At 67.5% G+C, this 56859-nt stretch carries 55 protein-coding genes and 1 tRNA gene (2 of these 56 cut by a window edge); 25 read left to right on the top strand and 31 right to left on the bottom strand.

Annotated elements, in window-relative coordinates; genetic code table 11:
• The 3 genes in view from IEX71_RS18850 to IEX71_RS18860 are tightly spaced (each overlapping or abutting the next) and all read left to right on the top strand, a layout consistent with a single transcriptional unit that may run on beyond the window.
• On the top strand, window positions 1–373 hold the final stretch of the coding sequence (locus IEX71_RS18850) for an FtsX-like permease family protein (RefSeq protein ID WP_188838625.1). It extends 1853 nt beyond the left edge of the window; only the last 373 of its 2226 coding nucleotides appear in the window; its start codon lies beyond the left edge, outside the window; the stop codon is at window positions 371–373.
• Window positions 370–1227: an ABC transporter ATP-binding protein gene (locus tag IEX71_RS18855; protein ID WP_188838626.1), complete on the top strand. Its 858-nt coding sequence runs from the start codon at window positions 370–372 to the stop codon at window positions 1225–1227. Before IEX71_RS18850 ends, IEX71_RS18855 begins: the two co-directional genes overlap by 4 nt.
• Window positions 1224–1829, top strand: a complete 606-nt coding sequence (locus tag IEX71_RS18860; RefSeq protein WP_188838627.1) for an ABC transporter ATP-binding protein — start codon at window positions 1224–1226, stop codon at window positions 1827–1829. Before IEX71_RS18855 ends, IEX71_RS18860 begins: the two co-directional genes overlap by 4 nt.
• Window positions 1830–1847: 18 nt before the next feature.
• Here IEX71_RS18860 and IEX71_RS18865 read toward each other — a convergent pair whose 3' ends face one another.
• From IEX71_RS18865 to IEX71_RS18875, 3 genes are all read right to left on the bottom strand, one after another.
• Window positions 1848–3116, bottom strand: a complete 1269-nt coding sequence (locus IEX71_RS18865; RefSeq protein WP_188838628.1) for a cytochrome P450 — start codon at window positions 3114–3116, stop codon at window positions 1848–1850.
• 58 nt (window positions 3117–3174) lie between these two features.
• Window positions 3175–4647, bottom strand: a complete 1473-nt coding sequence (locus IEX71_RS18870) for a bifunctional phosphatase PAP2/diacylglycerol kinase family protein (protein WP_229749868.1) — start codon at window positions 4645–4647, stop codon at window positions 3175–3177.
• A 78-nt stretch (window positions 4648–4725) separates the two neighbouring features.
• Complete coding sequence (locus IEX71_RS18875; protein WP_188838629.1) at window positions 4726–6531, bottom strand: GTP-binding protein; 1806 nt, start codon at window positions 6529–6531, stop codon at window positions 4726–4728.
• Window positions 6532–6810: 279 nt separating this feature from the next.
• Between IEX71_RS18875 and IEX71_RS18880 the strand changes: the two genes are divergently transcribed.
• Together IEX71_RS18880 and IEX71_RS18885 are read left to right on the top strand one after the other, a co-directional pair.
• Complete coding sequence (locus IEX71_RS18880) at window positions 6811–7491, top strand: Pr6Pr family membrane protein (RefSeq protein ID WP_229749869.1); 681 nt, start codon at window positions 6811–6813, stop codon at window positions 7489–7491.
• Window positions 7479–8594: a DNA glycosylase AlkZ-like family protein gene (locus IEX71_RS18885; RefSeq protein ID WP_188838630.1), complete on the top strand. Its 1116-nt coding sequence runs from the start codon at window positions 7479–7481 to the stop codon at window positions 8592–8594. Before IEX71_RS18880 ends, IEX71_RS18885 begins: the two co-directional genes overlap by 13 nt.
• Window positions 8595–8604: 10 nt before the next feature.
• Here IEX71_RS18885 and IEX71_RS18890 read toward each other — a convergent pair whose 3' ends face one another.
• Both IEX71_RS18890 and IEX71_RS18895 read right to left on the bottom strand, forming a co-directional pair.
• Window positions 8605–9060 (bottom strand): MarR family winged helix-turn-helix transcriptional regulator, encoded by a 456-nt coding sequence (locus IEX71_RS18890; protein WP_188838631.1) that lies wholly within the window; start codon window positions 9058–9060, stop codon window positions 8605–8607.
• Between the two features lie 91 nt (window positions 9061–9151).
• Window positions 9152–10333: an MFS transporter gene (locus IEX71_RS18895; RefSeq protein ID WP_188838632.1), complete on the bottom strand. Its 1182-nt coding sequence runs from the start codon at window positions 10331–10333 to the stop codon at window positions 9152–9154.
• Between the two features lie 278 nt (window positions 10334–10611).
• Between IEX71_RS18895 and IEX71_RS18900 the strand changes: the two genes are divergently transcribed.
• The gene (locus tag IEX71_RS18900) at window positions 10612–10986 is read left to right on the top strand and encodes a VOC family protein (protein WP_188838633.1); all 375 of its coding nucleotides are present in this window, start codon (window positions 10612–10614) and stop codon (window positions 10984–10986) included.
• A 24-nt stretch (window positions 10987–11010) separates the two neighbouring features.
• Here the strand turns inward: IEX71_RS18900 and IEX71_RS18905 are convergent, their stop codons facing one another.
• Together IEX71_RS18905 and IEX71_RS18910 are read right to left on the bottom strand one after the other, a co-directional pair.
• The gene (locus IEX71_RS18905) at window positions 11011–11946 is read right to left on the bottom strand and encodes an alpha/beta fold hydrolase (RefSeq protein ID WP_188838634.1); all 936 of its coding nucleotides are present in this window, start codon (window positions 11944–11946) and stop codon (window positions 11011–11013) included.
• A 55-nt stretch (window positions 11947–12001) separates the two neighbouring features.
• A tRNA-Lys gene (locus IEX71_RS18910) sits at window positions 12002–12077 on the bottom strand.
• A 157-nt stretch (window positions 12078–12234) separates the two neighbouring features.
• On the opposite strand from IEX71_RS18910, the gene IEX71_RS18915 reads away from it, so the two are divergent.
• Window positions 12235–14787: a DEAD/DEAH box helicase gene (locus tag IEX71_RS18915; RefSeq protein WP_188838635.1), complete on the top strand. Its 2553-nt coding sequence runs from the start codon at window positions 12235–12237 to the stop codon at window positions 14785–14787.
• A 401-nt stretch (window positions 14788–15188) separates the two neighbouring features.
• Complete coding sequence (locus IEX71_RS18920) at window positions 15189–15833, top strand: hypothetical protein (protein ID WP_188838636.1); 645 nt, start codon at window positions 15189–15191, stop codon at window positions 15831–15833.
• 304 nt (window positions 15834–16137) lie between these two features.
• On the opposite strand, the gene IEX71_RS18925 is transcribed toward IEX71_RS18920, so the two are convergent.
• The 17 genes from IEX71_RS18925 to IEX71_RS19005 all read right to left on the bottom strand — a co-directional run bounded on the left by IEX71_RS18925 (window position 16138) and on the right by IEX71_RS19005 (window position 33997).
• Window positions 16138–16422: a hypothetical protein gene (locus IEX71_RS18925; protein WP_229749870.1), complete on the bottom strand. Its 285-nt coding sequence runs from the start codon at window positions 16420–16422 to the stop codon at window positions 16138–16140.
• Window positions 16423–16684: 262 nt separating this feature from the next.
• Window positions 16685–17461, bottom strand: a complete 777-nt coding sequence (gene pstB / locus IEX71_RS18930; protein WP_188838637.1) for a phosphate ABC transporter ATP-binding protein PstB — start codon at window positions 17459–17461, stop codon at window positions 16685–16687.
• Window positions 17462–17506: 45 nt separating this feature from the next.
• Entirely contained in the window at window positions 17507–18439 is a 933-nt protein-coding gene (gene pstA, locus IEX71_RS18935; protein ID WP_188838638.1) for a phosphate ABC transporter permease PstA, read from the bottom strand.
• A complete protein-coding gene (gene pstC / locus IEX71_RS18940; RefSeq protein WP_188838639.1) occupies window positions 18436–19443 on the bottom strand; it encodes a phosphate ABC transporter permease subunit PstC in 1008 nt (335 codons plus the stop codon). The genes pstA and pstC overlap by 4 nt, the downstream gene beginning before the upstream one ends.
• 134 nt (window positions 19444–19577) lie before the next feature.
• Window positions 19578–20705 carry a phosphate ABC transporter substrate-binding protein PstS gene (gene pstS / locus IEX71_RS18945; protein WP_229749871.1) on the bottom strand — a complete coding sequence of 376 codons (1128 nt, stop codon included), beginning with the start codon at window positions 20703–20705 and terminating at the stop codon, window positions 19578–19580.
• Between the two features lie 165 nt (window positions 20706–20870).
• Window positions 20871–21827 (bottom strand): NUDIX hydrolase, encoded by a 957-nt coding sequence (locus IEX71_RS18950; RefSeq protein WP_229749872.1) that lies wholly within the window; start codon window positions 21825–21827, stop codon window positions 20871–20873.
• On the bottom strand, window positions 21824–24091 hold the full coding sequence (locus tag IEX71_RS18955; RefSeq protein ID WP_188838640.1) for an RNA degradosome polyphosphate kinase: 2268 nt from the start codon (window positions 24089–24091) through the stop codon (window positions 21824–21826). The genes IEX71_RS18950 and IEX71_RS18955 overlap by 4 nt, the downstream gene beginning before the upstream one ends.
• Before the next feature lie 386 nt (window positions 24092–24477).
• Window positions 24478–25428 (bottom strand): mycothiol synthase, encoded by a 951-nt coding sequence (gene mshD, locus IEX71_RS22595; RefSeq protein ID WP_229749873.1) that lies wholly within the window; start codon window positions 25426–25428, stop codon window positions 24478–24480.
• 56 nt (window positions 25429–25484) lie between these two features.
• The gene (locus IEX71_RS18965) at window positions 25485–26405 is read right to left on the bottom strand and encodes a type II secretion system F family protein (RefSeq protein ID WP_188838641.1); all 921 of its coding nucleotides are present in this window, start codon (window positions 26403–26405) and stop codon (window positions 25485–25487) included.
• 1 nt (window position 26406) lies between these two features.
• Window positions 26407–28350, bottom strand: a complete 1944-nt coding sequence (locus IEX71_RS18970; protein ID WP_188838642.1) for a type II secretion system F family protein — start codon at window positions 28348–28350, stop codon at window positions 26407–26409.
• The gene (locus IEX71_RS18975; RefSeq protein ID WP_188838643.1) at window positions 28347–29726 is read right to left on the bottom strand and encodes a TadA family conjugal transfer-associated ATPase; all 1380 of its coding nucleotides are present in this window, start codon (window positions 29724–29726) and stop codon (window positions 28347–28349) included. The genes IEX71_RS18970 and IEX71_RS18975 overlap by 4 nt, the downstream gene beginning before the upstream one ends.
• The gene (locus IEX71_RS18980) at window positions 29723–30889 is read right to left on the bottom strand and encodes a CpaE/TadZ family protein (protein ID WP_188838644.1); all 1167 of its coding nucleotides are present in this window, start codon (window positions 30887–30889) and stop codon (window positions 29723–29725) included. Before IEX71_RS18980 ends, IEX71_RS18975 begins: the two co-directional genes overlap by 4 nt.
• The gene (cpaB, locus tag IEX71_RS18985) at window positions 30886–31719 is read right to left on the bottom strand and encodes a Flp pilus assembly protein CpaB (RefSeq protein WP_188838645.1); all 834 of its coding nucleotides are present in this window, start codon (window positions 31717–31719) and stop codon (window positions 30886–30888) included. Before cpaB ends, IEX71_RS18980 begins: the two co-directional genes overlap by 4 nt.
• 18 nt (window positions 31720–31737) lie before the next feature.
• On the bottom strand, window positions 31738–33027 hold the full coding sequence (locus IEX71_RS18990; RefSeq protein WP_268235977.1) for a pilus assembly protein TadG-related protein: 1290 nt from the start codon (window positions 33025–33027) through the stop codon (window positions 31738–31740).
• Window positions 33015–33422 (bottom strand): TadE/TadG family type IV pilus assembly protein, encoded by a 408-nt coding sequence (locus tag IEX71_RS18995; protein WP_188838647.1) that lies wholly within the window; start codon window positions 33420–33422, stop codon window positions 33015–33017. Before IEX71_RS18995 ends, IEX71_RS18990 begins: the two co-directional genes overlap by 13 nt.
• Before the next feature lie 114 nt (window positions 33423–33536).
• Entirely contained in the window at window positions 33537–33725 is a 189-nt protein-coding gene (locus IEX71_RS19000) for a Flp family type IVb pilin (protein WP_188838648.1), read from the bottom strand.
• Window positions 33726–33793: 68 nt separating this feature from the next.
• Window positions 33794–33997 (bottom strand): Flp family type IVb pilin, encoded by a 204-nt coding sequence (locus tag IEX71_RS19005; protein WP_188838649.1) that lies wholly within the window; start codon window positions 33995–33997, stop codon window positions 33794–33796.
• 280 nt (window positions 33998–34277) lie between these two features.
• Here IEX71_RS19005 and IEX71_RS19010 point away from each other — a divergent pair, with 280 nt between their 5' ends.
• On the top strand, window positions 34278–34940 hold the full coding sequence (locus IEX71_RS19010) for a prepilin peptidase (protein WP_188838650.1): 663 nt from the start codon (window positions 34278–34280) through the stop codon (window positions 34938–34940).
• A gap of 167 nt (window positions 34941–35107) precedes the next feature.
• Here IEX71_RS19010 and IEX71_RS19015 read toward each other — a convergent pair whose 3' ends face one another.
• Window positions 35108–35812 (bottom strand): response regulator transcription factor, encoded by a 705-nt coding sequence (locus IEX71_RS19015; protein ID WP_188838651.1) that lies wholly within the window; start codon window positions 35810–35812, stop codon window positions 35108–35110.
• Window positions 35813–35908: 96 nt separating this feature from the next.
• On the opposite strand from IEX71_RS19015, the gene IEX71_RS19020 reads away from it, so the two are divergent.
• Both IEX71_RS19020 and IEX71_RS19025 read left to right on the top strand, forming a co-directional pair.
• On the top strand, window positions 35909–36148 hold the full coding sequence (locus IEX71_RS19020; RefSeq protein WP_188838652.1) for a MoaD/ThiS family protein: 240 nt from the start codon (window positions 35909–35911) through the stop codon (window positions 36146–36148).
• A gap of 16 nt (window positions 36149–36164) precedes the next feature.
• The gene (locus tag IEX71_RS19025; protein WP_188838653.1) at window positions 36165–36947 is read left to right on the top strand and encodes a hypothetical protein; all 783 of its coding nucleotides are present in this window, start codon (window positions 36165–36167) and stop codon (window positions 36945–36947) included.
• Here the strand turns inward: IEX71_RS19025 and IEX71_RS19030 are convergent.
• Complete coding sequence (locus IEX71_RS19030; RefSeq protein WP_188838654.1) at window positions 36937–37443, bottom strand: heme-binding beta-barrel domain-containing protein; 507 nt, start codon at window positions 37441–37443, stop codon at window positions 36937–36939. The two genes, IEX71_RS19025 and IEX71_RS19030, sit on opposite strands and share 11 nt — an antisense overlap.
• A 36-nt stretch (window positions 37444–37479) precedes the next feature.
• Entirely contained in the window at window positions 37480–38649 is a 1170-nt protein-coding gene (locus IEX71_RS19035) for an LCP family protein (RefSeq protein WP_188838655.1), read from the bottom strand.
• A 64-nt stretch (window positions 38650–38713) separates the two neighbouring features.
• Here IEX71_RS19035 and ygfZ point away from each other — a divergent pair, with 64 nt between their 5' ends.
• The 6 genes from ygfZ (at window position 38714) to manA (ending at window position 43857) form a co-directional block, all read left to right on the top strand.
• Window positions 38714–39760, top strand: coding sequence for a CAF17-like 4Fe-4S cluster assembly/insertion protein YgfZ (gene ygfZ / locus IEX71_RS19040; protein WP_188838656.1), 1047 nt, complete (start codon window positions 38714–38716; stop codon window positions 39758–39760).
• 233 nt (window positions 39761–39993) lie between these two features.
• Window positions 39994–40338 (top strand): helix-turn-helix domain-containing protein, encoded by a 345-nt coding sequence (locus tag IEX71_RS19045; RefSeq protein ID WP_188838657.1) that lies wholly within the window; start codon window positions 39994–39996, stop codon window positions 40336–40338.
• Entirely contained in the window at window positions 40331–41167 is an 837-nt protein-coding gene (locus IEX71_RS19050; RefSeq protein ID WP_188838658.1) for a hypothetical protein, read from the top strand. Before IEX71_RS19045 ends, IEX71_RS19050 begins: the two co-directional genes overlap by 8 nt.
• 126 nt (window positions 41168–41293) lie before the next feature.
• The gene (locus IEX71_RS19055; RefSeq protein WP_188838659.1) at window positions 41294–42265 is read left to right on the top strand and encodes an asparaginase; all 972 of its coding nucleotides are present in this window, start codon (window positions 41294–41296) and stop codon (window positions 42263–42265) included.
• Window positions 42266–42341: 76 nt separating this feature from the next.
• Window positions 42342–42668, top strand: coding sequence for a DUF2516 family protein (locus IEX71_RS19060; protein WP_188838660.1), 327 nt, complete (start codon window positions 42342–42344; stop codon window positions 42666–42668).
• Between the two features lie 34 nt (window positions 42669–42702).
• Window positions 42703–43857 (top strand): mannose-6-phosphate isomerase, class I, encoded by a 1155-nt coding sequence (gene manA / locus IEX71_RS19065; protein WP_188838661.1) that lies wholly within the window; start codon window positions 42703–42705, stop codon window positions 43855–43857.
• 7 nt (window positions 43858–43864) lie between these two features.
• On the opposite strand, the gene IEX71_RS19070 is transcribed toward manA, so the two are convergent.
• Complete coding sequence (locus tag IEX71_RS19070; protein ID WP_188838662.1) at window positions 43865–45049, bottom strand: hypothetical protein; 1185 nt, start codon at window positions 45047–45049, stop codon at window positions 43865–43867.
• A gap of 155 nt (window positions 45050–45204) precedes the next feature.
• On the opposite strand from IEX71_RS19070, the gene IEX71_RS19075 reads away from it, so the two are divergent.
• Complete coding sequence (locus IEX71_RS19075) at window positions 45205–46068, top strand: peptidase inhibitor family I36 protein (protein WP_188838663.1); 864 nt, start codon at window positions 45205–45207, stop codon at window positions 46066–46068.
• A 160-nt stretch (window positions 46069–46228) separates the two neighbouring features.
• On the opposite strand, the gene IEX71_RS19080 is transcribed toward IEX71_RS19075, so the two are convergent.
• Window positions 46229–49366, bottom strand: a complete 3138-nt coding sequence (locus IEX71_RS19080; protein ID WP_188838664.1) for an AfsR/SARP family transcriptional regulator — start codon at window positions 49364–49366, stop codon at window positions 46229–46231.
• A gap of 133 nt (window positions 49367–49499) precedes the next feature.
• Between IEX71_RS19080 and mshA the strand changes: the two genes are divergently transcribed.
• From mshA to IEX71_RS19095, 3 genes are read left to right on the top strand one after another with little or no spacing between them, the layout of a single operon-like run.
• Window positions 49500–50777: a D-inositol-3-phosphate glycosyltransferase gene (mshA, locus tag IEX71_RS19085; RefSeq protein ID WP_229749895.1), complete on the top strand. Its 1278-nt coding sequence runs from the start codon at window positions 49500–49502 to the stop codon at window positions 50775–50777.
• Between the two features lie 23 nt (window positions 50778–50800).
• Window positions 50801–51310 (top strand): YbjN domain-containing protein, encoded by a 510-nt coding sequence (locus IEX71_RS19090; protein WP_229749874.1) that lies wholly within the window; start codon window positions 50801–50803, stop codon window positions 51308–51310.
• A 10-nt stretch (window positions 51311–51320) separates the two neighbouring features.
• Window positions 51321–52064 (top strand): phosphoglyceromutase, encoded by a 744-nt coding sequence (locus IEX71_RS19095; protein ID WP_188838667.1) that lies wholly within the window; start codon window positions 51321–51323, stop codon window positions 52062–52064.
• A 252-nt stretch (window positions 52065–52316) separates the two neighbouring features.
• Here the strand turns inward: IEX71_RS19095 and phoU are convergent, their stop codons facing one another.
• Window positions 52317–52982, bottom strand: a complete 666-nt coding sequence (gene phoU / locus IEX71_RS19100) for a phosphate signaling complex protein PhoU (RefSeq protein ID WP_188838668.1) — start codon at window positions 52980–52982, stop codon at window positions 52317–52319.
• Window positions 52983–53251: 269 nt separating this feature from the next.
• On the opposite strand from phoU, the gene IEX71_RS19105 reads away from it, so the two are divergent.
• Window positions 53252–54427: a sensor histidine kinase gene (locus IEX71_RS19105; RefSeq protein WP_188838803.1), complete on the top strand. Its 1176-nt coding sequence runs from the start codon at window positions 53252–53254 to the stop codon at window positions 54425–54427.
• Window positions 54424–55107: a winged helix-turn-helix domain-containing protein gene (locus IEX71_RS19110; RefSeq protein WP_188838669.1), complete on the top strand. Its 684-nt coding sequence runs from the start codon at window positions 54424–54426 to the stop codon at window positions 55105–55107. The genes IEX71_RS19105 and IEX71_RS19110 overlap by 4 nt, the downstream gene beginning before the upstream one ends.
• A gap of 91 nt (window positions 55108–55198) precedes the next feature.
• Here the strand turns inward: IEX71_RS19110 and IEX71_RS19115 are convergent, their stop codons facing one another.
• A complete protein-coding gene (locus IEX71_RS19115; RefSeq protein ID WP_188838670.1) occupies window positions 55199–55705 on the bottom strand; it encodes a hypothetical protein in 507 nt (168 codons plus the stop codon).
• Between the two features lie 267 nt (window positions 55706–55972).
• Between IEX71_RS19115 and IEX71_RS19120 the strand changes: the two genes are divergently transcribed.
• Both IEX71_RS19120 and IEX71_RS19125 read left to right on the top strand, forming a co-directional pair.
• Window positions 55973–56455, top strand: a complete 483-nt coding sequence (locus IEX71_RS19120) for a CarD family transcriptional regulator (protein ID WP_188838671.1) — start codon at window positions 55973–55975, stop codon at window positions 56453–56455.
• 38 nt (window positions 56456–56493) lie between these two features.
• Window positions 56494–56859: the 5' end (the start) of a 2-C-methyl-D-erythritol 4-phosphate cytidylyltransferase gene (locus IEX71_RS19125; RefSeq protein WP_188838672.1), read on the top strand. The gene runs 963 nt beyond the window's last position; only the first 366 of its 1329 coding nucleotides appear in the window; its start codon is at window positions 56494–56496; its stop codon lies beyond the right edge, outside the window.

Below are 56859 nucleotides of genomic sequence, written 5' to 3' on the forward strand. Positions count from 1 at the left end.
GGCCTTGGTGAGCATGGTGCTGGTCGCGGTCGCCTCGCGACGCGAGCGACAGCGGGACTTGCGTGCGTTGCGCACCGGCGGGCTCTCCCGCCGGGTGCTGCGGACGGCGACCGTGGGCGAGTTCGTGCTGCTGGCGTTCGTGGGCAGTGTCATCGGGGCGGCTACTGCACCGTTGGCTGCCTGGCTGACCGGGCGGACAATGTTGTGGTGGTCCACGCCACCGGATCAACCACTGACCCGGACCGGCTTCGAATGGCTGGCCGGCGTGTCGGCCGCCATCGCGCTGATCGTGCTGCTGCTCGTGGTTGCAACCGTGTTCGGAACCCGTGTCGCCCGCTCGGCCAGTTACCACGTAAGGGGGACTGAGGCATGAGCGTCACCGATGACGCGATACCACCGATCGTCAGCGTCGAGGGCCTGGTGCAGATCTACCGGCTGGAGGGCCAGGACGTCGCAGCACTGTCAGGGGTCAACCTGAGCGTGCAACCCGGTGAGATCGTCGCCCTTGTCGGGCCGTCAGGTGCCGGCAAGTCCACGCTGTTGAGCGTGCTGGCCGGTCTCATGACGCCGAGCGCCGGCCGAGTGCGGATCGCCGGGCACGAGCTCAGCGGCAACGACGTCGGGCGACTGGACGACGTCCGAGGAAGCGACCTGGCAGTGCTGCTGCAGGACGTCAGCAAGAACCTGCTGCCCTACTTGACCGTTCGGCAGAACATCGAGCTCGGCTGGCCGAAACGGCTCGCCGGCACCATCGACGCGGACGCTGTCCTGGACATCGTCGGTATCCCGTCCGAGCTGAGGCCCCAACCCGTACATGGGATTTCGGCGGCCACTCGGCAGTTGACCGCGATCGCCGCGACCATCGCAACGAACCCATCCGTGTTGTTGGCCGACGAGCCGACCAGCAGCCTCGCCGGCGTGGAAGTGCAAGCGGTCACCGACGCCATACTGCGCGCGAACAAGGAGCTCGGCACCACGGTCATCGCCGTCACTCACGACCTGGATGTGGCGACCGCACTCGACGCGCGCGTCATCACCATCCGCGACGGCCGCATCCGGATGGACGCTCGCGGCGGCAGCACCCAGGTGCTCATCCGTGATGACGGCAGCATCCCGCTGACGGACGACATCTTCGGCCAGTTCCCGGCCGGAACCCCGGTCACCCTCCGTCCGGGAGATGATGCCGACACCTTCGTGGTGCGACGCGCGACAGGTGGTGACGCATGATCCGGCTGCACGTCGCAACCGCCCAAACCCGTGATGGCAAAACCATTTTCGCCGATCTCGACCTGGAGGTCCCCGACGGTTCTGTCGGGATTGTCACCGGCCATGCAGGTAGCGGCAAGACCGCGTTGATCGATGTGTGCCGAGGGCAACTACGACTCAGTTCCGGAACCGTCGATCTGGGGGAAGAGCAGTGCGGCGTCGTCACCCAGAGCTACGACCTGTGCGAGTCCCTCACCGTCACCGAGAACATCCTGCTGCCGCTGATCGCACGCGGCACGTCATACAGCGACGCACAAGAACGCACGATGGACACGCTTCGTCGACTCGGCATCGACGCGATCGGCAACCACCTGATCGGCGAGATCTCGGGCGGCCAGCGTCAGCGGGTGGCGGTCGCTCGGGCGATCGTCGACGAGCCCGCGATCATCCTGGCCGACGAACCGACCTCCGCGCTGGACGCGGAGAACCGCGTGCTGGTGCTCGCCGAGCTGCGGCGTGCCGCCGACAACGGAGCGTCGGTGTTGATCACGACGAACGACACCCAGCTGGCGCGGGACGCCGACATATCGCTGGTGCTCGGAAGCTCCACGTTGGTCGAGTGATGGTGGGATTCTTCCGGCCTACTCGACCGCCACGGTCACCGGCAGGTGCAACGGACCACGGATCAGCGTGGTGCGCCGCATGGTGACCGGACCTGCACGTCGTATGCCGGGAAGCCGAATCGCCAGCTGTTCCAACGCGATCGTCGCTTCCAGCCGTGCGAGCGGAGCGCCGAGACAGTAGTGGATGCCGCTGGAGAAGGCCAGGTGCTCGGCACCGTGTGACCGGGTGATGTCGAAGCGGTCCGGGTCGGGAAACACCTCCGGGTCGCGGCCGGTGCCACCGAGCAACAACAGGATCCATTGATCCTTGCGGACCGGTGTGCCGGCGACCTCCTGGTCCTCGAACGCAACCCGCTCGGTCCGCTGGACCGGTGGATTCCAGCGCAGTGTCTCCTCGATCGCCTGCCCCGCGAGCTCCGGCTGCTCGGTCAGCAGCCGCCACTGGTCCGGGTGGTCCTGCAGTGCGAGCAGCGCGTTGCCGAGCAGGTTGACCGTCGTCTCGAAACCGGCGACGAGCAGCAGCAGGCTCATCGACATCAGCTCGTCCGGTCGGACCTGGTCGCCACGCTCGGCCGCGAGCACACTGGTCAGGTCCTCGCGCGGGTCGACGGCTCGCAACCGGAGCAGCCGGTCGAACATCTCCCCGAGCGCGGTCGCCGCTTCCATCAGCTCGCGCGCGTGTCGCAGCGAATGTATGCCGTCCAGCGACCCGCCGAGAGCGGCGCCATACCGAGCGAACGCGGTGGTGTCGATGCCCGCGTCCTCGTCGATGCCGAACATCCGGGTGATGACACCGATCGGCAGCGGTGCGGCAAAGGAGGAGACGAAGTCGACCGTCCCGCCGTCGGCCAGCTCGCCGATCAGCCCGTCGACGAGTTCCTCGACGCGAGAACGATATCCGCGCACCATCCGCGGGCTGAACGCAGGCGCCGCGACCCGACGTAGGCGGCTGTGGTCCGGCTCGTTGCGGTCCAGGAAGGACAGGTCGAAATTCTCGCTGGTGGGAGACGGACCTTCGAGCGGTCGAACCCCGAACGTCCGACTGGTCAGCACCGACCGCGCGACGGCGTGGTCGACGGTCGCGAGGTTGCCCAGCCGGGTCGGCACGAGCGGTCCTTGCGCGCGCAGCTCGGCATACACGGCGTAGGGGTTGTTCCGCCCCTCGCCCATCCGCGGCCGCGCGAGCGGATCGTGGTGCACCTTGCCGCGGTATGCCGTTGACAGCTTGGAGCGGTAGAGCTCCTGGCTGAAGGCGATCGCGGCCCGCGCGTCCTGCACGATGCTCATCGAATCCCTCCTCCTCCGATCGTGCCTCAGCCGGAGGGGCAAGTGCAGGAGAACGAGGTCAGTAGACGCCCTCGTGGCGGAAGACGGTCAGTGCACGGCGGTCGACGCGCAGGTCCAGGACCTCGGCCTCCTCGCCGAGCTCACCGTCCCGCGCGATCCGCACCGGACCACCCTCGACCACCTCGATCCGCAGCGACGGTGCGTGGATCTCGTGGTAGCGCTTGTGGCGACCCAGCTGCCCGGTGAGCAGCGAGGCGAGGATCGTCAGCGTCGCCCCCAAGCCGGAGGCATCCAGCATCCGCAGGTCCACCAGCCCGTCGTCCAGACGCTCGCGGAAGCTCGGAGCGAAACCGTGCGGTTGGTATTCGCTGTTGCCGAGGAAGAGCAGGTCGACCTCCGCCGTCCGGTCGTCGACACGAACGGTGATCGGCTGCGACCGCAGCAGCGTGCGGGCACCGGCATACAACGCGGCCAGTGGCTTGCCGATCCGCTTCTCGTTGCGCTCCCGGATGGCGACGAAGTCGGTGTAGGCGCCGACGCTCGCCGTGTTGAGGAAGAGCTGGTCGTTCAGGTACGCGAGATCGACCTTGGCCGCGGTGCCCTGCTTGACGGCGGTGATCGCCGCGCGCAGCGGGAAGGCCCAGGCGTCCTTCGCGAAGTGGTTGAACGTGCCGGCGGGAAACACCGCGAGCGGCACGTCCGCCTCGCGCGCGGCCGCGGCCGCCGTGCGCACCGTCCCGTCACCACCGGCGACGCCGAGAACCTCGGCACGAGAAGCAGATTCGCGCATCACGGCTTCTACATCGGAGTCCTCGGCCAGCTCCACGACCTCCGCGTCGGGCAACTCGCGTCGCACCTCCTGGAGCACCCGCTTCCCCTCACCGCTGTGCGAGGCCGGGTTCACCACCAGCACGACACCGGAGCCCGTCGGTCGAGCCGCCAGCCGTATGACGTCCGTCCCCCGTATGGCGGAAGGCGGCTCCGCCGGAGGCACCAGCCGGGCGCCGACCCCGGCGACCGCCGTCCCGAGCAACCAGCCGGCGGCGACGTCGGACGGGTAGTGGGCACCCGTCGACACCCGGGAGAACCCGACCAGGCCGGCCAGGGTCCGCAGCGGCACCGACAGCACGGGCATCTCCAGACCGACCGCCGTCGCGAAGGCGGCAGCGCTCGCCGCATGACCGCTCGGGAAGCTGGACGACGTCGGCAGTCGACGCGACAGACGAGCGATCGGCACAGAGGAGAGGGACGGACGGATACGCCGATTCGTCCGTTTGGCAACCTGATTCGCGATCAGACTGGTCGCCGCGATTGTCACCACGCCCCGCAACGCGGCCCGTTTCGCCCGCCGGTCACGGCTCAGCCCCAGCGCACCGGCGACCCCCAGCCACAGCACCGAGTGATCGGCCGCATCGGACAGGCGGGGCATCACCCTGTCCAGGATCGGACTGTGGGTGGTCGCGATGCCTTCGAAGACGGCGACGTCGAGGTTGTCGACGTCCTGCATGATGCGGTTGAGCCAATCGATCACGGGAGTGTCCTGTCGCGCTGGTCCGGCTGTGTGCCGCCATACTCGCCCATCACGGCCCGCCACGCGGGAGGTGGGGCGTCACCGCGGGTTCGCCTTCACGTATGCCGCCCAGTCGCCCGGGTCGACGCCCACCCGCCGTGACGTCGGCGGTGCTCCGCGCACCGCACGGTGGTGGTCCAGGCGACTCTCCCAAACGCCTTCGCCGCTGGTCAGATCCGGCAGGCGCTGCTGCACCGCGTCGGTCAACCGGGTCGGTATGACGCCCTCGATGCGCGCGTCGCGTTCGTCGACCTCGGTGCTGGTGATGTCGGCCTCCCACCGGGCCAGGTCGCCCAGGAGCGCCGGGACCTGCTCCGGCAGCAGGTCGAGGGTGAACGACTCGACGGGCTCGCACACCACGGTGCCGGCCTGTCGCAGCGCGCGCATCAGCACCGGCCGGGTCAGCAACCGGAAGTCCCCGGCGGTGCTGGACATCGACTTGTCGAAGGTTCCGTGCGCGTGCGACTGACGTGCCCAGTAGCCCGAATGCGTCATGGTGACAACGCAATCGGTGACCCGCCAGCCGCTCAGGCCCTGCTGCAGCGTCTCCTCCACCGAGGACCGGACAGCGGTGAAGAACGCCGGCGGCATGGAGCCTGCCTCCACCTCCAGCTCGAAGCGCACGCCGGTGTCGACCGGTGAGGGATCCACCCGCAGGCCGACGGTCGCGAGGTACGGGTTCGGGGCAGTCGCGATGGTCTCCTGTGCCGAGTCGGTGCCGACGACACGCTCGATGCAGATGACCGACAACGGCCGGAACGTGGCGCGGACACCGAACTCGTCCGCCAGCCGCGCCGCGATGACCTGGCGCTGCACCTCTCCGTGCAGTGACAGCCGCACCTCGGCTGACCCCGCGAAGTTCTCCGCTCCTCCGTCGCTCCGATACTTCGCGGCGGCCCCGATCGTGCCCAGCCCGTCCCCGAGGGTCACGATGCGCAGATTGATCAAGGGGTCCTGATCGGCCAGCGTGGCCAAGGCCGCCAGCAGCTGGCCGCGTTGGGCCGGATCGGCCGCGTCGACAACGGTTTCCAGTGTCGACGGCCGCAGTGTGCTCACCTCGCGAGAGCCGTCGACGCCGATCCGGTCGCCGACCCGTGGGTGATCGATACCGGTCACGACACCGATGCCGCCGGGGGAGAGGGCCTTGGTGCGCGTGCCGGTCGGGTCGCTGATCGCGGTGATCCGTGACCGCTTGTCGACTCGGTCGCGCACCCGCACGGTGCCGTCGTGCACCCGGAGCCAGGCGCGCCCGTCGGGCTCGACGGAGAAGACCGTCGCGGAGGTGGGAGCGTCCGGGCGGCCTGGCGAAGTAGGGATGCGTCGGATCCGGTCGAGGAGCGCGGCGATGCCCTCGCCGGTGCGTGCCGATCCGCGCAGCACGGACGTGCCGGGCGCCGGCTTCAAGCGGTGCGCGATCTGCTCGTCGACCCGATCCGGATCTGCTCCACTGCGGTCGACCTTGTTGACGAAGAGCGTCGTCGGCACGGCCAAGCGCTGCAACGCGCGCATCAGGATGCGGGTCTGCGATTGCACGCCCTCCACGGCCGAGATGACCAGGATGACGCCGTCGAGGATCCCGAGCGCACGCTCGACCTCCGCGATGAAGTCCGGGTGTCCGGGAGTGTCAACGAGGTTCACGCACAGGTCGTCGAGCGTGAAGCTGGCGACGGCCGTCCGGATGGTGATGCCACGCTCTCGCTCGAGCGTCATGGTGTCGGTGGCCGACGTGCCACGATCGACGCTACCGACAGCGTCGATGGCGCCCGCTTCGAAGAGCAGGCGCTCGGTCAGAGTGGTCTTACCGGCGTCGACGTGAGCGAGTATTCCGAGATTGAGAGTCAGCAATGAGGCTTCCTTCGAGTTTGGCGTTGCGGTCGCAAGCTCCCTGCAACGCCAACTCGGTCCAAGCCTCCTGTGCTTGTTCTGAATCAACTTCGAAGGTCCTGTCCTTGGCCGCAGTGAAGTGGATCGGTGCGGTGCAGGAAGGACGGCGCATCTGCTGACTCCTCGGACCTCGGGCTTGACGCTGTCAGTGCAGCAGACCCGGCTCACCGGCCGCAACGCAATTTCCGCTGACGGCCGGAACTGGTCGCCGCCGCACGCCCGGACCTCTACGGTGAGCGTGTGACCGCCGAAGAGGTAGTGCGTGCCCCCGGAGACAGCTCGGGCCCCGCCGTGATGTTGCGTGTCCATGCGACGCTGCGGCTGCTGGTCGCCGCGCTCATCACCTTCACCGTGATCGTGCAGCTCGTCGAAGCGCTGACCCGGGACGAGAACCCGGCGTCGGTCACCAACTTCTTCAGTTACTTCACGATCCAGTCCAACGTCATCGTGGCAGTGGTGCTGGCGGTGGCGGGCGCCATACAGCTGCGTGGACCGGACCCGCACTGGCTCGACCGGATCCGCGGTGCGGCCACGGTCTACATCTCGATCACCGGCGTCGTCTACGCGCTGCTGCTCAGCAACACGGACGTCAACACGCCGCTGCCGTGGGCGAATGTCGTCCTGCACTATTTCGTGCCGATCGCGATGGTGGTCGACTGGCTCGTCGATCTGCCCGAGCGGCGCATCGAATTCCGTTCTGCGCTCGTGTGGTTGGCCTATCCGATCGTCTACTTGGGCTACAGCCTGATCCGCGGTCCGATCGCCGACTGGTACCCCTATCCCTTCCTCGACCCGGGTCCGCACGGCTACGGCTACGTCGCGGTGATGAGCGTGTGTGTCGCGATCGTGGCCGCCGTTTTCGTCGCGGTCGTCGCCGGAGCCACCCGGCTGCCCGGCCGAATGATCCAGTGGCGCGACTGACCGTCGAACTCGACGACTCGCAAGCGCTCGCGTGGCGCTTGCAACGGCACTGCCTGTCCCGGCCCGGCGCGCGCTCGGTGAAAGCTGCGGTATGTCGGGTCGTCGCACTGCGCGGTTGGCCGATGGACCTGGCCGAGCTCGCGGTCGCCGTACGCCGGTCTGCGCCCACGCCCGGTGAGCTGACGGCTGCGTTGAGCGCGGGCGACGTCATACGCAGCTACGCATTCCGTGGCGGCTCATACGTTTTCACGCCCGAGGTCGGTGCCGTGCTGCTGTCGGTGCACACGGCGCCACGCTCCTGGGAGAAGGAGCGCTTCCAGCGGCAGGCCGGCTTCGAGCTGGCGGACTGGGAGCCGTTCCGGGCCGCGATGCAGGAGATCCTCGAGCCCGAACCACTGACCCGCCGGGAGATCGCCGACCGTCTTGCCGACATCCCGGCACTGCGAGGATTGGCCGACGCCGCAACGGGATCGGGCGCCGACGCGCTCTACAAGCCGCTGCACTGGTGGGGCGACATCTGTTTCGGCCCGGAACGCGACGGGCAGGCGACCTTCCGGCGGCTGCGCGACGACCCGGCGTGGCCGGGCCTGCCGGACCTCGACGACGCCGGTCGGGCCGCGATCGAGCTCTACCTGGGCGCCTACGGGCCGGCGACGGTAGCCAACCTGCACTACTGGCTCGCTGAAGGCCTGGCGGCGCCTCGTCGGCGGGTCATGCAGTGGCTGAACGAGCTGGGCGACGACGTCAGCGAGGTGACGGTCGGTGACATCACCGGCTACGTGTGCACGAAGGACCTGGACGACATCGCCGCAGCGGAACCGTCCGAGCAGGTGCGGCTGCTGCCCGGCTTCGACCCCTGGTTGCTCGGGCCGGGCACTGCCGACACGAGATTGCTTGCTGCACAACGGCGTTCGGTCGGCACCCGAGGCGCCAACCTCGTCCTACGAGGTGGCGTCGTCTCAGGTGTATGGCGCCGGCGGCGTGACGAGGTCACAGTGTCGTGGTTCGACGAGGCAGGGCTGGTGCCGCGCGACGAGTTGGAGACCGAGGCGCGTCGCGTGGTCGGTGTGGACGTCACGGTCAACAGCCGGCCCAGCGAATAGGACGGTCGGATCAGGGTTGGTTCAGCGTGCGCACCGCGGCGACGAGCGGAGCCAGCTGGGGATCCTCAGCCGCGGTGTCGAGCGCTTTGCGCAGTGCTCGGTCGTTCGTCGGCCGTGCCTTCTTCAGCAGCTTGAACCCCGCGTCGCTGACGTCGGTGTAGATGCCGCGCCGATCGGTCGGGCACAGGTATCGGGCGAGGAGCCCGCGATCCTCCAACCGGGTCACCAGTCGGGTGGTCGCGCTCTGACTGAGTACGACGGCGTCGGCGACCTGTCGCATCTGCAGGTGGCCGCCTTCGTCCTCGGTCTGCCGGCTGAGCACGTCGAGGAGTGAGTATTCGCGGACGCTCAGGTCGTGCGCGCTCTGCAGGGCGCGCTCGACCTGCGTCTCGATCTTGGCGTGCAGCAGCGAGAGCGCGGCCCATCCGCTGGCGAGCGCAGTGAGTTTCGGATCGGTGGCGGTCATCGGTGACTCCCTGCTGGTGCTGCGTGTTCGGCGGCTGCGCGAATAGCCGTCGTATGACGGCTACTGGCGCCTGCAAGTTTACCTCTCGTCGTCAGGCGCACGATGTCTGCGCGAGGGATGGTGCTCGGCTCGGCCGACGCTCCAGAGCGGCCGACCAGATCGCGAGGCCGAGCGCCGTGGCCACCAGAAGGGCGCCGACCCAGTTCGGCGCGGTGTAGCCGAGCCCGGCTCCGATGACGATGCCGCCCAGCCAGGCGGAGAGGGCGTTGCCCAGGTTGAAGGCACCGATGTTGACCGCCGATGCCAGGGTCGGCGCGCCGTGCGCCTGGTCCAGGACTCGCTTCTGCAATGGCGGCACCGTGGCGAAGCCGAGGCCACCGACCAGCATGATCGTCAGCGCTGCCAGCACCTTGTTGTGCGCGGTCACGGTGAAGGCCAGCAGGACCAAGGACAGCCCGCCCAGGGTCACGAAGAGCATGGGCATGAGATTGCGGTCGGCGAACTTCCCACCGACCAGGTTGCCGACGAACATGCCGACGCCGAACAGCACGAGCAACCAGGTGACGGCACCCTCGGAGTAGCCCGCGACCTCGGTCATCATCGGCGCGATGTAGGTGATCGCGGCAAAGACGCCACCGAAGCCGAGGACCGTCATGGCCATCGCGAGCACCACCTGGATGTTGCGGAACGCCGCGATCTCGCCGCGGAGGTTCGCACTCTGCGACCGCGGCATCGGCGGAACGAGTTTCGCAATTCCGAGCAGGCCGATCACGCCGAGGCCGGCAACGGCGGCAAACGTGACCCGCCAGCTGATCGTCTGGCCGATGAGGGTGCCTGCGGGTACACCGACGATGTTGGCGACGGTGAGTCCGGTGAACATGATGGCGATCGCGGCAGCCTTTCGGGCCGGCGCGACGAGGTCCGCGGCGGCGACCGCGCCGATGCCGAAGAACGCGCCGTGTGCGAGGGAAGCGATGATCCGCCCGGCCAGCATGATCCCGAAGGTCGGTGCGAGAGCCGACAGCGCATTGCCGACGATGAAGAGGCCCATCAGGAACATGAGCATGGTCTTGCGGCTGATCTTGTTGCCGAGCGCGGTCATGACCGGCGCGCCGAGCATGACTCCGATGGCGTAGCCGCTGACGAGCAAGCCGGCCATCGGGATGGAGACGCCATACGAACCGGCGATCTGCGGCATCAACCCCATCACCACGAACTCAGTCGTGCCGATGCCAAAGGCGCCGATCGCCAGGGCGAGGAGTGCGAGAGGCATTGCGTGGACCTTTCCAAGATTGCGCGTATCGTTTACCGGCGAAGACAATAGTTGCACACGCGGTATAAACGCAAGCGCGCATAATTGGACGCGGCTCGCGCACGCGCCAGGAGCGCTGGCTTGCTCGTGTTCGCTGACGGGAGGTGAGGACGATCCCGTCGCTGTTGCCGGGGCAGGCCGGTGGGACGCCGCAACGGACAGAACCTGACCGGAGGCAGCTCTAGCGTCAGGACTCCGCTCGCGCTCGGCGAGCGGCCCCACCGACGAGAGAGAACACCATGCAACTTGCGGCAACCCGCATCATCACCGACGACGTCGACACGCTGGTCGGCTTCTACGAGAAGGTCACCGGGATCGAAGCGGCGCGCCTGCACCCGTTGTTCGCCGAGTTGCGCACCGAATCCGGTGTGCTGGCGATCTCCAGCTCGCAGACGGTCCCGCTGCTCGGTGAGAACGTGGCCGAGGCGGCGGCGAATCGCACTCTCGTGCTGGACTTCCACGTCGACGATGTCGACGCGACCTACGCCGCGCTGCAGGGGACGATCGACACCTTCGTCAACGAACCGACCCTGATGCCGTGGGGCAACAAGTCGCTGCTGTTCCGTGATCCCGACGGCAACCTGGTCAACTTCTTCACCCCCGTCGGCGACTGAGCGCGGCGTGCCGCCGGCCCGGTCTCAGCCGAGATTCCGCTCGACGAATCCGATGATCTCGCCGGCAACCTCGTCCCGGATCGGCGGCTCGTTGTGCACCTCGTGCCGGTAGCCGGTGTAGACGCGAGTGCGCACGTCGCGGTTGCCGCTGGACCACAGCTGATTCGCGACGTGGTAGGCGCCCTCGCCATACCCCGCGACCGGGTCCTGGTCGCCGGCGAGGATCAGCACCGGTAGGTCGCTGGGCACTTTGGCGGCCCAGTCGTCGGCGTTCGCTTCGGCATACAACGCCAGGAAGTCGCGCAGGAAGCGCAACGTCATCGACACCCCGAAGCGGTTGAGCGGGTCGACCGCGTGGTCGGCCACCACACCACGGTCGGCGGCGACCCAGTCTGTCGGCCCGCGGACGTCGTCATACCGCTCGGTCACGCCGGCGAAGAGCGCCGGCACGAACTCGTCCGCGACACCGGTGCCGTCGCTGTCACCGATGGCCTTCTCGACCTCGGCGATCGAAAGCTCTTCCGGACCACGCATTTTCGCGGCGATGCCACCGAGCACCAAGCCGTCGACGTGGTCCGGGTGGCGGGCGACATACGCGCGGGCGATCATCGAGCCCCAACTGTGGCCGTAGAGGAAATACGGCAGGTCGGGGTATGCCGCCCGGGCGCGCTCACGCAAGGTCGCTTCGTCCTCGACGAACGCGTCCCCGTTGGGGGCGCCACTGTCGGCCCACACACCGGACGCCACCGCGGTCGCCCCGTGACCGACGTGGTCGTCCGCGCAGACCACGAAGCCGGCGTCCAGCAGCTTGCTGACCAGTCGCAGATAGCGGCGGGAGTGCTCACCCAGCCCGTGGACGATGTGCACGATCCCACGGGGCGTGGTTGCCGGCGCATAGATCCAGGCGTGGATCCGGTCACGACCGTTGTGGGAGGGAAAGTCGAACTCGGTGAGCGCCATGGGCGGGACCTCTCTCGGTGCGGGTGTCTGCAGACTATGCCGAGGAGGTGTGATCTGGTGGGCCCCGCGGGGCTCGAACCCGCAACCTACGGATTAAAAGTCCGCAGCTCTACCAATTGAGCTAGAGGCCCTGGCGTTTGCGCGTGGCAAGCGTAGTCGGAGCCGGTCCACGACCGCACATCGGCCGCTACTATCCGGCGTTTGCGTCCGACACTTCGCGCGCTCCACCGCGCGATGTGTCGCACCGAAACCGGCCAGGACGCTGCCGCCTGGGAGGATGGCCGCATCATGAATCTCTACGACCGCCTGCCCGACGCCGACGACCCGGACGAGACCTATGCGCGGTTCGTGGAGTGGGCGGCCGAGCGCGACCTGACGCTCTACCCCCACCAGGAGGAGGCGATCATCGAGCTGCTCGCAGGCGCCAACGTCATCCTCGCGACGCCGACCGGCTCCGGGAAGTCGATGGTCGCGACGGCGGCGGAGTTCGCGGCGCTCGCGGGGGACCGGGTCAGCTTCTACACCGCGCCGATCAAGGCGCTCGTCTCGGAGAAGTTCTTCGACCTCTGTGCGACCTTCGGGGCGGACAACGTCGGCATGCTGACCGGCGACGCCTCCGTCAACGCCGACGCACCAATCATCTGCTGCACCGCGGAGATCCTGGCCAACATCGCGTTGCGTGAGGGCAAGAACGCCGACGTCGGCATGGTGATCATGGACGAGTTCCACTTCTACTCCGAGCCCGAGCGCGGGTGGGCCTGGCAGGTGCCGCTGCTGGAGCTACCGCAGGCTCAATTCCTGCTGATGTCAGCGACATTGGGCGACGTGGCGATCTTCGAGGAGGAGCTGACCAAGCGCACCGGGCGGCCTACCGCGACCGTCGCCGACGCCGAGCGGCCGGTCCCGCTGGCCTTCAAGTGGGCGATGACGCCGCTGCACGAGACCATCGAGGAGCTGCTCTACGCCAAGGAGGCGCCGGCGTATGTCGTGCACTTCACCCAGGCCGCGGCGCTCGAGCAGGCCCAGGCGCTGACGAGCATCAACATGCTCAGCAAGGTCGAGAAGGAGCAGATCGCAGAGATCATCGCGGGCTTCCGGTTCTCCGCCGGTTTCGGCAAGACGCTGAATCGCCTGGTACGCCACGGGATCGGCGTTCACCATGCCGGCATGTTGCCGAAATATCGCCGGCTCGTCGAGACGCTCGCGCAGGATGGCCTGCTCAAGGTCATCTGCGGCACGGACACGCTGGGAGTCGGCATCAACGTGCCGATCCGGACGGTCATCTTCACCGGCCTGGCCAAGTTCGACGGCACCCGGCAGCGGCTGCTCAAGGCACGCGAATTCCACCAGATCGCGGGACGCGCCGGGCGCGCCGGATACGACACCAGCGGCACGGTCGCCGTACAAGCTCCGGAGCACCTGATCGAGAACGCCCGGGCGATCGCCAAGGCCGGCGACGATCCCAAGAAGCTTCGCAAGGTGCAGCGCAAGAAGCCGCCCGAGGGCTTCGTCAACTACACCGAGGAGACCTTCGACAAGCTGGTCCATGCCGACCCGGAGCCGCTGCAGTCGCGCATGCGCATCACCCATTCGATGCTGCTCAATCTCATTGCGCGCGAGGGCGATCCGTATGCCGCGGTGCGCGACCTCGTCCGCGACAACCATGAGGATCCACGCCGTCGCAGGCGACTCGCGCGCCGGGCGATCACCCTCACCCGCGAGCTGCTGACCGCCGGTGTCGTCGAGCGGTTGCCGGAGCCGCTGCCCGACGGGCGAGGGCTGCAGCTCATCACCGACCTGCAGGACGGGTTCGCGCTCAACCAGCCGCTGGCCCCCTTCGCGCTCGCCGCCCTCGACGTCCTTCCCGACCCCGAGGACCCGGCGACCGACCAGCTCGCGCACGCGCTCGACGTCGTGTCGGTCATCGAGTCGATCCTGGAGGACCCACGCCCGATCCTGATGGGCCAGCGGCGCAAGGCGCGCGGCGAGGCGATCGCCCAGATGAAGGCCGACGGCATCGAGTACGACGAGCGGATGGAGCTGTTGGAGGACGTCACCTGGCCGCAGCCGCTCAGCGAGCTGCTGGAAGCGGCGTTCGAGACCTACCGCAGCGCCCAGCCATGGGTCGCCGAGCAGGCGTTGTCTCCGAAGTCCGTCGTGCGTGAGATGTACGAAAACGCTTGGAGCTTCGGCGATCTGGTGCGTTACTACGAGATCGCTCGGTCCGAGGGCATCGTGCTGCGCTATCTCACCGACGTCTACCGGACCCTGCGGCAGACGGTGCCCGACAGCGCCAAGACCGACGAGCTGTCCGACCTGATCGAGTGGCTCGGCGAGGTCATCCGGCAGACCGACTCCAGCCTGCTCGACGAGTGGGAGGAGCTGGTCAATCCGGCATTGCACGAGGAGCGTGAAGCCGCCCTGGTGCACACGCCGCGGTCGATCACGACCGGCAAGGCGTTCGGCATCCAGATCCGCCGCGGGATGTTCCACCGCCTGGAGCTGGCGGCACGCAAGGACTTCGTCGCGCTCGCGGCCCTCGAGCGGTCCGTCGCAGCGTCCACCGAGCCGCCCACGGACATCGTGATGGACGAATCCGCCTGGCACGGAGACATTTCGGCATACTTCGACGATCACGACGAGATGCTCACGGACGCGGACGCACGCGGTCCGTCATACCTGCGCATCGAGCGGGGCAAGGAGAAGTGGGAGATCCGCCAGGTCGTCCATGACCCGTCCGGTGACGGCGACTGGGGCATCGACGCCGAGGTCGATCTCGCGGCGAGCGACGCTGCCGGGCAGGCGGTCATCGTGGTCCTTGGCCTCAACCGGCTGGACTGAGTCCTCTGCTGCGGTTCCTCGCGACACGGTCAGCGGCGTCGCTCGCACGCTCCCTCACGCCGCCAAACCGTGGCGGTCGTCGCCTCCGCGCGGGTCGGCTTGTCGTTCGGTTGAGTTCTCGTGCGCTGTCGCCGTCGCCGATCTGGTGTGTCCCGAAGTGCCGACGGTCGGTCGGTGGGGACGGGTTGGAGGCTGGAGGGTGTCCCGAAGTGCCGACGGTCGGTCGGTGGGGACGGGTTGGAGGCTGGAGGGTGTCCCGAAGTGCCGACGGTCGGTCGGTGGGGACGGGTTGGGGGCTGGAGGGTGTCCCGAAGTGCCGACGGTCGGTCTGTCGTCTCGTCGAGTTCTCCTGCGCCGTCGCCCTCGCCTACGGTGGAAGGCGATGACAGAGGGATTCGGGAATGACTGATGAAGAAGAGCCGCGCAGGCCGCGACGGCCGGCGATGTTCAGCCCCGGCGCGCTCGACGCGCAGGCTTCCAGTGGTGTCGATCCCGCGGAAGTGTCGGCGATCGCGCATGAGACCGCTGCGGTCCTGGTCGGCAGGGGCCGCGCGACGGACGATCCCGAGCTGACCAGACGCCTCGTCAGCCTGGTCGACGAACTCGGTATGGCGACCGTGGCCGAGCTGTGGGCCGGCCGGCCCGCAGTCAGCCTGCCCGGTGCGCTGTGGCGGCTGTACGCCATACACGAGTCGGTGCGCCGGGACGCGGTCGGCGCTGCAGCCGACTACGACCTGGGCCGGCAGTTGGCCGATGTCCAGCACGTGATCGCCGGCGCAGCGGAGCCGCCGTCGCCGGAGGCGTTGCGCGATCTGGTCGACGCGATCCTGACCGGCGTCTTCGACGGCGACCTGGCGGTGGCGCTGGAACGCGCGGCCGCCTTCTGCCGGATCATCTCGGTGGGGCGGGCGCATCGCGCCGACGAGCGCGATGGCCACGACGAGCGCGGCGCGGGAGAGGCGACACGCAGTGCGGCGGCCTTGCTGGACACCGCGGGGGACCTGGAGCGGGCCGCGTCGGCGTGGCGCGCGGGAAATCTCGACTGACCGCGGTGCGGTGTCGGTGATTTTGGGACGACGGTCGTTTGTAAAGAGCGGGTGTGGCTGCGGGTCTGGTGATTTTGGGACGACGGTCGTTTGTAAAGAGCGGGTGTGGCTGCGGGTCTGGTGATTTTGGGACGACAGTCGTCCCTGAAGTCGGTGCGTCGGGCCGGGAGCGCCTCACGGCGCACGGCCGCTCGTAGCGGCTATTTTTGGGACCCGGGGCTGCCGCGGCCCGACGCACCATGAAGCCTAACGGCGTCGTTGCGCGGGATGTTCCTGCCCCGGGCGATCGATTTTCCGGCGTCGGTCAGCGGTGGTCGGTGACGCCCAGCATGACCTTGCCCTTGCCCGTGCAGTCCGCGCGGTGCTCACGGGCATCACCGCGGGCCTTGTCGCGGGATCGCCGGGCCCGGCCGGTCCAGTCGCAGCTCTTGCAGTAGCCGAACGCGAAACTGCCGTCTTCGCGGGTGAGTTCGTCCTCGAGCGGCACCAGCGGGGTCGTGGTCTTGTGACCGTGCGAGTCGGCGACCTTCAAGGTGTTGCCCTTGCGGGCGCGGAACCGCGGGCGACGGCTCTCCTTGTTGTTGACCACCCGTAAATGATGCAGGAACGCGGAGCGAACCGCACGCGTGGGGCAGGTGAACAGCCGCGTTTGTGGCGGGTCTCACGGAGATGGACGTGCGTTCATCTCATGCGGTATGGCGGACGACGGCTGCAGCGTGGTGAGCGGCCAGAACAAGCAAGCGGACGACAAGCGGACGGCGCGGAGACGACGACCGATAGTGAAGGGGCGGGGCAACGAGCGAGCTCGTTGCCCCGCCCCTTCACTATCGCGAGGAGTAGAAGCAGAAAACTCAGCCGAACCGACCGGAGATGTAGTCCTCGGTGGCCTTCTTGCTGGGGTTGTTGAAGATCTGCTGCGTGTCGTCCATCTCGATCAGGTTGCCGGGCTTGCCGGTGGCCTCGAGGTTGAAGAACGCGGTGCGATCCGAGACGCGCGCGGCCTGCTGCATGTTGTGCGTGACGATGACGATGGTGAACTGCTCCTTGAGCTGCGTCACCAGGTCCTCGATGGCCAGCGTCGAGATCGGGTCGAGCGCGGAGCACGGCTCGTCCATCAGCAGCACCTGCGGCTCGACGGCGATGGCCCGTGCGATGCACAGCCGCTGCTGCTGGCCACCGGACAGGCCGGCGCCGGGCTTGCTCAGCCGGTCCTTGACTTCGTTCCAGAGGTTGGCGCCGACGAGCGACTCCTCGACCTTCTGGTCCAGGACCTTCTTGTTCTTCACACCGTTGAGCCGCAGTCCCGCGATCACGTTGTCCCGGATGGACATGGTGGGGAACGGGTTCGGGCGCTGGAAGACCATGCCGACGGTGCGTCGCACGGCGACCGGGTCGACCGATGCCGCGTAGAGGTCCTCGTCGTCGAGCATGACCTTGCCCTCGACACGGCCGCCCGGGGTGACCTCGTGCATCCGGTTCAGCGTGCGCAGGAAGGTCGACTTGCCGCAACCGGACGGGCCGATGAAGGCCGTGACCGAGCGTGGTTCGACGGTCATCGTGACGCCTTCGACGGCCTTGAAGTCGCTGTAGAAGACGTTCAGGTCCTTGACGTCGATTCGCTTACCCATGAAGTGTCTTTCCTCGTTCCGCGTGGGAGTCGCCGCGGTGGCGGCTCAGCCCTTGACCTTGGTGAAGTGGCCGATGAGGCGGCCGATCAGGTTGATGACCAGCACGAGCAGGATCAGGGTGCAGGCCGCACCCCACACTCGGTCGGCGCTGACCGGGTCGCCGGCCATGTTGGGCAGGTTGGTGTTGATCAGAGTCGGCAACGCTGCGATGTTGCCGGAGAAGAGATTCTGGTTCAGGAACTGCGAGTACTGCGCCAGGATCAGCAGCGGCGCCGTCTCACCGGCGACGCGTGCGAAACCGAGCAGCGAGCCGGTCACGATGCCCGAGAACGACGTCGGCAGGACGACCTTGACGATCGTCTTCCACTTCGGCACACCCAGTGCGTATGACGCCTCGCGCAACTCGTTGGGGACGAGTTTGAGCATCTCCTCGGTGGACCGGCAGACGACCGGCACCATCAGCAGCACAAGCGCCAGCGACGAGCCGAAACCGTTGAGCTGCCAACCGAAGAACGTCACCCAGATGGCGTAGATGAACAGGCCGGCGACGATCGAGGGCACGCCGGACAGGATGTCGACCATGAAGCTGATGGCTCGGGCGGCGCCACCGCGGCCGTACTCGACCAGGTAGATCGCGGTCATGACCGCGATCGGGATGGCGATCACGGAGGTGCCGAGCGCGATCATCAGCGTGCCCACGATCGCGTGCCGCGCGCCGCGCACGTTGTGGTCGAAGCCGGGAGCGCCGACGCCGGACTGGTCCTTCTGCCACCACGTGGCGTCGAGCATCGGGCTCAGACCCCGGGACAGCACGGTCCACAGGATCCAGCCCAGCGGGATGAGAGCGATGAGGAAGGCGCCCCAGATGACGACTCCGGCGATGCTGTTCTTCAGCGTGCGCAGGCCCGATCTGCCCTGGGCGAGACCGCCGAGATCGCCGGTCGGCGCCGGTGCAATTTCCTTCGTGTCAATGCTCATTCGGTGAAGGCCTTCTTACGCTCGATGACGACCCGCGCCAGCGCGTTGACCAAGAAGGTCAGCACGAAGAGCACGAGGCCGGCTGCGACATACGCGCCGGTGCCGAGACCCGGGGTGAACTCCGAGGCGCTGTTGGCGATCTTCGACGCGAAGGTGTCACCGCCGTTGAAGAGCGACCAGGTCCACTTCGAACCCTCCGGCAGCGACGACAGGATGTAGAGGACCGCGACGGTCTCACCGAGTGCGCGGCCCAGGCCCAGCATGGTCGCGCTGATGATGCCGGTCTTGCCGAAGGGCAGCACCGCGGTGCGGATCATCTCCCACTTGGTCGCACCGAGTGCCAGTGCGGCCTCCCGGTGCGCCATCGGCGCCTGGTTGAAGACTTCGCGGGTGAGTGCGGTGACGATCGGCAGGACCATGATCGACAGGACGATGCCGGCCAGGAAAATCGTCGTGCCGCCCCCGACGCCGCCGACCCGGTCGAAGAGCGGGATCCAGCCGAAGACGTCGGAGATCCAGGACTGCACGTGCTCGAACTTCGGGGCGACGATGAAGTAGCCCCACAGGCCGTAGACGATCGAGGGCACCGCGGCCAGCAGGTCGATGAGCGAGGCGGCGGCCCCGGACAACCACTTGGGCGCGTACTGCGTGAGGAAGAGCGCGATCGCGACGGCGAACGGCACGGCGATGACCAATGCCACGACCGAGGTGGCGACCGTCGTCCAGAGCATCTGCACGATGCCGAACTTGCGCGCGGACACCTGCCATTGGCGGCTGGTGAGGAAGTTGACCTTGTCCTCGCCGATGGCGGGGATGGCCTGGAAGAGCAGGAACAGCCCGACCAGCACCACCATCGCGATGACGATCAGGCCGCTGCCGGTCGCGGCGCCGGCGAAGAGCCGGTCCCCGCGGCGACCGGTGCCGGCGCCGTCACCGCGTAGCGGTGGGCGGCCGTCGGGGTCGGGCAACTCGTCGGCGAGTGATGCGCCGGTCGATGAACTCATCTGGTCTCCGTGAACTGCGCGGCGTGTTCAAACATGACGGTGGAACATTTCGTGGTGTCGGGCCTGGGCCTGACGCGCGCCAGCGGGGGTGTCGCTCTCGTGCGAACACCCCCGCAAGCTTTGCACGTCTTTGATCAGCTGATCGAGTTGATCGACTCGACGACCTTGGACTGGATCGGTGCCGGCAGGGGCGCCGCGCCCACACCGGTCAGCTGCTTCTGGAACTCCGAGGAAGCCATGTAGGACAGGAACGCCTTGACATTCTTGGCCTTCGTGGCGTCGCTGTACTTCGAGCAGACGACCTCGTAGGTGACCAGGACGATCGGGTAGGCACCCTCGGCCTTGGTCTTGTAGTCGATCTTCAGCGACAGGTCCTTGCCCTTGCCGACGACCTTCGCGGCCTCGACGGCCTTGCCGGCCGAGTCGGCGGTCAGCTTGACGCCGTCGACCGAGGCCATGTCCAGCTTGTTCTGGATGGCGTAGCCCCACTCGACATACCCGATGCCACCGTCGGTGGCCTTGACGGCACTGGCGACACCGGCGGTCTTGGCCTTGCCCTGGCCGACGGAACCCTTCCAGGTCTTGTCGTGCTTGTCCGGCCAGTTCGCCGGGTCGACGGTGTTCATGTAGTTGGTGAAGTTGTCGGTGGTGCCCGAGGAGTCGGAGCGGAAGAACACCGAGATCTTGGTGCCGGGCAGGTCCACGCCCTTGTTGGCGGCCTTGATGGCCGGGTCGTTCCAGGTCTTGATCTTGCCGGAGAAGATCTTGGCGATCAGCTGCGGCGTCAGGTTGAGCTTGCCGACACCCTTGACGTTGTAGGACACGGCGATCGGGCCGGTGACCATCGGGATGTCGAGTGCGTCGGACTTGCACGCGGTCTTGGCCTTGGCCGGCTCACCCTTGTCGGGGTTGAGCGCGGAGTCGGAGCCGGCGAAGTCGACCTGCTTGGCGATGAACTTGGTGATGCCTGCGCCGGAGCCGGTGCCGTTGTAGGTGATCTTCGCGCCGTTGCACTTGGCCTGGTAGCTCGAGATGGCCTGGGTGATCGCGTTCTGCTGGGCGGTGGATCCCTCGGCGGAGAGGCTGCCGGAGAAGCAGCTCGTGTCCGCGGAGCTGCCGGAGCCGCCGGACGACGACGCGGCGGCGCCGCTGTTGTTCGCCGTGTTGCTGGAGTCGTCGTTGGAGGCGCTGCCACAGGCCGAGAGCGCGAGCGCTGCTGCGACGGCCAAGCCGGAAGCGCGACCAATGCGCGTGATCTTCAAGAGAACTGCCTTCCACACAATGAAGTCGGTCGGGCCGGCCACGTCGGCCGGTCAAGCGTGACCGTAGGGAAGCAGGGTGACCGGTTACCACCTCGGTGGTGAACGGCGGGTGAACGAGTCGCGACACATTGAGGAGTGTCCGGCGGACGTCTTACCAGGAAATGGTCAGGCCGGTGTATGGCGCTCGACGCTGAGCACCCGCGCGGCCCGGCCACGGCCGGAGATCTGGCACACCAGCGCTTCACCCTTGGTCATGCCGTCCTCGGCGGCGACCGCGAGGATCTCGTGGACTTCGCTGTCCGGTTCGGCGGTGTCGCGCAGTCGCTCCAGCACCGCGGGCAGCACCGGCCGGTGGGTGCACAGCGCGGCCGGCTCGCCGCGTTTGAGCAACCGCTTGAGGTTGCGGACGGCGCGGTCCGGCTCCTTGTCGAAGATCTCCTCGGACAGTCCGGCCTTCGTGCGCAGGCGGATGCCGGCGGCGGCGGCATACGGCTGCACGGTGGCGAAGCAACGCGCGGACGGCGAGGTGATCAGGCGCTCGATGCCGTATGCCGCGAGGACCGGCACCAAGGCCAGCGCCTGGCGCCGGCCGGTGTCGTCCAAGGGCCGCAACGGGTCGTCGCCGTCCCACTGCTTGCGGGGCACCGAGTCGGCATGCCGGACCACGGCCAGCGGCCAGGTCTGCAGCTTGCCGGCCCGGTCGGCATCGATCACGGCCTGCAGCTGCATCGCGTCGCGCACGTAGCTCAACCGGGTCTGCGCCTGTGCCGGGGTGAGCCAGGCGACCTCGTCGATCTCGTTCTCGAGGTCGCCGCTGCCGCTCATCACCTCGGCCGCCCAGTAGCGGATCTCCTTGAGTTTGCCCTGCTGCATCGAGTAGACCGAACGCGGCAGAGGTATGCCGATCCGTGGCCGAAAGCCGGTCTCCTCCAACACTTCTCGTGCTGCTGCTTCGATCCACGTCTCGCCCGGATCCAGCTTGCCCTTGGCCCAGGACCAGTCGTCGTACTTCGGCCGGTGCACGAGCGCAACCTGCAGCTGGTCGCCCTCGCGGCGCCACAGCACGGCTCCCGCAGCCGCCACGGTGCCGGATCGCAGCGCGGACGCTGACGTCGTGGTCACCGCCGGCGGGCCTTGCGCTTGCGCTTGGCGTAGCTGGCCATCAGGTCGGACTGCAGGTCACGCAGCGGGGTGCCCTCGGCGTCGAGGTGGTGGCGTTCCCAGCGGGCGTCGCCGTGCAGGTGCCAGGAGGAGGTGTCGTCCGACATACCTTCGTCCAGCAGCGCGCCGAGCGTCTCGATGTGCTTGGGCTCGGTGATGCGGACCAGTGCCTCGACCCGGCGGTCGAGGTTGCGGTGCATCATGTCGGCGCTGCCGATGTAGACGATGTCCTCCTCGCCCTCGATGACGAAGCGGAAGACCCGGGAGTGCTCCAGGAAGCGGCCCAGGATCGAGCGGACCCGGATGTTGTCGGACATGCCCTCGACACCCGGTCGCAGCGAGCAGATGCCGCGCACCCAGATGTCGACGTCGGCGCCGGCCATCGACGCGCGGTAGCAGGCGTCGATGATCTCCTCGTCGACCAGCGAGTTGACCTTGATCTGCACCCGCGCCGCCTTGCCCTCGCGGGCGGCGTCGGTGACCCGGTGGATCTTCTCCAGCAGGCCGGTGCGGACCGAGCGCGGTGCGACCAGCAACCGTTTGAACTTGCTGCGCGGCGCCATACCCGACAGTTGGTTGAAGAGGCGGGAGAGGTCTTCGCCGACTTCGCGGTCGCAGGTCAGCAGGCCCAGATCCTCATAGAGGCGAGCGGTTTTGGGGTTGTAGTTGCCGGTGCCGACGTGGGCGTAGCGGCGCATCTCGCCGTTCTCCTCGCGCACCACCAGGCACAGCTTGGCGTGGGTCTTGAGCCCGACCATGCCGTAGACGACGTGCACGCCGGCGCGCTCGAGCTTGCGCGCCCAGGTGATGTTGTTCTCCTCGTCGAAGCGGGCCTTGATCTCGACGACGGCGAGCACCTGCTTGCCCGACTCGGCGGCGTCGATCAGGGAGTCGATGATCGGCGAGTCACCACTGGTGCGATAGAGCGTCTGCTTGATCGCGAGCACGTGTGGGTCGTTGGCGGCCTGCTCGATGAAGGCGACCACCGAGGTGGAGAACGAGTCGTAGGGATGGTGCAGGAGTATGTCGCCCGCCCGCACCGCCGCCATCACGTCGGACTGCGCGGAGCGCTCGACGGGCGCCAGGTCGGGGTGCGGCTTGGCCAGGAACGGCGGGTAGCGCAACTCCGAACGGTCAAGATCCGCAATGATGTTCAGCCCGCGCAGGTCGAGCGGCTCGGGCAGCCGGTAGACCTCGTCGTCGCGGACGTTGAGCTCGCGGACCAGCAGGTCCATGACGTGGTCGTCCATCTCGTCGGCGACCTCGAGGCGGACCGGCGGACCGAACCGGCGTCGGGTGAGCTCCTTCTCCAGTGCGGTCAGGAGGTTCTCGGCGTCGTCCTCCTCGACCTCGAGGTCCTCGTTGCGGGTGACGCGGAAGGTGAAGTGCTCGCGCACCTCCATGCCGGGGAAGAGGTATTGCAGGTGCTCGGCCATGACGTCCTCGATCGCCACGAACCTTGCGTCATACAGCTCGTCCTCGTCCTCGCCGGCCGGCAGTGCCATCAGCCGCGGCAGCAGCGGCGGCACCTTGACGCGGGCGAAGTGCTCGCGGCCGGTCTTGGGGTTGATGAGCACGACGGCGAGGTTGAGCGACAGGCCGGAGATGTAGGGGAAGGGGTGCGCGGGGTCGACCGCCAGCGGCGTCAGCACCGGGTAGATGCGGTTGCGGAAGACCTTGTTGAGGTGGTCGCGGTCCTCGTCGGTCCAGTCGCTGGGGCGCACGATGCGGATGCCGACGTCCGCCAATGCCGGTCGGATGTGCCGCTGGAACATCTTGGCGTGCACCGCCATCAGCTCGTGTGCGGCCTTGCTGATCTCGTCGAGCACCTCGCGCGGCTCGAGCCCGGAGGCGGAGCGCACTGCCAGGCCGGTCGCCATGCGGCGCTTGAGGCCGGCGACCCGGACCATGAAGAACTCGTCGAGGTTGCTGGAGAAGATCGCCATGAAGCGGGCCCGCTCCAGCAACGGCACCAGCGGGTCGGCGGCCAGCTGGAGCACGCGCTCGTTGAACTGCAGCCAGGAGATCTCGCGGTCCAGGAATCGGTCCGAGGGCAGCTCTTCGTCGACCGTCGCGTCGAGCTCCGGCGCGACCCGGATGAAGCGACCGTTGTCGCCGCGCACCCGCTGGGCAGCCCGGGTCTGCAGGCGCACCAGGGACGCATCGCTGGCGGCGGTCTGCGTCGCCGGGTCCTCGGCAGCGCTGGGGGTCGGCTCAGAATCCATGCGCACATCTTCCCAAACACCGCCCCGCCCCGCAGCATCCGCGCCGCGAAACTCGCGGTGGCCACTTGTGGTGGCCGGGGAGACCGGGAAGCAAAGGTGGTCGAGTGCCGGAGGAAGACAAGGTGGTCGAGTGCCGGAGGAAGACAAGGTGGTCGAGTGCCGGAGGAAGACAAGGTGATCGAGTGCCGGAGGAGCGGAGCGGGGGAGGTGTATCGAGACCCCGCGCCATTAGGTGGCCGAGGAGATGGGGGAGCGAAGCGGCACACAAGGTGGTCGAGTGCCGGAGGAGCGGGCGGGGTCCCTGCGAAGTATTCGGAGGAGCGAAGCGGGGGAGAAACTTCGTGGGGTGCCGGAGCGGGGGAGGTGTATCGAGACCCCGCCCCCGGTCAGCCCGCCACGGCATACATGACATCAACCCCGGTGCGCTCGAACCCCAATCTCCTGTATGTCGCAACCGCCGCAGCGTTGTCACCTTCGACATACAGCTCGATGTGCCCGACCCCCTGCTGCTTCAGGTGCGCGAGACCGAGCGCGGTGACGACCTTGCCGAGCCCCTGCCCCTGGTGCCCGGGATCGACGGCGACGACATACACCTCACCGCTGGCCGCTGACCCGACTCGCGGGCTCGCCGTGTCGTCGGCCGAGCTGTGTTTGTTTGCCTCGGCTCCTCCTCCGTCCGACGCTCGCGAGCTCGCGCCGGCCGGCATCGTCACCTCACCTTCGTCGTCCTCGATCTTCGTCCAGTGCGACGCCGCGAGCTCGCCGGTGGCGTCGTCGAAGATCAGGATCAGCCCGGCCGGGTTCCACCACGGCTCGGCCATCCGCTCGTCGAGGTCCTGGCGCGTCATCTTGCCCTGCTCGGGGTGGTAGTCGAAGGCGCGCCGGTTGAGGTCGAGCCAGTTCTCCTCATCGCCGTGACGGAAGGATCGCACGGTGAATCCCTTTGGCACCTCGGGTGATTCGATCGCCGGCGTTGCGTTCGTGTCGCGGCCCATCTGCCACAGGTTGCGCACCACGGTCAGCTTCGCCGTCGACGCCACCGCCTGCGCTCCGGGCAGGTCGCCGTGCGCCCAGAAGCGTGCATCCGGCCGTTGCTCGAGGACGCCCTGCACGATGCGCGTGCCGTAGCCGTGTCGGCGGCTGTCGGGATCGACGACCAACTCAACGGCGCCGTCGTCGGCGACATACGCACCGGCTGTGACCACGCCGTCAGTGCGTATGACGTGCTGCGGATCGCTGTGCCGCAGCGCCAGCCGGGTCTGCTCGGAGAACGGCTCCACCCCGTCGTATGACGAAGCGCGATCCGCGATGGCCAGAAGATCCTCTGCAACAGTCACTACGCCATCGTGCCGTATGGCGGTGAGGTGCTCAGCGATGCCGGTTGTCCAACGTCTCAGAGGCTGGAGTGCGAGAACATCTGGAAGATGCGAATGGCACCGGGCCCGATGACGACCACCATGAGTGCCGGGAAGATGCACAGAATCAGCGGGAAGAGGATCTTCACCGTGACCTTCTGGGCCTGGGCTTCGGCCCGCTGTCGTCGCGACAGCCGCATGGCCGAAGTCTGCTCCCGGAGCACAGCGGCGATCGGGATGCCCAGTTTGTCGGCCTGCGCGATAGCCGTCACGAAGCTCTTCACCTCGGGCAGGTTCACCCGGGCGCCGAGGCCACGGAATGCCTCGCTGCGAGAGGTCCCGATTTGGATCTCGGCTGTCATGCGAGCAAGTTCACCAGCGATAGGTCCCTTCACGCTCCGGGATACCTCCACCAGTGCCGCGTCAAAGCCTTGGCCGGCCTCGACACAGATCGTGAGCATGTCGAGAGTCTCGGCGAAGCCGCGCATCACCTGCTCCTTGCGGTGCAGCGCGGCGTTGTAGAGCAACGCATCGGGCACGAAGAAGAACAGACCACCGAGAAGCACCGCGAAGAACGCACCTTGAAGGGTGAGGCCACCGCCGAGTAGCGAGCCGAGAACCATCCCGATGACGACGCCGACGCCCTTGGCGCCCAATAGACGCTCGACCGTCCACGGCACTGGGTGGCCGGCCCGGTCCAAACTGCGTGCCAATCGGTCGCTGACCGACGTCGGAGCGAATCGTCGGGTGGCCTGGGCAGCCCAACAGAAGAGCAGGTCGACAAGGCCCTCGTCCCGATTGGCGGCGCCCATTCCTGTTGACCCGCCGACCGGCGCGCCCTGGATCAGGGCAAGTGATTTCGACACGGTTTGCGTGTCATCGCTCGGTCGCAAGAGCAGAACAACCGCGAGCAGGATCGCCACACCGATCAGGCCGGCGCCAGCGTAGACGACAGTCATGTCATACCTCGATCTGCACGGTTTTGCGCATCCAGAGCGTGCCGATGACCATCAGCACACACGTGCCGATCAGCATTACCAGGCCGGCGACGGTGGTCCACAACAACTCGATATAGGCGTGGTTGACCAACATCATGTAGAAGAAGAGGAGGATTGGCAGAGCGATCAGTATCGCCGCAGAGAGTCGTCCTTCCGCTGACAACGCGGCTACCTGACCGCGTAGGGCTTCGCGTTCGCGCAGCGTGTGCGCGGTGGTGTCCAGCGTCTCGGCGAGGTTGCCGCCGACCTGCCGCTGGATCCGGATCGCCATCACCGCCATGTGCAAGCTCTCGGTGCCCATGCGGGTCGCGAGCTCGTCGAGTGCATCGGCGAGATCCGACCCGATCCGCACCTGGGCCAGGGCCCGGGACAGTTCCTTCGCGGCCGGCTCCGCGGCATCCCGGGAGACCGCCTCGAGTGCCTGCGGCAGACCGAAGCCGCTGCGCAGACTGGTCGCAACCAGGGTGAGCACTTGCGGCAGCTGCGCCTCAAACGCGCGTGTGCGTCGAGACGCCTTGAAGCGCAGGTACGCGACTGGGAGAGCGAAGCCGGCGATCGCGCCGATGGCGCCCCCGAAGACAGCTGCATCACCGAAGAGGAGAGTGCCCGCGACCGCCCCGAAGATGACCGCCAACACCCGCAGGACGAACCATTCACCGGCGCGCAACGGGAGGTCTGCCCGCTGTATCAACTGCATGGTACGGGCGGTGGCTTCGCGCTTGCCCATGATGCGGTCGCCGAGTCCCACGAGCGCTTCGCGAGTGCCGGACGGACCACGCTGTTGCGTCTTCTGCACCTGATGTGCGGCCGCATCAAGGTAGGACAGGACCGGAGCGATGCGGCGCTCGCGGCGGGTGCGGATAGTCGGTGCCAGCAGCACATAGGTCAGCAGGAAGATCGCGACGGCGAGCAGCGCTCCGCCGAGCCAGACAACCCATGGCGGCGATCCGATGCTTAGCGTCGGGGCAGCCCCGGCCGGTGCCGCGCTCGGCGATGTGGCTGGCGCGGTGATTGCTCCGAAACTGACGCGTTGGCTCACGGTGAACGGCTGTCCAGATGCCGTGCCGCGGAGAGTCAGCTGGTGATCCCCGGCCAGCGACGCGGCCGGGGACAAGGTGAACTGCGACTGGGAGTTGAGCGCCTGAGCCGAGGACCGGAATGCTGCAGCCACGCCGGCAGTGTCGGTGGCGAGCACGTCGGAACCACCACCTGCTTTTGCGAACTGGGCGAGGGCCTTCTCGGCGCCCGGGTCGGTGTTGTTGAACCTCACGACGTCGACCCGGATCCCCCTGGCCTGTAACAACGCACTGCCGGCGCTGAGGTCCTTGGCAGGTTGATTGCTCTCGGTGTCCGCGCCGTCGCTGAGCAGCACGATGCTGCGATCGCCAGACGTTCCAACGGTTTTCGCAGCTTGCTGAGTTGCGTCATACAGTGCGGTGTTGCCGTTCGCCCGCAACCCGTCGACGGCTTGCTGGACGGCGACACGGTTGGTGGTCGGCTTGAGGACCAGCTTCGAGGAAGAGGCGAAGCTCAGCACGCCGACCTTGACGTCGGACGGCACCTCCTGGAGATAGACCGCAGCGGCCTGCCGCACGGTCTGCATGCCGGCGGTGCCCATCGAGCCGCTCGTGTCGATCAGCAGCAGCGCGGTGCGCTGCAGATGACTTGTTCCCTGCACGGTGATCGGCACCGACTTCCCGTCAACCGTCGCGGTGACGGACTTCGGGTCGACCTGCACAACCTGCTTGGCGCGGAAGGTCAGCACGCCCTGATAGCTGCCGCCGGTGGACCGGAGATCGCCGATGGTGCCTTTCGGGGTGCTGTCGGCACCGGCAGGTGCCGCCCAACCGAGGCTGGCCGCGGCAGCGATCAGCGAGGCGAGCAGGACCCGGTGGCGTCTCGTCATGGCGCGGAGGGGGAGAAGAAGTGGATCGGCACCTCGAGTCCGTGATCGGACAGCTCCTGCACCAGCTTGGGTCGTATGCCGGTGGGGACGAGTTGGCCGCGGAAACGGCCGTGCTCGTCCCGGCCGGCGGAGTAGTCGAAGGTGAAGAGGTCCTGCAAGGTGATCACGCCGGACTCCATGCCGACGACCTCGGTGATCGCGACAATCCGGCGACTCCCGTCCTTGAGGCGGGTCTGCTGGACGATCAGGTCGACCGCGCTGGAGACCTGCTCGCGGATGGCCCGCACCGGCAGGTCGACGCCGGCCATCAGCACCATGGTCTCGAGCCGGGACAGCGAATCGCGGGGACTGTTGGCGTGGACGGTCGTCAGCGATCCGTCGTGGCCGGTGTTCATCGCCTGCAGCATGTCGAGTGCAGCTCCGTCGCGGACCTCACCGACGATGATCCGATCGGGTCGCATACGCAGCGAGTTGCGCACCAGGTCGCGGATCTCGATCGCCCCGCGGCCCTCGATGTTCGGCGGGCGGGCCTCCATGCGGAGCACGTGCTCCTGACGCAACTGCAACTCCGCGGCGTCCTCGATGGTGACGATGCGCTCCTCCTCGGGGAGGAAACCACTGAGCACGTTGAGGGTGGTGGTCTTGCCCGAGCCGGTGCCTCCGGAGATGACGATGTTGCGCCGACCCAGCACACACATCCGCAAGAAGTCCCGGACGGTCTCGCTCATCGTGCCGAAGGCGATCAGGTCGTTGTCGGTGAACGGGTCGGCGGCGAACTTGCGGATGGTCAGCAGCGCGCCGTCCAGGGCCACCGGCGCGACCACCGCATTGACGCGGGAGCCGTCGGGCAGCCGGGCGTCGACCATCGGGCTGGATTCGTCGACCCGCCTACCGACCCGCGCGACGATCTTGTCGATGGTGCGGCGCAGGTGCGCGTCATCGCTGAAGGTCGCATTCGTGGCATGGAGCCGGCCGTCGCGCTCGACGAAGATGTCCAAGGGGCCGTTGACCATGATCTCGGTGATGTCCGGGTCGCGCAGGTACGGCTCCAACGGACCGTGCCCGAGGATGTCGTCGGAGATCTCTTGCGCGATGCGAGTCCGGTCGGCATGTGCCATTGGCGTCTGTTCGGCGTCGATGACGCTCTGCAAAGTGGCGCGCACTTTGGTCGCGAGCTCAGCTTCCGGCAAGTTGGGGTCGTAGAGCCTGGGGCCGAGCGACTCCAACAGCGCTTGGTGCACTCGGTCCTTGACCGGTGCGAAGGCGTCACGGGTCCGGTGGTGCCGTCCGACCCGCGACAACTGCGCCGGAGCCGTGGAGGTGACGTCGCGCTGTGCCTGTCGGGCCAGATCGATGCGTGCTGCGAGATTGGTCATTTCGCCCTCCTGCGACGACCGATTCGCCTGCTGCCGTTGCGAGTCGGCTCTTCGCCGAAGCGCGGCCGAACCTTGTGGTCGGCGAATTCGCGCAGCGCCGTCGCGAACGGATTCTTGGGCTCGTCGACGGCGAGCACCACGCCACGGTTGGAAGCCGCCGGCACACTCATCGTGTTGGGCAGGCCGACGCTGACCGGGTAACCGATGGCGCTCTCCACGTCTTTGGCGGACAGGCCGACCTTCAGGTCGGCACGGTTGAGCACCAGCAATCTGTTCTGCTGCGGCGCGCCGAGCGTGTCGAGGGTGTTGATCGCCAGGCGCAGGTTCTTTACGGCCGGTATATCGAGGGTCGATACCAGGACCAGCAGGTCGCTGAGATCGAAGGCACCCAGCACGTGCTCGGGCATCGACGGCGGCATATCCAGGACGACATAGTCGTACGTGCTGCGAGCCAGCCGGATCAGCTCGCTGACTAGATCGGCCGGCACCCGATCGGCATCCGCCGGGTCGTGCGGGGCCACGAGCACGTCCAGCCCGGTGGCCTCGTGTGTCTGCACGACGGACGCCAGGCCCTGACCGTCGAGATGGCCGGTCATCGAGACCAGGTCCATGATCGAGGTGGTCGGCGGCAACTGCAGGCTGATGCCGACATCGCCGAACATCAGGTCGAGGTCGACCAGCAGCGTGCGTGCACCGGTGGTCGCGAAGTGCGCCGCGAGGTTGACAGCGACGGTGGTCTTGCCGACTCCGCCCTTGGCGGAGAATACCGTCACCACATGGCCGCCCGAGCCGGGTTCGCCGGCGGCCACACCGAGCCGGGCGCTCAGCGCTTCACTGCGTCGCACCGCGTCGACCAACGCCGCGTGATCGTCGGCTTGGACGACCTCCCGGATGCCGCTGCGCAGCGCCTGGGTCAGCACGCTCACTTCGAGGCGGTGCCGGAGCAGCACCACGCCGACCGCAGGGCGGTCGATGCGCAGTTGCTCGGCCAGCTCGTAGGCGCTCTCCGCCGGGACCTCAGGACCGATGACCACCAAGTGGTGGTCGCCGCTGCCGACCTCACGGTCGATGCTGGCCGCGTGGGCGACGACGGTGACGTCATCACCAAGGGCGATCCCGAAGGTGTCGATCGCCCCGCGGACGGGTTCCCAGAGGACGGTCATTTCGCACCGGCCAACGTGCCATCGCCCACGGCGGACTTCCCACCGAAGACGTTCCCGTCGTCGATTTCACCCTGGGGATCGACCTTGGTGCCCGTGCCGAGCAGTCCGGCATACAGCGTGTATTGGTTGACAGAGTGCACCAGCTTCACCGACTCCTTCGGGGTGACCGAAACGGTCACCAGGTAGGCCGAGTCGTTCTGGCTGGAGCTGTTGCTCGAGCTCTTCTTCTCGTTGTTGTCCGATGAGTTGCTCGGGTTCTGCAGCGGAGTGCTGCCAAAAGCGATCACCTCGACGTCGGCGAGCAGCACGTTGGTGCCCTTCACGTCGAGGTCGTTGAATGCCTTGGACTTCTCGTCGGCGCCGGTGGACTTGATACCCGCCGTCGCATAGATCACGATGTGCGATCCGGGCGTGATGAAGTTGGCCACCCGCCCGGGTGCGGTGAGCTGCACCGAGATCGCGACCTTGTTGTCTGGCACCGCAATAGCACTGTCACTAGCGGCTTTCGCACCGAACCGAGCGGTCATCACGAATTCACCGGGCTGGATATCGGTCGTAGCAACCAACGTCTGGTTGCTCGCGTCGACGGTTGTCAGGACTCCAGCCGGCCGGCCGCTCCGCGCCACCTTTGTCGCCTTGATCAGCCCGTGGCTCTGCGCATCGGCGAGTGTGGTCCCGGCCGGGACCTCCTTCTTGACGACGTATGCCGTCACTGGGTTCTGTGCATCAACGGCCCGGGCATCCGCGCCATTGACGTAGCTGACCACCAGGAGCGCGCCAACGAGGGCGAGCACCAGTGCGGCCGCGATGGCGACGATCCTTCGTTTCATGAGTCAGTGCTTTCTGTGTCAGCCGGCCGGTAAGACTGCATATATGCCGAAGTCATTCCCGCCCCCAGGCGGCACAATCGTTATCGAGTCATCAATTGTCCCCTGCAGAAACCACCCCATCAGGCATCTTCCGCTCTTTCCGCTTCCGCCGCATGACGCGTGACCATTCGGCATCACGCTTCCGGGGTCACCGCCAGTCAAGTACACGCCACTTACATAAAATTTTCCATACCCGGCGATGTGATAGTAAGAATTAAATCCGCTCGAATCTTTTTTCGTCGGGGCACACACATCATCGGGCGTCGATGGCGGAGGGCCGGTCGGCGGCGTCTTCGAGGAAATGATGCAGTCGAATATCGGAATCTCGAAAACGTGCCCGATGAAGTCGCAAGGTGGCTTGTCGGCGCCAGTATTTATGTGCGCCCAACCATCCACGACATTTGCAGAGCATGGGTTATCTTTGTCGCCAATGTACCCGAATCCACCAGCAGTCTGCTTACCATTCCAGTCACAGTTAGACTGTGTGTCCGTCGGGTCGTGAAGCGTGAGAACGATTTCGCGGTCAGGAGTTGGCCACGGTGTCTCTCCATCGCCATAGCCGTAGTCACCGCCGCCGGGGCCACCACGGTTGTACGCAGGACCAGTGGATACGTAGTTGGCGCCGTCGTTGGTCTCCTCTTTCCATTGGCAGGCGGAGATCGTTATTGGAGCCTTGACGGGTGCTTTGGAGACCGTGCCCCACGCTGCTCGCGCGCAAGTCTCCGACGTAGATCCGTTGCCCTGACCGCTGAGAATCTGGGCGAAGTGGAACGGCAAGACGGTGCTGCCGTCCTTCATCTTGGTCTGCGTGGTGACCTCGACGTAGGGCAATGACGAGGGGCTCAGGTTGAGCGGCCACGACTGGCACTTGGTCAATGACGTGGTGTCCTCGTCGGCCGGGGCAGGGCAGGTGGGCAGGCTCGTTGTGCCGTTGTAGGCCGAGCCGACGCAGGTTTTGCCGTTGGTGAGAATACTCATCGACTGATCCGTGGCGTTGGCGTTTTTGACCGCGAGTGCCCGCAGAGTGTCCGTCACCTCGCACTGCGGGTCTGCGGTCGAACTCTGGGCACAGGCCGCGGCAAGCGCCAAGGATGAGGCATCCGCACCGTTCTGCAATTGGGACCGGTTATACGTAATGTTGCCCAGATCGACGGTGAGGGCGAGCATGCCGACGGCGACGAACATCACCAGGAACGCCGTGAGGACGGCGATGGCTCCCCGCTCACCGTCGGCTCGCCGACCGGTGAGCAGTCGAATTAGCCGCCGCATTGCATCGTCGCTTTGCCAGTGAGGGTCGTCGGTAGAGCACTGCCACTGCCGAGCGTGATGAGGTTCATAGCCGGGCCGAGGATGACCCACTGAAATGGAGCCTGCACAGTGACCGAGACGTCACCGGTGTTCACACCCTTGGCGCAGGTGTCTGTGCTGACCGTTGCGCCAGGAACGGTTTCGGCGGCCTGGCTCGCTCGGTCTCCGGGAGCGTTGCCGTACATCGCCGATCGCGCGCCCTCTCGTGCGGCGTTCGTCAGCGTTACTTCGGTGTAGAACGCCCGGCCGAAATCGACCATGCCGCCGATGAGCAGCACGAGGAGCGGCAGCACGAGGGCGAATTCGACTGCCGATGCGCCGTGTTCACGACGGGTAGGGCGTTTGGCGGCGTGCATCCTGCCTCCCCTCAGACATTGGATCAGTGGTGTGACCTGTGCGCGGTGCCAACTCCCACGAGTTCGACTTGACAACTTCGTACCGGAGTTGAGCGTGTGGTCCAGACGGTGCCGTCAGAACTTGTCGATGGCTAGTGCGAGGAGCGCTTCCACCGCATTGCCGAAAGCTCGAACTGCCGCAAACGCGACGAGCGCGATGAGGCTCAAGAGGAAGGCGTACTCGGCCACTGTCGCACCGGTCTCCTTGCGGGAAACATCAACGCGTGCGTTGCGTGCATGAAGGGCAACGAAGGTATGAAACATGATGAACCCCTCAAAAGGCCGTCTCCGGTGGGCCGGCCGTAATCGGGCCGGCTCCACCGGAAACTGAGTCACGGGACCGTGACGCCGAGGGAATCGCCAACGTCGGTGAAAAGCTGGGCGATTTGCTTACCCAATACTGTTGCGGCGACGGCCACCACAACGGCGATAAGCGCGACCAGCAGGCCGTACTCGACCATGGTCGCACCGCGGTCCTTCTTGCCTTGGACGGCGTCAAGAACGTGCAACTGAAGACGGGTGAGTGCTTGAGACATGAGGAAACTCCTTCCGGGAAGGCATTTCACGATGCCCCCGGCTAACGGGATGTGTATTTCTAATTACGCACCTGCGAGTGCCCGGGGTCCCAGGAACTCGTAGGAACACTCGACAGCTTTACGGTTTAGTAAGGTCAGAGCTGGTTACGTGAAGGTCAGTTTCAGTGCGGTCGCCATGCGTCTTCGTCGAGGTGCTCTGAGAGTAGGGCTCGGGTAAAGTTGCGTCCAGCGAAAGGCAAAGAAAAGGTAAAAACTTGCACCGAAGGGAAATTGCTGCAATATGTCGTCAGGTGTCGCCCTATTGGGTGTAGCTCTCGTCGGCTTCGCGGCGGGTGTGCTGTTGCGTGCGCGCTTGGGGAGCTTCGCCCACCGGCTGCCGGCGGAGCGCGAGCTGCCGGTGCGGCGCACTGGTTGGGTCATTCCTGCGACCGGGGTGCTGGGTGCTCTGCTGTGGGCGGCGGTGCGGCATACCGAGCCAGTCGCGGTCGGGGTCGTCTTCGTGCTGGCCGGTTGGACCATGGTGGCCTTGGCGTTCATCGACCTCGACGTGCACCGGCTGCCCGATGCGATCCATCTGCCGAGCTATCCAATCCTGTTGGTATTGCTTGCAATCTGTGCTGCGAGCGGTGGTGCGTGGTCCGCGCTCGCGCGTGCCGTCGGCGCGGGTGTTGTCCTCTTCGTGTTCTACTTCGTGCTGCTCTTGCTGCCGTCCGGATTCGGCTTCGGCGACGTGAAGCTCGCGGGCCTGCTGGGGTTGTTGTTGGGCTGGCTCGGCTGGGACGCAGTGGTTCGTGGCACTTTCGCGACATTCATCGTCGGGGGAGTAGTTGCCGGCGTCCTCATGCTGAGCAGGCGCAAGGACCGACGTGACGAATTCGCCTACGGGCCAAGCATGTTGGCCGGTGCGGTGGTTGCGGTTGTGCTGTCGGCGTTGTCGGGCTGAGCGGACCTCGAGACGCATTTGGTCTCGATACACCTCCCCCGCTCCGGCACCCCACGAAGTTTCTCCCCCGCTTCGCTCCTCCGAATACTTCGCGGGGACCCCGCCCGCTCCTCCGGCACTCGACCAGCTTGATCTCACGACCTCCTCGGGTGCCTTGGGGTGCGGATTCAGTCGACCAGGGCGCTCTCGGTCTGCGGGGCGCTTGCGGAGCCGACGAAGCGATAACCGACGTTGCGGATGGTGCCGATGAGCGACTCGTGCTCCGGGCCGAGCTTCGCGCGCAGCCGTCGGATGTGCACGTCGACGGTGCGGGTGCCGCCGAAATAGTCGTAACCCCAGACCTCTTGGAGCAGTTGCGCGCGTGTGAAGACCCGGCCCGGGTGCGAGGCCAGGTGCTTCAGCAGCTCGAACTCCTTGTAGGTCAGGTCCAGCGCCTCGCCGTGGATCTTGGCGGCATACGACTCCTCGTCGATGACCAGGCCGCCGGCGGTGATGCGGGTGGGCTCGTCGTCCTGCTCCTCGACGACCCTGCTCATCGCGAAGCGCAGCCGCGCGTCGGTCTCCGCCGGTCCCGCGCTGTCCAGCAGCACGTCGTCGATCTGCCACTCACCGGTCAGCGCCGCCATACCGCCCTCGGTGAAGACCGCGACGAGCGGCACGGACAGGCCGCTGGTCCGCAGCACCCGGCTCAGGCCACGCGCTCCGGCCAAGTCGCGACGGGCGTCCAGCAGCACCAGGTCACACTCGGGAGGATCGACCAGAGCCTGCGGTTGAGGTGCGAGAATACGGACCCGATGGCTCAACAGACCGAGCGCCGGCAGCACCTCCACACTGGCGCCGGGCGCATCAGTCAGCAGCAGCAGGCGGGCCATACCTTGCAAGAATACTGGTTAGCAGGCCGCGGAACCTCCCATCGGGTGCCGCGGTGACCAGCGACACACGGCTCGGGCCGTGGTCTGGAGGACCTAATGCACGAGGTGACGGTGCGCTACTGGGCGGCTGCACAGGCGGCCGCGGGCACCCACGAGGAGCGGCTGACCGCCGCCGATCTGGGGCAGTTGCGCGACGCGGCGCTGCACGCACACCCCGGCCTCGAGTCGGTGTTGCGAATGTCATCGTTCCTGCTCGACGGCCGCCGCGTCGACGGGTCCGCGGCGCTGCCCGCCGACTCGATCGTCGAGGTGCTGCCGCCATTCGCCGGTGGGTGATGGGAGGATGCCGGTCGTGCCAGGAGCCAGTCTGACCGAGTCACCCGCGTCCCGCCTCGCCACGAGTTCGCTCGCGCTGGGCGGAGGGGTGCTGACCGCTGCCCTCGTCGTCATCGGTGCGTACGCCGGCAGCGACGTGGCGGCATACGCCGTGCTCGCGACCGGGCTCGCGCTCGCGTGGGGCTGGCCGCTGCTGCTCGGCCTGCCGCGACCGACCGGCACCAGCCTGGTGCTGGCCGCTGCCTGCCTCGGTATGGCGGGAGTCGTCGTCTTCTCCGGCGACGACGACGGGATGCAGGCGCTCAGCGTCGTGCTGGCCGGGGGACTGGTGCTGGCGTTCCTGCACCAGCTGGTCCGCACCGACGGCCGGGAGGACCTCACCGTCTCACTGGCCGGGTGCTCCTTCGGGCTGGTGCTGCTGGCCAGCGGCATGTTCAGCGCAGGCGCGGCGCCATACGACCAGGGTGACGCGGCGGTGGCCGTCGCGATCGGCGCCGCCGCACTCGGACTGCTCGCCGACGCCGTCCTGCCGGAACAGCATGCGGTGGAGTGGTCCTGGCCGGTCAGCGTGCTGCTCGGCGTGCTGGTCGGGCTCGTCGTCGGTCTGGTCACCGGCGACCTGTCCCTGAACATCCTCTTGCTGACCGGGCTGGTCGCCGGTTTCGCCGGCGCCGCGATCCGGCGCGTGCTGCGGTTGCTCGACACCGACGACCCCGCAGGGCGGCTCAGCTACGGCATCGCCGCAGTGCTCAGCACCGGTGTGCTGGCGTATGCCGCCCAGTATCTGATCAATCGGTAGCAGTTGCGCGCTGCAGTTGCGCGGACGCGTAGGACTGCAACGGCTGGCCGAGCGCCGCCATGTCGACCGCCCACATCAGACCGCCCTGGACGTAGCCGTAGAGCCGGTGCGCCGCAGAGTAGTCGCGAGCGTCCGGGCTGCGTAGCACGCCGTCGGTGCGCAGCTCCGCCTTGGCCGGCTCTGTCTTGCCGTAGTAGAGCTCGGTGACGCCCGTCGGGTGTGAGAGCAGCAACTCCACCTCGCCCTCGGGCAGCGGCCGCCAGAAGCCGAGCTCGGTCTCGAACGGCTCACCGCGGTTGCCGTCCTCGTCGACCACCCAACTGCGGGTCTCCCAGCGCAGGAACGGGCGCCCGTCGTGGGTGCAGCTGATCTCCTGCGCGAAGTTGACCGTCGGCAGCTCGGGGTAGCCGGCGACGCCGGTGCCCTCCCACTGTCCGAGGAGCCACGCGAGCGGCGCGAGGTCGGGGTGCATGGACGTGTCGAGTTCGATGGGCACGGCACGATCGTAACGAGGCGGCCGATGCCCGGCACGTCACTGAATGGAGTTCTTCCCGTAGGAGTAGTCGGACATCTTGTCGTGGTAGAGCGCCCGGCCGAGCTTCTTCATCTGCGGCTTGTTGACCACGTCGATCGAACCGGCGACCGGGTCGTTGGCGAAGCCGCTGAACGGCGCCGTGTAGTAGGTGATGTCACCCGAGCGCAGGTTGCGCATGTCCAGCGCCAGGTTGCGGATGTCGCCGCTGGAGGTGTCGGCGTCGACCTGGGTGTATTTGGTCAGGTCCTTGACCGTGTTGGTCAGCTTCACCGGGTTGAGCAGCGTGCCGGCCGACAACGTCTTGTGCACGACGGCGCTGATCCACGCCTGCTGGTTGCGGCCGCGGTCGATGTCGCCCTCGGCGAGCTGGTGGCGCTCGCGGACGAAACCGAGCGCCTGGTCGCCGTTCATCTTGTTGTAGCCCTTGCTGAACTTGCCGTAGCCCTTCTCGTCGAAGGCCTGCGCCACGAAGACGTTGACACCGCCCAGGTCGTCGGTCAGGTCGGCGAAGCCCTTGAAGTCGATGATCGCGTAGCGGTCGATGACGATGCCGCCGAGCATCTGCGAGATCGTCTGGGCCAGCAGGCCAGGGCCGCCATACGCGAACGCGGCGTTGATCTTGTTCTTGCCGTGTCCCGGGATCGACACGTAGAGGTCCCGCGGGAAGTGGATCACCTGGACGGACTTGTGGCCCTTGCTGATGTGCACCAGTTGTATGACGTCCGCGCGCGCGTTCTCGCTGACGTTCTTGACGGTGCCCGAGCGGGTGTCGCTGCCGAGGAGCAGGATGTTCTGCGAATTGCCAGCATCCGCAGCGGGTTTCACCGTCGAGCTGGGCAGCGAGGCGCCGTGGGTGATGTTGGAGCTGAGTACGTGGTTGAGGTAGAGCGCGAAGCCGACCAGCGCCAGCACGATGACCAGGAACATCGACAGCAGCGACAGCAGTGTGACCTTCAGCCAGCCGGCCTTCTTCCTCCTACGGTGGCGACGGCCGCGGCGGGTGGCCGTGGCGGCATACCCGGCTCCTTCTGCCGGGGCACCGTCGGCGGGCTGCTGCGCGGTCGCGTCGGCACCGTCCGAGTAGGCATCGCGATCCGCGTCTTCGTAGTCATCCGAGGACGCATCGTCGGTGCCGGGCAGCTCGTCGTCCCTGTCGTCCCCACTCATGCGCGAAGTCTAAGGTCCGACCGGGCGGCGGCGATGACTATTGCGTCCGACGTACCCTGGAAGAGTGACGACGGCATCCGTGGAGAGTCCTCTGCTCGAACACCCCGGTGCGGTCCAGGCCGACGGTTATGACGCCGGTGTGGCCGCACACTATGGAGACCCCCTGCGCGAGCAACGCCTGCTCGAGCAGGGACTGGCCGTGGTCGACCTGTCGCATCGCGGGGTCGTCACGGTCACCGGACCGGACCGGTTGAGTTGGTTGCACTCGATGACCACCCAGCAGTTGACCGACCTGGCGCCATACACCTCGGCCGAGTCGCTGGTGCTCAGCCCGCACGGCCACATCGAGCACGACCTGCACATCGTCGACGACGGCGAAACCACTTGGATCACCCTCGAACCCGGCACCTCGACCGCACTGGTGGAGTGGCTCAACTCGATGCGTTTCATGCTGCGCGTCGAGGTCACCGATCTTTCGGATGCGTATGCCGTGCTCGGCGAACCCATCGGCAACGAGTCGCTGCCCGCCGAGCGGGAAGCGCGCGGCGTCATCGCCTGGCGCGACCCGTGGCCCGCGATCGGCGCGGACACCGCGACCTACAGCGAGGTGGAGGAGCACCCCGCCGCCGGACGCGCCTGGCGGGAGCTGATCGTGCCGCGCGAGCAACTCGTCGAAGAGGTCGGCGACCGGCACCTGGCCGGCACCTGGGCGGCTGACGCCGAGCGGATCAGCGCGTGGCGGCCGCGGCTCGGCAAGGAGACCGACCACCGCACGATCCCGCACGAGCTGGACTGGCTGCGCACCGCCGTGCACCTGCACAAGGGCTGCTACCGCGGGCAGGAGACGATCGCGCGCGTGCACAACCTCGGCCGACCGCCGCGCCGCCTGGTGTTCCTGCACCTGGACGGTTCCGGGCACGTGCTGCCCGACGAGGGCGCCGAGCTGGTCAAGACCCCCGGCGAGCGACCGATCGGCCGCATCACCACCGTCGCCCGGCATGCCGTCGACGGCCCGATCGCGCTTGCCGTGATCAAGCGCAACACCCCCGTCGACATACAGCTGTATGCCGGGGACATCGCCGCTGCGCAGACGCCCATCGTCGCGCCGTAGGTGTTTCCGGCCCGGATTGTTGGGCGAGGTGCGTCCCGAAGTGCCGACGGTCGGTGGGGACGGATTGTTGGGCGAGGTGCGTCCCGAAGTGCCGACGGTCGGTCGGTGGGGACGGATTGTTGGGCGAGGTGCGTCCCGAAGTGCCGACGGTCGGTCGGTAGGGACGCACTGTGACCCGACTCACGCTTGCTCCGGCTTGCATTTTGCTAACTGTAGTTAGCATACTTGTGGACATGAGCCCGAACCCGGTGACCGACCTCGGCACGTACCTCAAGGAGCAGCGCCAGCAGGCGCAGCTGTCCTTGCGGCAGGTGGCGGATCGCGCCGGAATCTCCAACCCCTACCTGTCGCAGATCGAGCGAGGCCTCAAGCGGCCGAGCGCCGAGATCCTGCAGGCGATCGCGAAGGGTCTGGCCATCTCGGCCGAGCAGATCTACGTGCACGCCGGCATCCTCGAGGCCGCGCCCGACGGCGAGGTCGTCATCGACACGCGACAGGTCATCAAGAACGACCCGCGGTTGACCGACAAACAGCGCAAGGCATTGATCGACGTCTACGACTCGTATGTCGGTGACTGACCGCAAACCGATCCTGCGGCGCGATCGCGCCGTGACCATGACCCGCAAGAATCCCGAAAGAAAGGCAACGACGATGCCCAGCAAGAGCACCTTCGAGTCCCCGTTCTACGCCCTGGTCGGCGCCGCCGACGCCGCGGTCGAGAACGTCCGCAACACGTTCGACAGCGCCACCGAGACCGCTCAGTCGCTGCGCGGTGAGCTCTCCCCGGAGAACGTCCAGGAGCGAATCCTGAACACTGTCAACGATGTTCGCGACCAGATCTTCGCACTGCCTTCGCTGGCCACCGAGCGCTACGAGCTCGTCGCCGGCAACGTCGAGCGCGCCTACGACGAGTTTGCCCAGAACTACCTCGAGTTCGCCCAGCGCGGCGTCGAGGTCACCCGCGGCGCCACCGAGCAGGGTCGCGCCGCCGTGAGCACCGCTCGTGAGACCGTGTCGGAGACCGGCGACAACGCCTTCGTGCGTGTCCTCGGTGCCCGCAAGGAAGCCGCCAAGGGCGTCGAGCGCCTGGCCGGCCTGGTCGGCCGCAACGCCGACGCCGTCGAGGCCGAGGCCGAGACCGTCGTGCGCAGCACCGCCGCGAAGCAGGGCGCCGCGAAGCGCCCGACCCGCAGCTCGGTCGCCAAGAAGGCCGGCAGCACCAAGACCGCCGCCAAGAAGCCGGTCGCCAAGAAGGCTCCGGCCAAGAAGGTCACCGCGAAGAAGGCTCCGGCCAAGAAGACCACCGCCGCCAAGAAGACCACCCCGGCGAAGACCACCGCCGCGACCCCGACCCTGCCGGTCGAGGCCAAGGTCGAGGCGAAGGTCGAGACCGCTGACAAGGCCTGAAACGGTCAACTGCCACTGATCTGGCACTGACTGCGAAGGACCCCGTGCACCGTGAGGTGCGCGGGGTCCTTTCTCGTTCCGCGACCCGGCGGGCGCGGTGCCGCCATACGGCTCTATCGTCGCTGCGTGGCTTCCTCTCTCACTGCTCTGTCCGACGCCCCGGTCCTGGCTCAGGTCGACCGCGGCGGGTTCATCGAGTCGGTGCACCGCGGCGTCGCGGTGATCACCACACCGGACGGTGCGGTCGAGTTCGCGCTCGGCGACGCCACGGCGCCGTGCTTCCCGCGCTCGTCCAACAAGCCGATGCAGACCCTGGCGATGCTGCGCAGCGGACTGCAGCTCGCCGAGCCGAAGCTCGTCGCGCTCGCCAGCGCCAGCCACTCCGGTGAGGACTTCCACCTCGAGGGCGTGCGGGCGATCCTCGCCGGTGCCGGCCTCAGCGAGGCGGACCTGCAGAACACCCCCGATCTCCCGTATGACGAGCAGGCGCGCAACGCATGGTTGGCCGACGGGCACGGCCCGACGTCGATCACCCAGAACTGCTCGGGCAAGCACGCCGCCATGTTGGCGACCTGCGCAGCGAACGGGTGGGACACCACGACCTACCGCGACCCGCAGCACCCGCTGCAGCAGGCGATGGCCGAGACCATCAGCGACATCGCGCACGAGCAGATCGCGGCCGTCGCGACCGACGGCTGCGGCGCACCGGTGATGGCGATCTCGCCGATCGGCCTGGCACGTGCGTTCGGCGCGATCGCGGCCGCACAGCCCGGCACGCACGAGGCGACCGTGCGCGACGGGATCCGCCGACACCCCGAATACCTCGGCGGCACCCGCCGGGACGTGACCGCGCTGATCAACGGTGTCGACGGGCTCATCGCCAAGGACGGCGCCGAGGCCGTGTATGCCGTGGGCCTGCCCGACGGCCGCGGCCTGGCGGTGAAGATCGCCGACGGCGGGCAGCGGGCCCGTCCGGTCGTGATGGCTGCGCTGCTGCGGCGCGCGGGTGTGACCGGCGACGCGGTCGACGCACTGGGTCGGGCTGACGTGCTCGGACACGGCGAGCCGGTCGGCGCCATCACCGCCGTCGGTTTCTGACACACGGACCGCTCACCGCTGCTGCAGTACCGCTGACCACAGGAAATGCACACGATCGGCGGGTTAGGGTGGCCGTATGGGAAGTCTGGTCCACCTGCAGGAGACGGTCGCGCTCGTGCTCGGCGTCGCGCTCTTCGCGATGATGCTGTTCGCGCTGGTCGACTGCATCCGGCAACGCTCGGACGCGTTCACTGCTGCCGGTAAGTGGAGCAAGCCCGCCTGGCTGGCCATCACCGCCGTCGCGTGCATGATCGGCTTCTTGTTCATCCTGTCGCCGATCAGCATCTTCGAGATCGCCGCGGTCGTCGCGGCCGGTGTCTACCTGGCCGACGTGCGACCCGCGCTGCAGCAGGTCACCGGCCGGGCGAAGCGCAACAACAGCGGCCCCTACGGCCGCTGGTGAGCGGACGTCACCGACCGTGATCGAGGATTCCACGGTGGCCGCGCAGACCCGGGTGATCGGGAAACTGCGGCCACAGATCAAGATGTCCGCCTGGGGTTCGCGGACCGTGCTGGCCGAGCTCACCGGCCGACCGTCACCGGCCGAGCAGCCCGAGGCCGAGCTGTGGATGGGCGCGCACGAAGCGGCGCCGGCCGGCATCCGTGGGACCACCTTGGACGCACTCGTCGCCCGTGATCCGGTCGCAGCTCTCGGCCCGCGCGTGGCCGAGCACTTCGGCGGCCGGTTCCCGTTCCTGCTGAAGATCCTCGCCCCGCAGACCGTGCTGTCGATCCAGGTGCATCCGGACGCCGAGCAGGCGCTCGACGCCGCGCCCGGCACCTACGTCGACCGGTGGCCCAAGCCGGAGTCGCTCGTGGCGGTCACCGACTTCGAGATCTTCGCCGGTGTGCGGGCGTATGCCGACGTCCGCCGCGTGGTCGAGTCGCTGGCCGTGCCCGAGTTGTCCCGGATGGTCGACGACGTTGCCGGGTCACGGGCGCCGGTGACGGACCTGCTGGTCAACCTGCTGCGTGCGCCCGCGTCGGAGCAGGACGTCCTGGTGCGTGGGGTCGTCTCGGCGTGCGGCAGCGGACTGAGCGGGCCGGATGCCGCGGCGTTCGACGCCGTGCTGCGCGCGGCCGAGCAGTTCCCGGGGGACATCGGTGCGGTGGTGCTGCTGCTGATGGTGCACCGCGTCCTCGAACCGGGCGACTACATCTTCGTGCCCGCCGGTGTGCTGCACGCCTACGTGCGCGGCACCTGTGTGGAGCTGCTGGCCAACTCAGACAACATCGTGCGAGCCGGTCTCACCCCGAAGCCGCTCAACATCGACGAGTTGTTGCGGATCGTCAACACCGACCGCGAGATGGTCCCGGAGCGGCCGACCCCGGGCCGGGTCCATTCGTTCCCGGTGGACGTGCCGCACTTCCAGTTGCACGTCGTGGAGCCGGGCGAGGGCGCCATACAACTGCCCGGCACCGACCGGCCGCGCATCGCGCTCGCGTTGCACCACCCGGTGACCATCACCTGCGGGGACACCCGCCTCGAGCTGGCTGCGGGGGAGTCCTGCTTCCTGGGTGCCGGTGAGTGCGCCGCAACCGTGTCCGGGGACGGCACGGTCTATCTGGCGACGTCGGGTATGGCGAACTAGCGACCCCTCAGCCGTCGTAGGACCCTTGGTTCACGGCGAAGACGTTGCGGTGGCCGAGTCCTTCGCGCAGGGACCACAGCTCGTCCGGGCCGGTCGCGTCCTCCCAGTAGCTGATGCTCTCGCCCGAGCTGACCCAGTCGTAGGTGCTGACCGCGCCGGACCCGCCCCAATAGAAGAGCTTCTTGTCGTGCGAGTCGTTGAACCACCAGCGGCCGTTGTGGGAAGCGACGCCGTTCAGGTAGTGGAAGGGCGTGTTGAGCGCCTGGTTGGCGTAGGTCTTGGCCGCGAATTTCGCCCCACCAGAAGCAAATGGGAACCGTATGGCGCGGGTGGTGCCCTTCGGGTAGTTGCACGTCACCGTCGTCGGGCATTTGTATTCGGTCATCACGATCGACTTCTTCGGCCGGTCCAGCGAGATCGTCGACCAGGTCAGCTTCGTCGTGCCGGTCGCCACGTTCGACGTGATCTTGCCGACCTGCGGCAACGCGTAGGCGTAGTTGTGCGCGTAGAAATGAGTGTCGTGCTTGCCGATCAGCGACTTGTCGCCGCCGGTGTAGGTCTTGATGATCTTGCTCATGTCGAAGACCCGCATGCCGTTGCCCGTGTCGGCGACATACAGGTAGTTGCCGTACCACGCGATGCCGCCGACGTGGATCTGCACGTCCTTGAAGCTCGGCGCCGCCTTCGTGCCGGTCGGCTCCACGAGCAGGACGTAGCGGTACTTGTCGGGATAGTTGCTGTCCCAGTCGGTCAGGTTGATCCGGCTGCCCTTCGGATCGTTGTTGTAGAAGCTGGCAGCGATCAGCTGGCGGCCGTCATACCGACCGTTGTTCGCGGTGCCGATCGCGTCCCTGCTGGTCGTGATGCCCTGCGGTGCGACGTTCGTGTCGTTGTTGTCGCCGGAGTCCCAGATGAAGCCGTGAACCTGCGTCGAGATCGCAGTGGCCGGACTGCGGTCGTGGTTCGCGTGGTCCATGACGGTGCTGACCGAGGCGTGCCCGGCCTGCTGGAGCAGGCCGGCGACCGGCTCGCTGTAGGTCGTGCCGTAGTCGGCGGTCAGCCAGAAGTTGCTGGCGGTGATGGGGGTCGGTGAGCTCGCGGCGTATGCCGGTGACGGGTGCGCGCTGAGCGTGGCTCCGGCGGCGAGGGCGGCGATCGCGGCGGTGACGGACAGTTTCTGCTTCGCTCTCATTCACCCCATTGTGCGAAGGTGCGCTGCGATTCGGGTGCTTCCGCTGCGGTGGATCCGGGGTGCCGCTGCGAACCGGCCGCAGCGGAATCGCAGTGCGCCTCGCCATGGTGGTGCTCGTTCCACACGGAGTCCACCAGTCAGAGGGAGTGTTCGAAATGGTCAGCACACGTTCACGGCTCAGCAGGACCGCGGCCGTCGTCGGGGTATCCGCAATGGTCGCCGGCGCCGGCTTCACGCTGGCGGCACCGGCCGCGCATGCAGCGACGGCTCGCAACGGTGTGTGCGAGTCGGGTGAGTTCTGCCTGTATTACAACTCGAACGAGGCGGGGTCCGTCTCGGACTTCAGCACCTCGATCTCGAATTACGGTGCGACACAGCCGGATTGCTACGACTTCAAGGGTCCCGGCGCAGGTAAGGGCCTGTGCGTCAAGAACCAGGCCGCGTCGGTCTGGAACCGCACCGGCAAGACCGTTTACGTCTACTACAACAGCGGGTATGCCGGGTCGAAGCAATCCTTCGCGTCCGGTGTGAAGGGGAACCTGAACTCGACGCTGAAGAACAACAACGCCAGCCACCACATCGGCGCGATCAGCACAGGTACCTGCAAGAACACCTTCGGCAACCCGCGCACTTGCGCAGAGGCCGTGACGTGGGCGAAGAACCACCTCGGCAGCACGTCGTTCGGCACCGGATGGTGCGACCACGTCGTGGGTCTGGCGTACGGCTGGTCCAACAGCGGATCGGCGACCGCATACATCCACTGGACGCAGGTGCCGGGGGCTGACAAGCACGCGGGCGTCCGCAGCGTGCCGGCAGGCGGCCTGGCATTCTTCAAGGGCGGTTCGACCGGTGCCGGCCACGTCATGCTGTCCCTCGGTGGCGGCGTGTTCGCCTCGACCGACGTGGGCACCGACGGCCGTTACCAGGCGGGCCACTACAACAAGACCACCATCGCCACCATCGAGTCGAGCTTCGGCGAGACCTACCTCGGCTGGACGCAGCCCTGGTTCAACCACTGATAGCAGGCCCTCGAACCAGGTTCCACCACAGCTAGTTGGTCTCCTGATCCGGGACGCTGACGGTTGAGCCCGGCTGGGCGCGGTCCTCGCAGTGGACCGCGCCCCAGCCGCCGTCAGCCGTGGTTTGGAGGCGGTGAATACACCTGGAAAATCACGTGATTCAGCTGGATGCGGGATCGGCGACATCTTCCAGTTGCCGCCCGAAAGCCTGGTCGAACTCCTCGCGCGCAGCTAGGTCCGCCGAGGCGCGTGCGGCGCGCTCCTGCCGGCGCAGCTCTCCGGCCGCTGCGTGCTGGCCCTGCTTGGACAGCACCACCGACAGGTCGTGCATCGCGGCGGCCACGCTGAGCGGCCGGTCCAGTGCGGTGCACTCCTCGATGCTCTCCCGCAGCTCCTCCTCGGCCTCGTCGAGCCGGCCCAGCGCCGCCAGCGCGCGGGCCTTGGTGCGACGGGCGCGGGCCGCCAGGAAGAGATCCTGGGAGTCGACCGCGCGGCGCCATACGATCTCGGCTTCCTGTAGCGCTTCGTCGTCGCGCCCCAGCTGATAGCTCATCTCCGACCTCGCGTCGAGCGCGTAGGACAGCAGGTGCTCCTCGCCGAGGTTCTGCAGCAGGGTCGTCACCTCGGTCAGCAGGACGTTGACCGAGCCGAGGTGCCGTTGCCGCCAGGTGACCCGGGCCAGCTCGATCGTCGCGGTCGCGTAGGCGATCCGGTCCCCGTCGTCGGCGAGCAGGTCCCGGGCTCGCATCAACTCGTGGTCGGCGGCCTCCAGCTCGTCGTAGTCGTTGTGCAACACCCCGCGCACGGTGCTCGCCCAACCGGCGTATGTCGGGTCGGTCGCGTCCGCCAGCAGCCCCTCGGCACGACCGAGCGCGGCCTCCACCAGCGGCCGGCGGCCCAGGGACAAGGCGGCCTGCGCGGTGACGATGTCCGCGGCGGCCGCCGCGTGGTTGGCGCCGAGCAAGGTCAACGCCTTCCGGGCGCCGTCGGCCGCGGCAAGCGCTGCGCGCGACTCCGAGCGCAGGTCCTGACGGTGCCAGGCCTCGGCCAGCAGCAGGAGGGCACGGCCGTGTTGCTGGTCGGACGAGGCCGAGTCGAGGCGCTCCCGCACGGTGGCGGCGACGCCCAGCCAGCTGCCGTGCCCGACGAAGGTGTGCTGGGCATTCGCAGCGGCGACCAGCAAGCGCCAGGACAGCTCCGGAACGGAGTCGGCCAGCGTCTCGGCGATGGTAAGCATCGCCCGCCCGTCCGCCCGGAAGAAGGCACGGGCGACGGCGACGTCCGCCGTGGGGAGCGGGGGAGTGCCGTCGTCGGGCATCGGTGGTGCGGCCGGCACGAACCGGCGATGGAAGGCGCCGTGGAAACTGCTGGCCCGGCGCAGCAACTCGCGGCCGAGGTCGGTAAGCGCCGTATGCCGAGTCGCGTCGTCGATCGGGTGCTCCGCCCGGGCGAATTGCGCCACCAGGCTGTGCAACCGATAGATCGTGGCCTCGTTGTCGCGCTCGACCGGCTCGATCAGATTGGTCGCCAGCAGTGTCTCGATGAGGTCGTCGCCAGCATCCTCGTCGTGCAGCATCGTGCCGGGCATCCATCCGCTGACGCCGCTCAGCGGCAGGTGCGCGACGAGCGCGACCGCCCGGTGCTCGTCCTGGGTGCGACGCTCCCAGACCATCTGCACGCTCTTGCGCAGGCCCTCCAGGGCGTCCCGGCCGCCGGCAGCGCTCGACAGCAGCCGCCGGGCCATCGGCCCGAACTGACGGTCCGGCCGGTGCGCCAGCCGGCCGGCGACCAGGCGGATGGCGAGCGGGAGGCGGCCCGTCGCGTCGAGGAGTTCGGTCGCGCCGGCGACGTCCGCGGCGACTCGCTCGTCACCGATGAGCGATGCCAGCAGGCTCCGGGCGTCCTCGATCTGCAATGACCGCAGGCGAATCGGCGTCCAGTCGTCGATGGCCGCGTCGATGCCGCGGGAGGTGACGATCGCCATCGAACCGGCCGAGACCGGCAACAGCTGATCGAGCGACTCGGCCACCTGCGGAGTGACCTCCGTCAGGTTGTCGATGACGATCAGCACGCGTCGTTCCTCCAGGATCGACCGGAAGAGGCCGGTGCGTGCGGTGACGTCCTCGGGTATGGCGCGGGTGCGGACCCCGAGCAGCCGGAGGAACGACCCCAGAATTCCCGAGACGTCCAGGACCTCGCCGTTGCCGAGATCGGCATACAGGGTGCCGTCCGGGAAACCGTCCTGCACCTGGCGCCCCGCATGGATCGCGAGCGCGCTCTTGCCGACCCCGGTCAGGCCGGTGACGGCGACCACGACGGCCTCTTCGGCCGTCCGCTGCGCGGCCCGTCGGATGTGTGCGGTCTCGTCATCCCGGCCGACGAAGTGTGAAGGATCCCTGGGGAGGGTGCGCGGCACGGGCAACTGCGAAATGCCCGCATGTGGCGTCGGCGTGGCGTCCGGTATGACGTCTGCGGCCGGGGCGGGCGCGGGCGCCGTGGGCGGCCGCTCGGGCACTGCGGCGTATGGCGCGTCGTGCGTCGCCTGGGTTGCGGCAGCGGTCGACTGGACGCCGTTGAGCACGTCGCAGTGCGCGTCCCGCAGCACTTCGGACGGTGTGACGCCCAACTCCTCGTCGAGCCTGCGGTAGATGTCGCGGTAGACCCGCAGCGCCTCCTCCTGGCGCCCGGTCGCCGCGAGAACGCGCATCAGCTGTGCGGCGAATGCCTCGTGGAACGGTTGACTCTGAACGAGAGCGGTCAAACGGGTCGTCAGGCCGCGGAATTCGCCCAACTGAAGGGCGAGCTCGTTACATTCCTCGATCACGTTGAGGCGTTCACCGGCGAGCGTCTGCTGGGCGAGGTGTACGTCGTCGGTGGCGGGGATGTTCTGCAGTGGCGGGTCGCCGAAGACCTCGATGGCGGCACTGAGGCGACTCCAGCGCTCGGCGAGGTCTTCCTCGTCGCCGGCGGTCAGCTCGCGCCACTCCGCGCAGTCGGAGCGAACCCCGTCGGCCAGCCGGTAGCCGGTCTTCGTCGTCTCGATCAACGCGAACTCGCGGCCCTTGCGACGCAGGCCGGACACCAGCGCTTGCACCCGATTTCGTGCTGACGACGGCGGTTCGTCACCCCAGATCCACGGCACCAGGGCGTCCGCGGACACCGATCCGCCGTCCGGGCACATGGCCACCCGAGCGAGCAGGGATCGTTCCAATTGGCTCAGCGGCAGGGTTGTGGAGCCGCAGAGGAGTTCGACATGACCCAGGACCCGAAGACGGGCGCAGTCTCCTGGAGTGCGCATACGAGTCACGGTAATGGCGTGGTGCACCCGGGTGGACGTTCCGACGTCGGCGGATTCGCCGGGACGGACAGGGTGGGAGACTGGGTCGGTGACAGCAGTTTCCGACCAGCCGTGTCCCGTGCGCAGAGTCGCGATGATCAGTGTGCACACCTCACCCCTCGACCAGCCCGGCATGGGGGACGCCGGCGGTCTCAACGTCTACGTCGTCGAGACCGCGAAACGACTCGGCCGACGGGGGATAGAGGTCGAGATCTTCACCCGGCGCACCTCGGCGGCACTGGCCGAGACGGTGCAGTTGGCGCCCGGAGTGCTCGTGCGACACGTCGACGCGGGCCCCTACGAGGGCCTGGCCAAGAACGACCTGCCCGGTCAGCTGTGTGCCTTCGCCGCCGGTGTCATGCGCCACGTCGCGCTCAGCCCCGAGGGTCACTACGACCTGGTGCACTCGCACTACTGGCTCAGCGGCCAGGTCGGCTGGCTCGCCGCCGACCGCTGGGACGTGCCGCTGGTGCACACCATGCACACCATGGCCCGGGTCAAGAACGCGTCGCTGGCGCAGGACGACCGCCCGGAGCCGAGCGGCCGTGAGATCGGTGAGGAGCAGGTCGTGCGCGCAGCCAGTCTGCTCGTCGCTAACACTCCCCGGGAGGCCAACGAGCTCGTCGACCTCTATGACGCAGACTCCGAGCTGGTCGAAATCGTTTCTCCCGGAGTCGATCTCGAGACTTTTACACCCGGAGATCGCACCGCGGCACGGTCTGCGGTGTGCCTGCCGGACGGTGCCCAGGTCATCCTCTTCGTCGGGCGGATCCAGCCGCTGAAGGCACCCGACGTCCTGCTGCGCGCGGTGGCGGAGCTGCTCGAGCGCGATCCCGACCGGCGCGGCAAGCTGGTGGTGGCAGTGCTCGGCGGACCCAGTGGCACCGGGCTCGACAAGCCGCGTGGCCTGCAGCAACTGGCCCGTGAACTCGGCATCGCCGACGTCGTGCAGTTCGTCCCGCCGGCGAGCCGCTCGGAGCTGGCGCAGTGGTACCGCGCTGCGGATCTCCTTGCGGTGCCGTCGTATTCGGAGTCCTTCGGGTTGGTCGCGCTGGAGGCAGAGGCGTGCGGGACCCCGGTCGTCGCCGCCGACGTCGGCGGCCTGCCGGATGCCGTCGGCGACGCGGGTGTCCTGGTCGATGGTCACGACCCGGGTGACTGGGCGACCGCGCTCGGCGACCTGCTGGACGACCCGATCCGCCGGAAAGAGCTCTCCGGCAACGCGATCGAGCACGCGGCCCGGTTCGGCTGGGACGCCACGAGTGAGCGCCTGCTGGAGGTCTACCGGGAAGCGTGTCGGTCCGCCGTCGCCGAGGCACCCGACCTGGCGACACCGAGTTTCGCAGGTGCGCCGACCGCCCCGATCCCATGACCGAGTCGCCCGAAGGAGATGACATGAACGACATACAGCAGGCTGTCGAGCAGTACCTCGCCGAAACAGAGCTCGAGTGGGAGCTCGGCGCTCGTGACGGCGAATGGGTCATCAGCCTGCCGGGTGAGCGCAAACTGAAGACGGTTGTCTCGTTGCTGGTCGGTGAAACTGCGGTGACAGCAACAGCTTTCGTCATACGACATCCCGACGAGAACCACTCGGAGTTCTACCAATATCTGCTCCGGCGCAACCTGCGGCGGCCCGGTATCGCCTACGCGACCGACGAGCACGGCGACGTCTTCGTGGTCTCCCGGACGCCGGTGGCGGCGGTCGACTCGGCATACCTGGACACACTTTTCGGGATCGTGCTCGAGGCCGCCGACGAGATCTTCAACGAGCTGCTGGTGATCGGCTTCCGCAGCTCGATGCAGAAGGAATGGGACTGGCGGATCAGCCGCGGCGAGTCCACTCGCAACCTCGAGGCCTTCCGTCACCTTTTGGACCACGACGCCGGCGGCTCCGAGCGTTCGTAAGATGGCGGCCATGACTTACACCCTGGTGCTGCTTCGTCACGGCGAGTCCGAGTGGAACGCCAAGAACCTCTTCACCGGCTGGGTCGACGTCCCGCTGAGTGCCAAGGGGCGGGCCGAGGCCGTGCACGGCGGCGAGCTGATCGCCGAGAGCGGGGTGCTGCCGGACGTCGTGCACACCTCACTGCTGCGCCGGGCGATCTCGACCGCTGGGGTCGCACTCGACACCGCGGACCGGCACTGGATCCCGGTGCGGCGCAGCTGGCGGCTCAACGAGCGCCACTACGGAGCGCTGCAGGGCAAGGACAAGAAGGCCACCCTGGCGGAGTTCGGCGAGGAGCAGTTCATGACCTGGCGCCGGTCCTTCGACGTTCCGCCGCCGGCCATCGAGGCGGGCAGCGAGTTCAGCCAGGACGCCGACCCGCGGTACGCCGACCTCGGTGACGAGCTGCCGGCGACCGAGTGCCTCAAGGACGTCATCGCCCGCTTCCTGCCCTACTGGGAGCAGTCCATCGTGCCGGACCTCCAGGACGGCAAGACGGTGCTCGTGGCCGCGCACGGCAACTCACTGCGGGCGCTGGTCAAGCACCTCGACGGCATCAGCGACGACGACATCGTGGGGCTCAACATCCCGACCGGGCAGCCGCTGGTCTACCGCCTCGACGAGGACCTGAAGCCGACGGTGCCCGGCGGTGAATACCTGGACCCGGTGGCTGCCAAGGCCGCCGCCGAGGCCGTCGCCAACCAGGGGCGCTGAGCCTTCTGCTTCGACTCCTCGCGGCCGTGGTGGAGGCCGGCGCTGCGCTGCCCAGTTCGTAGCTCGCTACTGTCGTCACTTATTCGTCCGGCGGGGCGGCGTGTGGCGTGTACCTCGCTACTGTCGTCACTTATTCGTCCGGCGCGGCGGCGTGTGGCGTGTACCTCGCTACTGTCGTCACTTATTCGTCCGGCGGGGCGGCGTGTGGCGTGTACCTCGCTACTGTCGTCACTTATTCGCTCGCCGAGCGACTCAGCGCTTGAGCCCTTCTGACTCCGAGCCGTAGCGGCCGGTGACCAGATAGACGATGCGGTTGGCGACGGCGACCGCGTGGTCACCGAAGCGCTCGTAGTAGCGGCTGATCAATGTGGTGTCGACCGCGGCCTCGGTGCCGTGCTCCCACGTCTGGTTGAGGAGCTCACCGAAGATCTTGCGGTGCAGCTCGTCCATCTGGTCGTCGATCGTCTGGATCGCGACGGCGCCGTGGACGTCCTTGTTCGCGATCGCCTGACCGGTGGCCGACACGAGACGTTCGGCGACGTCGGCCATCTCCCTGATGGTGCCGTGCAACTGGTCCGGGACGGCGCAATCGGGGTAGCGACGGCGAGCCGCCTTCGCGACGTGCCGGGCCAGGTCACCCATCCGCTCGATGTCGCTGGACATGTGCATGGCCGTCACGACCATCCGCAGGTCGGTGGCGACGGGCTGCTGGCGGGCCAGCAGGTCGACCGCACGGTCGTCGACCTCGCGGCGCAGGTTGTCGATGTCGTCGTCGGCGGCGATCACGCTCTCGGCGGTCGTCAGGTCGGTCTCGAGCAGGGCCGTAGTTGCCCGCCGCATGGCGGCACCGACCATGGTGGTCATCTCGACGAGGTCGTCGGAGACCCTGTCGAGGTCGTCGTGGAAAGCGTCGCGCATCTGAACTTCGATCCTTTGTCGGGTGGAGCGTCGGATGGTGGCATCGGGTGGCGCCGGTCGGCATTGCACCCGTAGTGAATCAGACAACCGCACCAGCACGTATGGCGTCATACGGCCGTCCCACCCCCGCGGTAGGTCCGTCCATGGTGGACCTTCCCAGGGGTTGGTGAACATGACGGGACCCGTAGATGAACGGTCGGCACACACCCGGCATACGGCGCCTCCGAGGTGAAAAGCCGGTGTCGCGGGTGCGTACATTGGTCGCCGTGATGGTCGCAATTGTCGCCGCCGTGGTGGCGTTGATCGTCGGCTTCGCCGTCGGTCGGCTGCTGCCCGGTCGGGGAGCCCGCCCGGTGGCCGGCGCGCCGGATCGACCCGTTTCGCCACTGGCGCCGGCGGCGAGCGATGTCCTCGACGCGTTGAGCTCGGTCATCATCGTCATGAACGCCTCCGACAAGGTCGTGCGGTCGAGCCCCAGTGCGGGCGCGCTCGGGTTGGTGCGCAACACCGAGCTGGCGCACGTCCGGCTGCTCGAGCTGGTGCGCGCGGTGCGCCGTGACGGCGAGGTCCGAGAAGTCGAACTCGAAGTCGCCCGAGGCCCGCTCGGCAGCGCGCAACTCATGCTCGACGTCCGGGTCGCACCGCTTCGTGCCCAGCACGTCCTGTTGCTCGTCGAGGACCGGACGCACGCGCGGCGCGTCGAGGAGATCCGCCGCGACTTCGTCGTGAACGTCTCGCACGAGTTGAAGACGCCGGTGAGCGGCCTGACGTTGCTCGCCGAGGCCATGGACGAAGCCCGCGACGACAGCGAGGCCGTCCACCGGTTCGCGGGGCGGATGCAGGTGGAGACGACCCGACTCGCGCGCCTGGTGCAGGAGATCGTCGATCTCTCGCGGTTGCAGGTCGACGACGCGATCGACGAGCCGGTGCTGGTCGACGTGCGGCAGTGCGCCAAGGAAGCGGTCGGCCACCTGCAGTTGCTGGCGACGGACAAGGGGATCACCGTCACGACCGCCTTGGGCGACCCGCACCTGCCGGCGCAGGTGTATGGCGACCCCAACCTCATCACGACCGCGCTGCGCAACCTGGTGGAGAACGCCGTCAACTACTCCGACAGCGACACCAGGGTCAGCGTGACCGTCCACGCCGGCTCCGACTTCGTGTCGGTCCTGGTCAAGGACCAGGGGACCGGCATACCGCCGGCCGAGCTGGACCGCATCTTCGAACGCTTCTACCGGATGGACGCCGCCCGATCGCGGCGCACGGGCGGCACCGGGCTCGGCCTCGCGATCGTGAAGCACGTCTGCGCCAACCACGGCGGGGAGGTCACCGTCTGGTCCGAACCGGGCCAGGGCTCGACCTTCACCGTCCGTCTTCCCACGGCACAACCCGTGCCACCCACCCCACCCGTCATACCTGACACCCAACGGAAGGTCACCCCATGACGCGCATCCTCGTGGTCGAGGACGAAGTGTCCATTTCCGACCCGCTCACCTACATGCTCGGCAAGGAGGGTTACGAAGTCGCCCTGGCCGAGACCGGCCCGGACGCAGTGCTGGAGTTCGACCGCAGCGGCGCCGACCTCGTGCTGCTGGACCTCATGTTGCCGGGCATGTCCGGCGTCGATGTGTGCCGCGTGCTGCGGCAGAAGTCGAACGTGCCGGTCATCATGCTGACCGCCAAGGACAGCGAGGTCGACAAGGTGGTCGGCCTGGAGCTCGGCGCGGACGACTACGTCACCAAGCCCTACTCGGCCCGGGAGCTGCTCGCCCGCGTCAAGGCTGTGCTGCGGCGCGGTCAGGAGAGCGAGGAGCTGCTGCCCGCGACCCTTGAGGGCGGACCGGTGCGGATGGACGTCGAGCGCCATACGGTCGTCGTCGCCGGAGAGCCGGTTTCGTTGCCGCTCAAGGAATTCGAGCTGTTGGAGCTGCTGCTGCGCAACACCGGCCGGGTGCTGACCCGCTCGCAGCTGATCGACCGCATCTGGGGCAGCGACTACGTCGGCGACACCAAGACGCTGGACGTGCACATCAAGCGGCTGCGCGCGAAGATCGAGCTCGACCCGGGCAACCCCCTACACATCCAGACGGTGCGCGGACTGGGCTACAAGTTCGACACCGCCTGAGCACATCCATGGCGTGGGAACGGCCGCTGGCAGGCGTATGCCGTCAGCGGCCGTTCGTCGTGCTGTGGGGCGCCGGATCACCGGTGCCGGATCAGGCGTCCGGCTCCTGGGTCTCGGTCGCCGGCGGCGGCGTGTAGGTCCCGTGGTCGGGGGAGGCCGAACCGTAGGGGTATTGGTCGAGCACCACCGGGACCTGGACGTCGGTCGCACCCGACTTCGCGGTGGTGAAGGTGACCTTCTGCGAGGTGCCCGGACGGGCCGACACCGACGGCACCGTGACCGGGGACACGGTCGCCTTGTCGTCCGCGGTGCGCTTGCCGTCCAGTCGGACGGCGGTCTCCGCGGGGACGGTGAGCGTGGCGTTCTTCTTGCCCGCGGTGACGGTCAGCTTGATCGCCGAGTCTCCGTTGTTGACGGCGAGCCCCTGCATCGAGCCGGTCTCGCCCTTGGCGCCGGCGACGATCAGGACGTTCTGCAGCTGCAGCGCTCCGATGGTCGTGTTGGTGCCGTCGGAGGCTTCGTAGCTCTTCGTGGTCTGAGCCGGCGAGAGGTACATGCAGCCGCTCAGCGTCGTGGCGGCCACCGCTGCCAGGGACACTGCCCCGAGGGTTGGCCGGGACACCGAAGGGAGGTGGGAAGGCAGTCGTCGCGTCACACGCGCAGCCTAGCGGTCGGTCGACGCCGGCCGTGACCCGGCATTCGGCCCTTTCGGCATACCACTTGAACAACGCGCGCGCGGAGCACGCCGAATGCAGGTTGTCAAGATCTCGGGGAAGGGCTGTGGAGGGCCCCTGACCTGCGGAAACGTTTATGTGACGTGCGTAACTCGTGATATTCTGGGAACCGCGAAAGGGGAAAACAACACATGGTTTTCAAGGTCGGCGAGACGGTCGTTTACCCGCATCACGGAGCGGCGCTCATCGAAGAGATCAATGTCCGCAAGATCAAGGGAGAGGACAAGCAGTACCTCGTTCTCAAGGTCGCCCAAGGTGACCTCAAGATCGAAGTCCCGGCCGAGAACTGCGATCTGGTCGGCGTGCGTGACGTCGTCAGCAAGGAAGGTCTCAACCGTGTGTTCGAGGTGCTTCGCGCCGATCACACCGAAGAGCCGACCAACTGGTCCCGTCGCTACAAGGCAAACCTCGAGAAGCTCGCGTCGGGCGACGTGATCAAGGTCGCCGAGGTCGTGCGTGACCTGTGGCGTCGCGATCAGGACCGCGGTCTGTCGGCCGGCGAGAAGCGCATGCTCGCGAAGGCACGTCAGATCCTGGTGTCCGAGCTCGCGCTCGCGGAGCACACCAACGAAGACAAGGCAGAGGCCACCCTCGACGAGGTGCTCGCCTCCTGAGCCAGTCAACTCAGCACAACGCCCACGACCTTTCGGTCGTGGGCGTTGTCGTGGTCGCGGCAGGCATGGGTGTCCGGTTGGGCGCCGGTATGCCGAAGGCCCTCGTCCGGGTCGGTGGTCGCACCCTGGTCGAGCACGCCGTCGACCGCTCCCTTCGCTGGTTGAGTAGTCTCGACGGCGCGGCGAGGAACGAGCCGAGGCGTCGGGACGTATCGAAACCTGCGGCAGCCGTGGTCGTCGTCGCACCAGCGACACACCTGGCCGAGTTCCGGGCACTCCTGCCGGAGGTGACCGTCATACCGGGCGGCGCGGAGCGCACCGACTCGGTGGCCGCCGGCCTGGCGGCGCTGCCACGCGAGGTCGACATCGTGCTGGTCCATGACGCAGCCCGTGCCCTGGCGCCA

Origin of the sequence: Flexivirga endophytica (genome assembly GCF_014640635.1) — a bacterium.
Classification (GTDB): domain Bacteria; phylum Actinomycetota; class Actinomycetes; order Actinomycetales; family Dermatophilaceae; genus Flexivirga; species Flexivirga endophytica.

Coding starts and splice junctions, on each gene's coding strand:
- IEX71_RS18855 (WP_188838626.1), top strand. CDS start 370: ATGAGCGTCACCGATGACGCGATACCACCGATCGTCAGCGTCGAGGGC.
- IEX71_RS18860 (WP_188838627.1), top strand. CDS start 1,224: ATGATCCGGCTGCACGTCGCAACCGCCCAAACCCGTGATGGCAAAACC.
- IEX71_RS18865 (WP_188838628.1), bottom strand. CDS start 3,116: ATGAGCATCGTGCAGGACGCGCGGGCCGCGATCGCCTTCAGCCAGGAG.
- IEX71_RS18890 (WP_188838631.1), bottom strand. CDS start 9,060: ATGACCGCCACCGATCCGAAACTCACTGCGCTCGCCAGCGGATGGGCC.
- IEX71_RS18895 (WP_188838632.1), bottom strand. CDS start 10,333: ATGCCTCTCGCACTCCTCGCCCTGGCGATCGGCGCCTTTGGCATCGGC.
- IEX71_RS18900 (WP_188838633.1), top strand. CDS start 10,612: ATGCAACTTGCGGCAACCCGCATCATCACCGACGACGTCGACACGCTG.
- IEX71_RS18905 (WP_188838634.1), bottom strand. CDS start 11,946: ATGGCGCTCACCGAGTTCGACTTTCCCTCCCACAACGGTCGTGACCGG.
- IEX71_RS18915 (WP_188838635.1), top strand. CDS start 12,235: ATGAATCTCTACGACCGCCTGCCCGACGCCGACGACCCGGACGAGACC.
- IEX71_RS18920 (WP_188838636.1), top strand. CDS start 15,189: ATGACTGATGAAGAAGAGCCGCGCAGGCCGCGACGGCCGGCGATGTTC.
- pstB (WP_188838637.1), bottom strand. CDS start 17,461: ATGGGTAAGCGAATCGACGTCAAGGACCTGAACGTCTTCTACAGCGAC.
- pstA (WP_188838638.1), bottom strand. CDS start 18,439: ATGAGCATTGACACGAAGGAAATTGCACCGGCGCCGACCGGCGATCTC.
- pstC (WP_188838639.1), bottom strand. CDS start 19,443: ATGAGTTCATCGACCGGCGCATCACTCGCCGACGAGTTGCCCGACCCC.
- IEX71_RS18955 (WP_188838640.1), bottom strand. CDS start 24,091: ATGGATTCTGAGCCGACCCCCAGCGCTGCCGAGGACCCGGCGACGCAG.
- IEX71_RS18965 (WP_188838641.1), bottom strand. CDS start 26,405: ATGACTGTCGTCTACGCTGGCGCCGGCCTGATCGGTGTGGCGATCCTG.
- IEX71_RS18970 (WP_188838642.1), bottom strand. CDS start 28,350: ATGACGAGACGCCACCGGGTCCTGCTCGCCTCGCTGATCGCTGCCGCG.
- IEX71_RS18975 (WP_188838643.1), bottom strand. CDS start 29,726: ATGACCAATCTCGCAGCACGCATCGATCTGGCCCGACAGGCACAGCGC.
- IEX71_RS18980 (WP_188838644.1), bottom strand. CDS start 30,889: ATGACCGTCCTCTGGGAACCCGTCCGCGGGGCGATCGACACCTTCGGG.
- cpaB (WP_188838645.1), bottom strand. CDS start 31,719: ATGAAACGAAGGATCGTCGCCATCGCGGCCGCACTGGTGCTCGCCCTC.
- IEX71_RS18990 (WP_268235977.1), bottom strand. CDS start 33,027: ATGCGGCGGCTAATTCGACTGCTCACCGGTCGGCGAGCCGACGGTGAG.
- IEX71_RS18995 (WP_188838647.1), bottom strand. CDS start 33,422: ATGCACGCCGCCAAACGCCCTACCCGTCGTGAACACGGCGCATCGGCA.
- IEX71_RS19000 (WP_188838648.1), bottom strand. CDS start 33,725: ATGTTTCATACCTTCGTTGCCCTTCATGCACGCAACGCACGCGTTGAT.
- IEX71_RS19005 (WP_188838649.1), bottom strand. CDS start 33,997: ATGTCTCAAGCACTCACCCGTCTTCAGTTGCACGTTCTTGACGCCGTC.
- IEX71_RS19010 (WP_188838650.1), top strand. CDS start 34,278: ATGTCGTCAGGTGTCGCCCTATTGGGTGTAGCTCTCGTCGGCTTCGCG.
- IEX71_RS19015 (WP_188838651.1), bottom strand. CDS start 35,812: ATGGCCCGCCTGCTGCTGCTGACTGATGCGCCCGGCGCCAGTGTGGAG.
- IEX71_RS19020 (WP_188838652.1), top strand. CDS start 35,909: ATGCACGAGGTGACGGTGCGCTACTGGGCGGCTGCACAGGCGGCCGCG.
- IEX71_RS19035 (WP_188838655.1), bottom strand. CDS start 38,649: ATGAGTGGGGACGACAGGGACGACGAGCTGCCCGGCACCGACGATGCG.
- IEX71_RS19045 (WP_188838657.1), top strand. CDS start 39,994: ATGAGCCCGAACCCGGTGACCGACCTCGGCACGTACCTCAAGGAGCAG.
- IEX71_RS19060 (WP_188838660.1), top strand. CDS start 42,342: ATGGGAAGTCTGGTCCACCTGCAGGAGACGGTCGCGCTCGTGCTCGGC.
- IEX71_RS19070 (WP_188838662.1), bottom strand. CDS start 45,049: ATGAGAGCGAAGCAGAAACTGTCCGTCACCGCCGCGATCGCCGCCCTC.
- IEX71_RS19075 (WP_188838663.1), top strand. CDS start 45,205: ATGGTCAGCACACGTTCACGGCTCAGCAGGACCGCGGCCGTCGTCGGG.
- IEX71_RS19080 (WP_188838664.1), bottom strand. CDS start 49,366: ATGCGCACTCCAGGAGACTGCGCCCGTCTTCGGGTCCTGGGTCATGTC.
- mshA (WP_229749895.1), top strand. CDS start 49,500: ATGATCAGTGTGCACACCTCACCCCTCGACCAGCCCGGCATGGGGGAC.
- IEX71_RS19090 (WP_229749874.1), top strand. CDS start 50,801: ATGAACGACATACAGCAGGCTGTCGAGCAGTACCTCGCCGAAACAGAG.
- IEX71_RS19095 (WP_188838667.1), top strand. CDS start 51,321: ATGACTTACACCCTGGTGCTGCTTCGTCACGGCGAGTCCGAGTGGAAC.
- phoU (WP_188838668.1), bottom strand. CDS start 52,982: ATGCGCGACGCTTTCCACGACGACCTCGACAGGGTCTCCGACGACCTC.
- IEX71_RS19105 (WP_188838803.1), top strand. CDS start 53,252: ATGGTCGCAATTGTCGCCGCCGTGGTGGCGTTGATCGTCGGCTTCGCC.
- IEX71_RS19110 (WP_188838669.1), top strand. CDS start 54,424: ATGACGCGCATCCTCGTGGTCGAGGACGAAGTGTCCATTTCCGACCCG.
- IEX71_RS19120 (WP_188838671.1), top strand. CDS start 55,973: ATGGTTTTCAAGGTCGGCGAGACGGTCGTTTACCCGCATCACGGAGCG.